52 protein-coding genes, 7 tRNA genes and 1 pseudogene (1 of these 60 cut by a window edge) are annotated in these 56872 nt (G+C 72.1%); 15 read left to right on the forward strand and 45 right to left on the reverse strand.

Translation table 11 applies throughout. From position 1 onward, the window contains the following. Positions 1-206: 206 nt before the first annotated feature. The 12 genes from Q5694_RS19415 to Q5694_RS19470 form a co-directional block, all read right to left on the reverse strand. The gene (locus tag Q5694_RS19415) at positions 207-608 is read right to left on the reverse strand and encodes a hypothetical protein (protein ID WP_333934434.1); all 402 of its coding nucleotides are present in this window, start codon (positions 606-608) and stop codon (positions 207-209) included. 51 nt (positions 609-659) lie between these two features. Beyond that, positions 660-1487 carry a shikimate dehydrogenase gene (locus Q5694_RS19420; RefSeq protein ID WP_333934435.1) on the reverse strand — a complete coding sequence of 276 codons (828 nt, stop codon included), beginning with the start codon at positions 1485-1487 and terminating at the stop codon, positions 660-662. Between the two features lie 10 nt (positions 1488-1497). Continuing rightward, the gene (gene mltG, locus Q5694_RS19425; RefSeq protein ID WP_333934436.1) at positions 1498-3210 is read right to left on the reverse strand and encodes an endolytic transglycosylase MltG; all 1713 of its coding nucleotides are present in this window, start codon (positions 3208-3210) and stop codon (positions 1498-1500) included. Between the two features lie 122 nt (positions 3211-3332). Beyond that, complete coding sequence (gene ruvX, locus Q5694_RS19430; protein WP_333934437.1) at positions 3333-3797, reverse strand: Holliday junction resolvase RuvX; 465 nt, start codon at positions 3795-3797, stop codon at positions 3333-3335. Between the two features lie 14 nt (positions 3798-3811). Next, positions 3812-6484, reverse strand: a complete 2673-nt coding sequence (gene alaS / locus Q5694_RS19435; protein WP_333934438.1) for an alanine--tRNA ligase — start codon at positions 6482-6484, stop codon at positions 3812-3814. Further along, on the reverse strand, positions 6484-6837 hold the full coding sequence (locus tag Q5694_RS19440) for a hypothetical protein (protein ID WP_333934439.1): 354 nt from the start codon (positions 6835-6837) through the stop codon (positions 6484-6486). The genes alaS and Q5694_RS19440 overlap by 1 nt, the downstream gene beginning before the upstream one ends. 9 nt (positions 6838-6846) lie before the next feature. Then, the gene (locus Q5694_RS19445; RefSeq protein WP_333934440.1) at positions 6847-7281 is read right to left on the reverse strand and encodes a DUF948 domain-containing protein; all 435 of its coding nucleotides are present in this window, start codon (positions 7279-7281) and stop codon (positions 6847-6849) included. Between the two features lie 185 nt (positions 7282-7466). Further along, complete coding sequence (gene rpsD, locus Q5694_RS19450) at positions 7467-8081, reverse strand: 30S ribosomal protein S4 (RefSeq protein ID WP_309096595.1); 615 nt, start codon at positions 8079-8081, stop codon at positions 7467-7469. A 311-nt stretch (positions 8082-8392) separates the two neighbouring features. Then, positions 8393-9745 (reverse strand): replication-associated recombination protein A, encoded by a 1353-nt coding sequence (locus tag Q5694_RS19455; protein ID WP_333934442.1) that lies wholly within the window; start codon positions 9743-9745, stop codon positions 8393-8395. Positions 9746-9804: 59 nt separating this feature from the next. After that, entirely contained in the window at positions 9805-10461 is a 657-nt protein-coding gene (locus Q5694_RS19460) for a vitamin K epoxide reductase family protein (RefSeq protein ID WP_333934443.1), read from the reverse strand. 243 nt (positions 10462-10704) lie between these two features. Beyond that, complete coding sequence (gene hisS, locus Q5694_RS19465) at positions 10705-11967, reverse strand: histidine--tRNA ligase (protein ID WP_333934444.1); 1263 nt, start codon at positions 11965-11967, stop codon at positions 10705-10707. 13 nt (positions 11968-11980) lie between these two features. Beyond that, entirely contained in the window at positions 11981-12688 is a 708-nt protein-coding gene (locus tag Q5694_RS19470; RefSeq protein ID WP_333934445.1) for an MBL fold metallo-hydrolase, read from the reverse strand. Positions 12689-12855: 167 nt separating this feature from the next. Here Q5694_RS19470 and Q5694_RS19475 point away from each other — a divergent pair, with 167 nt between their 5' ends. Continuing rightward, entirely contained in the window at positions 12856-13701 is an 846-nt protein-coding gene (locus Q5694_RS19475) for a peptidylprolyl isomerase (protein ID WP_333934446.1), read from the forward strand. Positions 13702-13837: 136 nt separating this feature from the next. Further along, positions 13838-15067, forward strand: coding sequence for a DUF349 domain-containing protein (locus tag Q5694_RS19480; protein ID WP_333934447.1), 1230 nt, complete (start codon positions 13838-13840; stop codon positions 15065-15067). Positions 15068-15157: 90 nt separating this feature from the next. Here the strand turns inward: Q5694_RS19480 and relA are convergent, their stop codons facing one another. The 15 genes from relA to pgsA all read right to left on the reverse strand — a co-directional run bounded on the left by relA (position 15158) and on the right by pgsA (position 30747). Next, complete coding sequence (gene relA, locus Q5694_RS19485) at positions 15158-17674, reverse strand: GTP pyrophosphokinase (RefSeq protein WP_333934448.1); 2517 nt, start codon at positions 17672-17674, stop codon at positions 15158-15160. A gap of 194 nt (positions 17675-17868) precedes the next feature. Next, complete coding sequence (locus Q5694_RS19490; RefSeq protein WP_333934449.1) at positions 17869-18408, reverse strand: adenine phosphoribosyltransferase; 540 nt, start codon at positions 18406-18408, stop codon at positions 17869-17871. Further along, a complete protein-coding gene (gene secF, locus Q5694_RS19495) occupies positions 18405-19514 on the reverse strand; it encodes a protein translocase subunit SecF (RefSeq protein WP_333934450.1) in 1110 nt (369 codons plus the stop codon). Before secF ends, Q5694_RS19490 begins: the two co-directional genes overlap by 4 nt. Position 19515: 1 nt before the next feature. Beyond that, the gene (secD, locus tag Q5694_RS19500) at positions 19516-21267 is read right to left on the reverse strand and encodes a protein translocase subunit SecD (RefSeq protein ID WP_333934451.1); all 1752 of its coding nucleotides are present in this window, start codon (positions 21265-21267) and stop codon (positions 19516-19518) included. 132 nt (positions 21268-21399) lie between these two features. Beyond that, a complete protein-coding gene (gene yajC / locus Q5694_RS19505; protein ID WP_333934452.1) occupies positions 21400-21897 on the reverse strand; it encodes a preprotein translocase subunit YajC in 498 nt (165 codons plus the stop codon). A 185-nt stretch (positions 21898-22082) separates the two neighbouring features. Beyond that, positions 22083-23153 carry a Holliday junction branch migration DNA helicase RuvB gene (gene ruvB, locus Q5694_RS19510; RefSeq protein ID WP_333934453.1) on the reverse strand — a complete coding sequence of 357 codons (1071 nt, stop codon included), beginning with the start codon at positions 23151-23153 and terminating at the stop codon, positions 22083-22085. Between the two features lie 115 nt (positions 23154-23268). Next, positions 23269-23874 (reverse strand): Holliday junction branch migration protein RuvA, encoded by a 606-nt coding sequence (gene ruvA, locus Q5694_RS19515; RefSeq protein WP_333934454.1) that lies wholly within the window; start codon positions 23872-23874, stop codon positions 23269-23271. After that, positions 23871-24410 carry a crossover junction endodeoxyribonuclease RuvC gene (gene ruvC / locus Q5694_RS19520; protein ID WP_333934455.1) on the reverse strand — a complete coding sequence of 180 codons (540 nt, stop codon included), beginning with the start codon at positions 24408-24410 and terminating at the stop codon, positions 23871-23873. Before ruvC ends, ruvA begins: the two co-directional genes overlap by 4 nt. 105 nt (positions 24411-24515) lie before the next feature. Beyond that, a complete protein-coding gene (locus Q5694_RS19525) occupies positions 24516-25268 on the reverse strand; it encodes a YebC/PmpR family DNA-binding transcriptional regulator (RefSeq protein ID WP_031116589.1) in 753 nt (250 codons plus the stop codon). A gap of 48 nt (positions 25269-25316) precedes the next feature. Beyond that, positions 25317-25922 (reverse strand): pyridoxal 5'-phosphate synthase glutaminase subunit PdxT, encoded by a 606-nt coding sequence (pdxT, locus tag Q5694_RS19530; protein ID WP_333934456.1) that lies wholly within the window; start codon positions 25920-25922, stop codon positions 25317-25319. Between the two features lie 4 nt (positions 25923-25926). Beyond that, positions 25927-26832 (reverse strand): pyridoxal 5'-phosphate synthase lyase subunit PdxS, encoded by a 906-nt coding sequence (gene pdxS, locus Q5694_RS19535; RefSeq protein ID WP_114250952.1) that lies wholly within the window; start codon positions 26830-26832, stop codon positions 25927-25929. A gap of 159 nt (positions 26833-26991) precedes the next feature. Continuing rightward, complete coding sequence (locus Q5694_RS19540; RefSeq protein WP_333934458.1) at positions 26992-27534, reverse strand: hypothetical protein; 543 nt, start codon at positions 27532-27534, stop codon at positions 26992-26994. Between the two features lie 359 nt (positions 27535-27893). Then, on the reverse strand, positions 27894-29057 hold the full coding sequence (locus tag Q5694_RS19545) for a glycosyltransferase family 4 protein (protein WP_333934460.1): 1164 nt from the start codon (positions 29055-29057) through the stop codon (positions 27894-27896). Further along, positions 29054-29962 carry a phosphatidylinositol mannoside acyltransferase gene (locus Q5694_RS19550; protein WP_333934461.1) on the reverse strand — a complete coding sequence of 303 codons (909 nt, stop codon included), beginning with the start codon at positions 29960-29962 and terminating at the stop codon, positions 29054-29056. The genes Q5694_RS19545 and Q5694_RS19550 overlap by 4 nt, the downstream gene beginning before the upstream one ends. Then, the gene (gene pgsA / locus Q5694_RS19555) at positions 29959-30747 is read right to left on the reverse strand and encodes a phosphatidylinositol phosphate synthase (protein ID WP_333934709.1); all 789 of its coding nucleotides are present in this window, start codon (positions 30745-30747) and stop codon (positions 29959-29961) included. Before pgsA ends, Q5694_RS19550 begins: the two co-directional genes overlap by 4 nt. A gap of 245 nt (positions 30748-30992) precedes the next feature. Here pgsA and Q5694_RS19560 point away from each other — a divergent pair, with 245 nt between their 5' ends. Both Q5694_RS19560 and Q5694_RS19565 read left to right on the forward strand, forming a co-directional pair. Further along, entirely contained in the window at positions 30993-33191 is a 2199-nt protein-coding gene (locus Q5694_RS19560) for an elongation factor G-like protein EF-G2 (RefSeq protein ID WP_333934463.1), read from the forward strand. A gap of 170 nt (positions 33192-33361) precedes the next feature. After that, positions 33362-35029: a hypothetical protein gene (locus tag Q5694_RS19565; RefSeq protein WP_333934464.1), complete on the forward strand. Its 1668-nt coding sequence runs from the start codon at positions 33362-33364 to the stop codon at positions 35027-35029. 122 nt (positions 35030-35151) lie between these two features. On the opposite strand, the gene Q5694_RS19570 is transcribed toward Q5694_RS19565, so the two are convergent. The 4 genes from Q5694_RS19570 to Q5694_RS19585 form a co-directional block, all read right to left on the reverse strand. After that, positions 35152-35712 (reverse strand): HIT family protein, encoded by a 561-nt coding sequence (locus Q5694_RS19570; protein WP_333934465.1) that lies wholly within the window; start codon positions 35710-35712, stop codon positions 35152-35154. 64 nt (positions 35713-35776) lie between these two features. Further along, complete coding sequence (thrS, locus tag Q5694_RS19575; RefSeq protein WP_333934466.1) at positions 35777-37753, reverse strand: threonine--tRNA ligase; 1977 nt, start codon at positions 37751-37753, stop codon at positions 35777-35779. A gap of 91 nt (positions 37754-37844) precedes the next feature. Then, the gene (locus Q5694_RS19580; RefSeq protein ID WP_333934467.1) at positions 37845-39056 is read right to left on the reverse strand and encodes a hypothetical protein; all 1212 of its coding nucleotides are present in this window, start codon (positions 39054-39056) and stop codon (positions 37845-37847) included. A 23-nt stretch (positions 39057-39079) separates the two neighbouring features. After that, positions 39080-39646 carry a DUF4365 domain-containing protein gene (locus Q5694_RS19585; protein ID WP_333934468.1) on the reverse strand — a complete coding sequence of 189 codons (567 nt, stop codon included), beginning with the start codon at positions 39644-39646 and terminating at the stop codon, positions 39080-39082. 169 nt (positions 39647-39815) lie between these two features. Between Q5694_RS19585 and Q5694_RS19590 the strand changes: the two genes are divergently transcribed. Beyond that, complete coding sequence (locus Q5694_RS19590) at positions 39816-40544, forward strand: 3'-5' exonuclease (protein WP_333934469.1); 729 nt, start codon at positions 39816-39818, stop codon at positions 40542-40544. Positions 40545-40633: 89 nt separating this feature from the next. On the opposite strand, the gene Q5694_RS19595 is transcribed toward Q5694_RS19590, so the two are convergent. Continuing rightward, positions 40634-40705, reverse strand: a tRNA-Val gene (locus Q5694_RS19595). A gap of 39 nt (positions 40706-40744) precedes the next feature. Then, complete coding sequence (locus Q5694_RS19600; protein ID WP_333934470.1) at positions 40745-41191, reverse strand: SRPBCC family protein; 447 nt, start codon at positions 41189-41191, stop codon at positions 40745-40747. A 98-nt stretch (positions 41192-41289) separates the two neighbouring features. On the opposite strand from Q5694_RS19600, the gene Q5694_RS19605 reads away from it, so the two are divergent. Next, positions 41290-43674: an SCO7613 C-terminal domain-containing membrane protein gene (locus Q5694_RS19605; protein ID WP_333934471.1), complete on the forward strand. Its 2385-nt coding sequence runs from the start codon at positions 41290-41292 to the stop codon at positions 43672-43674. An 848-nt stretch (positions 43675-44522) separates the two neighbouring features. Here the strand turns inward: Q5694_RS19605 and Q5694_RS19610 are convergent. Further along, a tRNA-Val gene (locus tag Q5694_RS19610) sits at positions 44523-44594 on the reverse strand. A 67-nt stretch (positions 44595-44661) separates the two neighbouring features. Next, a complete protein-coding gene (locus tag Q5694_RS19615; RefSeq protein ID WP_333934472.1) occupies positions 44662-45120 on the reverse strand; it encodes a TIGR02611 family protein in 459 nt (152 codons plus the stop codon). Between the two features lie 191 nt (positions 45121-45311). Here Q5694_RS19615 and Q5694_RS19620 point away from each other — a divergent pair, with 191 nt between their 5' ends. After that, entirely contained in the window at positions 45312-45725 is a 414-nt protein-coding gene (locus Q5694_RS19620) for an SsgA family sporulation/cell division regulator (protein ID WP_004002642.1), read from the forward strand. A 282-nt stretch (positions 45726-46007) separates the two neighbouring features. Continuing rightward, positions 46008-46565, forward strand: a complete 558-nt coding sequence (locus Q5694_RS19625; protein ID WP_333934475.1) for a CGNR zinc finger domain-containing protein — start codon at positions 46008-46010, stop codon at positions 46563-46565. 74 nt (positions 46566-46639) lie between these two features. Here the strand turns inward: Q5694_RS19625 and Q5694_RS19630 are convergent, their stop codons facing one another. Both Q5694_RS19630 and Q5694_RS19635 read right to left on the reverse strand, forming a co-directional pair. After that, positions 46640-47005: a hypothetical protein gene (locus tag Q5694_RS19630; RefSeq protein WP_333934723.1), complete on the reverse strand. Its 366-nt coding sequence runs from the start codon at positions 47003-47005 to the stop codon at positions 46640-46642. A gap of 149 nt (positions 47006-47154) precedes the next feature. Next, positions 47155-47595: a hypothetical protein gene (locus Q5694_RS19635; protein ID WP_333934476.1), complete on the reverse strand. Its 441-nt coding sequence runs from the start codon at positions 47593-47595 to the stop codon at positions 47155-47157. Between the two features lie 188 nt (positions 47596-47783). Between Q5694_RS19635 and Q5694_RS19640 the strand changes: the two genes are divergently transcribed. Next, on the forward strand, positions 47784-48293 hold the full coding sequence (locus Q5694_RS19640) for a DsbA family protein (protein WP_333934477.1): 510 nt from the start codon (positions 47784-47786) through the stop codon (positions 48291-48293). Positions 48294-48327: 34 nt separating this feature from the next. Here the strand turns inward: Q5694_RS19640 and Q5694_RS19645 are convergent, their stop codons facing one another. From Q5694_RS19645 to Q5694_RS19655, 3 genes are read right to left on the reverse strand one after another with little or no spacing between them, the layout of a single operon-like run. After that, on the reverse strand, positions 48328-49152 hold the full coding sequence (locus Q5694_RS19645) for a GNAT family N-acetyltransferase (protein ID WP_333934478.1): 825 nt from the start codon (positions 49150-49152) through the stop codon (positions 48328-48330). A gap of 53 nt (positions 49153-49205) precedes the next feature. Continuing rightward, on the reverse strand, positions 49206-50027 hold the full coding sequence (locus tag Q5694_RS19650; protein WP_333934479.1) for an aminotransferase class IV: 822 nt from the start codon (positions 50025-50027) through the stop codon (positions 49206-49208). Further along, a complete protein-coding gene (locus Q5694_RS19655; protein WP_333934480.1) occupies positions 50024-51067 on the reverse strand; it encodes a chorismate-binding protein in 1044 nt (347 codons plus the stop codon). Before Q5694_RS19655 ends, Q5694_RS19650 begins: the two co-directional genes overlap by 4 nt. 177 nt (positions 51068-51244) lie before the next feature. On the opposite strand from Q5694_RS19655, the gene Q5694_RS19660 reads away from it, so the two are divergent. From Q5694_RS19660 to Q5694_RS19680, 5 genes are all read left to right on the forward strand, one after another. Beyond that, positions 51245-51317 (forward strand) — tRNA-Gly (locus Q5694_RS19660). A gap of 37 nt (positions 51318-51354) precedes the next feature. Next, positions 51355-51428 (forward strand) — tRNA-Cys (locus Q5694_RS19665). Between the two features lies 1 nt (position 51429). Next, positions 51430-51501: transfer RNA gene (locus Q5694_RS19670), tRNA-Val, on the forward strand. A 22-nt stretch (positions 51502-51523) separates the two neighbouring features. After that, positions 51524-51595: transfer RNA gene (locus tag Q5694_RS19675), tRNA-Val, on the forward strand. A 43-nt stretch (positions 51596-51638) separates the two neighbouring features. Continuing rightward, a tRNA-Val gene (locus Q5694_RS19680) sits at positions 51639-51710 on the forward strand. 54 nt (positions 51711-51764) lie between these two features. Here the strand turns inward: Q5694_RS19680 and Q5694_RS19685 are convergent. The 4 genes and pseudogenes from Q5694_RS19685 to Q5694_RS19700 all read right to left on the reverse strand — a co-directional run. Further along, on the reverse strand, positions 51765-52046 hold the full coding sequence (locus Q5694_RS19685) for a TFIIB-type zinc ribbon-containing protein (protein ID WP_333934481.1): 282 nt from the start codon (positions 52044-52046) through the stop codon (positions 51765-51767). 79 nt (positions 52047-52125) lie between these two features. After that, on the reverse strand, positions 52126-53067 hold the full coding sequence (locus tag Q5694_RS19690) for a phosphotransferase family protein (RefSeq protein WP_333934482.1): 942 nt from the start codon (positions 53065-53067) through the stop codon (positions 52126-52128). Positions 53068-53514: 447 nt separating this feature from the next. Then, the gene (locus Q5694_RS19695) at positions 53515-53721 is read right to left on the reverse strand and encodes a hypothetical protein (RefSeq protein ID WP_333934483.1); all 207 of its coding nucleotides are present in this window, start codon (positions 53719-53721) and stop codon (positions 53515-53517) included. A gap of 204 nt (positions 53722-53925) precedes the next feature. Next, positions 53926-54269 (reverse strand): annotated as a pseudogene (locus tag Q5694_RS19700) (hypothetical protein); the annotation flags it as partial. A 156-nt stretch (positions 54270-54425) separates the two neighbouring features. Here Q5694_RS19700 and Q5694_RS19705 point away from each other — a divergent pair. Next, positions 54426-55877, forward strand: a complete 1452-nt coding sequence (locus tag Q5694_RS19705; protein ID WP_333934484.1) for a serine/threonine-protein kinase — start codon at positions 54426-54428, stop codon at positions 55875-55877. Positions 55878-56063: 186 nt separating this feature from the next. Here the strand turns inward: Q5694_RS19705 and Q5694_RS19710 are convergent, their stop codons facing one another. After that, positions 56064-56872, reverse strand: the 3' portion of a protein-coding gene (locus Q5694_RS19710; RefSeq protein WP_333934485.1) for a TrmH family RNA methyltransferase. The gene runs 10 nt beyond the window's last position; only the last 809 of its 819 coding nucleotides appear in the window; its start codon lies off the right edge, out of view — the gene reads right to left on this strand; its stop codon occupies positions 56064-56066.

Consider the following 56872-nt stretch of genomic DNA (forward strand, 5'->3'; position numbering starts at 1 on the left):
CCAGCGTCGCCACGAGTGCGGGACCGTGGGACTCCCCCGCGGTCAGCCAGCGCAACCTGCTCAACGGTGCTCCTCAGTGCTCGCGCCCTGGTACTGCCTTGCGTACGCACGTCCTCGCGTACGGCGACGGCCTGACCGGCTGCGCGGCTCCGGTCCGCCACCTCCGATCCTCCCACGACCGGGCCGGGTGTCCGGCCGCCGGTCCATCAGGCGGACGCGCCGTCGCCCCGGCCGCGCTGCGGGGCGCAGGCCCCCAGGAAGTCGGCGCCGCTCGGCTGCGGCGCGGACTGCGCCGGCTGCGGGGCCCAGGGCCCGAGGTGGTCGGCGCCGCCGCCCTGTCCGGACGCCACCTGTGCCTGCTGCGGCGCGTACTGTCCCAGGTAGTCGGCGCCGCGCCCCTGCCCGTACTGCGCGGCGGCGTGCACCGGCCGGCCGTTGCGGACGGCGCGACGGTGGACGATCTTGCGCTTGATCTTCACGACCCAGGACGCCACGAGGGCGAGCACGATCAGGGCGAGCACCGTGATCTGCACCCAGTCGGGCAGGAAGCGCAGCACGACCTCGAACATCTCGGACTTCGCGGACGCCTGCGGCAGGCTTGCGGACATGACGGACGTTCCCCTCCCCGTGTTCCGCCCCCTGCGGAACGAGAGCGGATCTTAGCGGGCCGCGAGAGCCCGCTCGCCCGCTTTTCGCATGGCGTCCAGGGGCGCCGGAGCGATTCCGGTCATCTGCTCCACCTGGAGCACCGCCTGGTGCACCAGCAGGTCGAGACCGCTGACGACGGCCCCGCCGTACGCCGACCAGCGGGCGGCGAGGTCGGTCGGCCAGGGGTCGTAGAGGACGTCGAAGAGGGCCGTCGGCCGCTCCGGCACGGACCGGGCGAGAGCGTCGGTGACACCGGCGGGCGTGGTGCTGATCACCAGCGGGGCGCGCAGGGCCTGCTCGGCGTCCGCCCAGTCGGCGATGCGCACCGTGACCTCCAGCCGCTCGGCCCACTGCCGCATCTCGGCGGCCCGGGCCTCGCTGCGCACGTAGACGGCGATCTCGCCCGGGCAGATCCGGGACAGTGCGGCCAGCGCGGACGAGGCGGTGGCGCCGGCGCCGAGGATCGCCGCGGAGTCGGCCTGTTCGATGCCGTGCTCGCGCAGGGCGGCGACCATGCCGGGGATGTCGGTGTTGTCGCCGGTCCGGCGGCCGTCCTCCGTGACGACGACGGTGTTGACGGCGTCGACCGAGGCCGCGGTGTCGCTGATCCGGTCGAGCAGCGGGATGACGGCCCGCTTGAGCGGCATCGTCAGCGACAGCCCGGCCCACTCGGGTCCCAGCATCTCGAAGAACGCGGGCAGCCCGGCCTCATCGACCTCGAACCGGTCGTACGTCCAGCCGTCCAGGCCCAGTTCCCGGTAGGCGGTGCGGTGCAGGACCGGGGAGAGCGAGTGGGCGATCGGGGAGCCGAGCACGGCGGCCCGGCGGGGTGCGGCCATGGTGGGTTCCTCAGTTGTTGCGCGAGGCGTTGAACTGGTCGACCAGCTTCTGGTGTTCGGCGTTCGTCTTCGTGAACTTGCTGGTCTTGCCGTCGAGCGAGATGAAGTAGTACCAGCCGTCGTCCGTCGGGTTGAGCGCGCCCTTGAGCGCGTCCTCGCCCGGGTTGTCGATCGGACCGGGCGGCAGGCCCTTGTGGAAGTACGTGTTGTAGGGGTTGTCGTAGTTGCGCAGTTCGCTCAGGCTGAGGTCGATCTTGCTCTGGTTCTTGATGTAGTTGTAGGTCGAGTCGAACTCCAGCATCCCGTTGGTCTGCGGGTTCCCCGGCTTCATGCGGTTGTAGACGACCTCGGCCATCTTGCGGAAGTCGTCGTGGCTGGTGCCCTCGGCCTGGACCAGGCTGGCGACGGTGATCAGCTGCCACGGGTCCTCGAGCCCGAGGCTCGCGGCCTTCTTCTCGACGCCGAGCTCGTCGTAGGTCTCGGTGGCCCGCGCGACCATCTGCCTCAGCACGTCCGCGGGCTTCTGCCCTTCGGTCACGCCGTAGCTGGAGGGGTAGAGGAACCCTTCCAGCGGGTCCTTGACCTGGGGGTGGTTCTGCGCCCAGGCGGGCAGGCCCAGCTTCCGGAAGTCCTTCTCGGCGACCGCGGCCGTGGTGCCCTCCTTGACCTCCAGCCGCTTGTCGATGAGGCGGTAGATGTCGGCGTTGCGCTTGCCCTCGGCGATGATCAGGTTGTCGCGGCTCTCGGGGCTCAGCATCAGCTCGACCGCGCTGGCGGCCGACATGTGCTTCCGCATCGTGTAGACGCCGGCCTGGATGGTACGACCGTCGGGGTCGGAGGCCTGGGCCGAGACGAAGGCGTCGACGCTCTTGACGACCCCGGCGGCCTTCAGTGCCCGTCCGATCGCGTAGCCGTCCGCGCCCTCGGGGATCTCGACGGACACTTCCTGGCCGGTGCCGTCGCCCGCGTAGTCCGGGGCGTCGCCGAAACGATCCTGGTAGAACTGGTAGCCGAAGTAGCCGGCACCGGCCACACCGCCGCCGAGGATCAGGACGACCAGCAGACAGGCCATGCCGTTGCGGCGCTTCCTGGGTTTGCCGCCGCGCCCGCGCTTGTCGTCTCCGCCGCGCCGGTCGCGCGGATCGTCGCCGTCGTCCCCGTCGTCCTCGCCCGCGAAGAACGCGTGCTCGCCCTGGTCGGGGCCGGGGTCCCAGTCCGTCTCCGCCTCGGGTTCCGGGGTGCGCCCGGTGGGGCGCCGGCCGGGCGGCTCGGGGGCCGGACCGGTGTCGGGCGTGCCGTAGGGGTCCTGCGGGCCCGCCGGCTCGTACGCGCCGGTCTGCTGCCCGTACGGATCGCCCGGGTGGCCGGGGTAGGAGACCTGCTGGTGGGCGCCGGTGTCCCAGCCGCCGTCGCCGTAGGGGTGCTGGTGGTACGGGTCGTGCGGCTGCCCCTGGCCGGGGTACTGCTGCTGTCCGTGGGCCTGTGCCGCGTACTGCTGCTGGTCGTACGGGTACTGCTGGTGCGTCTGGCCGTAGCCGGGGTACTCACCGCTGCCCCACTCGCCCTGCTGCGCGTGCTGCGGCTGCTGCGAGTGGTGCTGGGGCTGGCCGTAGGGGGACGGGTGACCCTGATGGGCCTGCGGGCCGCCCCATCCGCCGTCCCCGTACAACGGGTCCTCCGGATGCCACGGTTCGGAGCCTTGGCCCCGGCCATACTCAGTCATCGATCCCCTAGAGCCGCGAGGCGGCGGGTCGCGCGGCTTCCGGCCCGGCTCCCGTCCCGCCTCTTGCTGTGCGGCGGCTGTTCGAACGCCGCCGCATCGCGCGGAACGTTACCGTATCGCGATCAGATGACCACTTCGACGCCTTCGCCGGGTGCTTTGCCTGACACCCGTTCGGATTCGAGGGCCTGCTGGAGGATGATCACGGCTGCCGCCTGGTCGATGACGGACCGGCCCTTCTTGGACTTCACGCCGGAAGCGCGCAGCCCCTGACTGGCCGTCACCGTCGTCATGCGTTCGTCGACGAGCCTCACCGGAATCGGCGCGATCATGCGGGCCAGTTCCTGGGCGAAGCCCCGGACCTTCACCGCGGCCGGGCCCTCGCCGCCCTTGAGGGAGCGGGGCAGGCCGATCACCACCTCGATCGGCTCGTACTCCTCGACGAGCTGCCCCAGCCGTCGCCGGGCTGCGGGGATGTCGCGCCCGGGGACCGTCTCCACCGGGGTGGCGAGGATCCCGTCGGGGTCGCACGAGGCGACCCCGATGCGGGCGTCCCCGACGTCGATCGCGAGCCGACGTCCTCTGCGCATGGTCTCGGCCGTCTCTACTTGGCCGTCTCGGCGACGAGACGCTCCACGGCGTCCACGGCGTCACCGACGGCGGCCGGGTTCTGGCCGCCGCCCTGGGCGACGTCGGGCTTGCCGCCACCGCCGCCGCCGAGGGTCTTGGCGGCCGCGCGGACCAGGTCGCCGGCCTTCAGGCCGCGCTCGCGGGCGGCCTCGTTGGTGGCGATCACCGTGAGCGGCTTGCCGTTCGCCACCGTGAACAGGGCGACCACGGCGGCCCGGCCGCCCTGGATGCGCCCGCGCACGTCGAGGACCAGCTTGCGCAGGTCGTCGGCGGTCGTGCCGTCCGGGACCTGTCCGGTCACGACGGCGACGCCCCGCACGTCCTTGGCGGACTCGGCGAGACCGGCGGCGGCCTGGAGGACCTTCTCGGCGCGGAACTTCTCGATCTCCTTCTCGGCGTCCTTCAACTTGCCGAGCATGGCGGAGACCTTCTCCGGCAGCTCCTCCGGACGGCCCTTGATCAGCTCCTGGAGCTGGGCGACGACCGTGTGCTCCCGGGCGAGGAAGTTGTAGGCGTCCACCCCGACCAGGGCCTCGATGCGCCGGACGCCCGAGCCGATGGAGGACTCGCCGAGCAGCTTCACCAGGCCCAGCTGGGCGGTGTTGTGCACGTGCGTGCCACCGCACAGCTCCTTGGAGAAGTCGCCGATGGTCACCACGCGGACGCGCTCGCCGTACTTCTCGCCGAACTCGGCGATGGCGCCCTGCTTGCGGGCCTCGTCGATGCCCATGACCTCGGCCTGGACGTCCAGTTCGCGGGCGAGGACCTCGTTGATCTTCTGCTCGACGTCGGTCATCACGGCCGTCGGAACGGCCGAGGGCGAGCCGAAGTCGAAGCGGAAGCGGCCGGGCTGGTTCTCCGAACCGGCCTGGGCGGCCGTGGGGCCGAGGGCGTCGCGCAGGGCCTGGTGGGTGAGGTGCGTGGCCGAGTGGGCACGGGCGATGGCCGTGCGGCGGCGCGCGTCGATCGAGGCGTGGGCCGTGGCGCCGACGGTGACCTCGCCGACCTGGACGACGCCCTTGTGGACGTACACGCCCGGGACCGGCTTCTGGCAGTCGCGGATCTCGATGACGGCGCCGGAGTCGACCTTGATGCGGCCGGTGTCGCCGATCTGTCCGCCGCCCTCGGCGTAGAACGGGGTGCGGTCGAGGACGATCTCGACCTCGTCGCCCTCGGTGGCGGCCGGCGAGGAGACGCCGTCGACGAGGATGCCGACGATCGTGGACTCGCCCTCGGTGTCGGTGTAGCCGATGAAGTCGGTCTCGCCGGCCTTGTCGGCGATCTCGCGGTAGGCGCCCATGTCGGCGTGGCCGGTCTTCTTGGCCTGGGCGTCGGCCTTGGCGCGCTCCCGCTGCTCCTTCATCAGGCGCCGGAAGCCGTCCTCGTCCACGGACAGCCCCTGCTCGGCGGCCATCTCCAGGGTGAGGTCGATCGGGAAGCCCCAGGTGTCGTGGAGCAGGAAGGCCTTGTCGCCGGGCAGGACGGTGGAGCCGGACTGCTTGGTCTCGCTGACGGCGGTGTCGAGGATGTTCGTGCCGGCCTTCAGCGTCTTGAGGAAGGCGTTCTCCTCGGCGAGGGCGACCTTCTCGATGCGCTCGCGGTCGGTGATGAGCTCGGGGTACTGCCGGCCCATCATGCCGATGACGACGTCGATCAGGTCCTTGACGACCGGTCCGGTGGCGCCAAGCAGGCGCATGTTGCGGATGGCGCGGCGCATGATGCGGCGCAGCACGTAGCCGCGGCCCTCGTTGCCCGGGGTGACGCCGTCACCGATGAGCATGGTGGCGGTGCGCATGTGGTCCGTGACCACGCGCAGGGAGACGTCCGAGGTGTGGGCGTCGCCGTAGCGGACGCCGGTCAGCTCGGTGGCCTTGTCGATGACGGCCATCGAGGTGTCGATCTCGTACATGTTCTGCACGCCCTGCAGAATCATGGCGAGGCGTTCGAGGCCGAGGCCGGTGTCGATGTTCTTGCTGGGCAGTTCGCCGAGGATCTCGAAGTTGTCCTTGCCGGTGCCCTCGCCCCGCTCGTACTGCATGAAGACCAGGTTCCAGATCTCCACGTACCGCTCGTCGTTGACGGCGGGGCCGCCCTCGGCGCCGAACTCGGGGCCGCGGTCGTAGTTGATCTCGGAGCAGGGGCCGCACGGGCCGGGCACGCCCATGGACCAGTAGTTGTCCTTCATTCCCAGGCGCTGGATGCGCTCCTTGGGCACGCCGACGATCTCGTGCCAGATGCGCTCGGCCTCGTCGTCGTCCTTGTAGACGGTGATCCACAGGCGCTCGGGGTCGAGGCCGTAACCGCCCTCGTCCTGGGAGCTGGTGAGCAGCTCCCAGGCGAGCTTGATGGCGCCTTCCTTGAAGTAGTCGCCGAAGGAGAAGTTGCCGCACATCTGGAAGAACGTGCCGTGCCGCGTGGTCTTGCCGACCTCTTCGATGTCCGGCGTGCGCACGCACTTCTGCACGCTGGTGGCGCGGGCGAAGGGCGGCTTGACCTCACCGAGGAAGTAGGGCTTGAAGGGGACCATGCCGGCCGGGACGAGGAGCAGAGTCGGGTCGTCCGCGATGAGCGACGCCGAAGGGACGACGGTGTGACCGCGCTCCTCGAAGAAGCTCAACCAGCGGCGGCGAATCTCAGCCGACTCCATCAGTGGTCCTCATTCCGGTTGTACGGGTACGTCGGGTACGTCGAACCCTCGACGTACGGGGGGTTGTCGCGGTTCTCGATGGCGGGGTACCGCCGGGGCGCGGGCAGTTCGGGATTCTCGTTGATGCCGAGGGCCTCACCGAGCTCGGCCTCCCGCGCGGCCATGTTCTCCCGGACGTCGAGCGCGAAGCCGACCGCGCGGTCCTTGATGCGGTGGCCCGCCTCGATCGCCTTGTTCCCGGCGGTTCTCGCGAGGCTCTCGGGGGTCAGCTGCTTGAGCTTGCGGTTGACCTTGGTGGTGGCCCACACACCGGCGGCGACGCCCGTGCTGAACCAGAAGGTACGGCGGAACATCGCTGGCTCTCAGTCCCTCTTCCCTCGGGCGCTGCGCCGGGTGACCGTCCGGCCCACGATCACGGTGCGCCTCGGTGCCTTGGCGGACGGCGCGTCCTCCTTGCGGCCGCCCAGGGCCCGGCGCACGCCGTAGCCGAAGGCGGCGACCTTGACCAGGGGGCCGCCGAAGGTGGAGGCGACGGTGGTCGACAGCGCCGAGGCGTTCGACGTGACCTCCTGGACGTCCGAGGCGATCGCGTCGACCCGGTCGATCTGGGTCTGCGCGGAGCGCACCGCCGTCGAGGCGTCGGCCAGCAGCGGGACGGCCTGGTCGGTCACGTCCGCCACGAGCTTGGTGGTCGCCCTGAGCGTCTGGGCCAGCCTCGCCAGCGCGACGGCGAGGAAGGAGACCAGAATCGCCCAGAAGACGGCCACCAGGATCCCGGCAACCTCTCCACCGGACACTGTGCACCCGCTCCCTGAAACGCGCCTGAACTTCGAAAAAGTCGTACGCCGAGCCTATCGCGCCGGGGATGGGGCTCCGTACCGGATTACCGCCCGGGCGTAGGGGGATCGCGAAAGCCCGCCGCCCCGCCCGCCGGTGAGGGCGGGCGGGGCGGCGGGCTGACGTACCGCGTGCCTGCTGGAGATCAGCGGGCGTAGTACTCGACGACGAGCTGCTCGTCGCAGATCACCGGGATCTCCTTGCGGTTCGGCTCGCGGTCCAGGCGGAACGCCAGGGCCTTGAGGTTCACCTGGAGGTAGCGCGGGGTCTCGCCCTCGGGGGCGAAGCCACCCTCACGGGCGATCGTGAAGAGCGTCTTCTCCTTGGAGCGGTCGCGGACCTGCACGACGTCGTCCGGGCGGACACGGAAGGAGGGCTTGTCGACCTTCTTGCCGTTGACCTGGATGTGGCCGTGGACGACCATCTGACGGGCCTGGTAGATCGTGCGGGCGATGCCCGAACGCAGGACCAGGGCGTCGAGACGGCGCTCGAGCTCGATGATCAGGGCCTCACCGGTCTTGCCCTGGACCTTGGAGGCACGCTCGTAGGCGCGGACGAGCTGGCGCTCGGACACGTCGTACTGGGCGCGCAGGCGCTGCTTCTCGAGCAGACGGACCTTGTAGTCCGAGTTCTGCTTGCGGCCGCGGCCGTGCTCACCCGGCGGGTAGGGACGGGCCTCGAAGTACTTGACGGCCTTCGGGGTCAGCGCGATGCCGAGGGCACGCGACTTCTTGACCTTGGGGCGGGACTGGTTCGCCACTGTTTCTCATTTCCTTGATTCGGCTTGTCAGGGTTGTGGGAGGTCGCATCCGCAGCCGGGGAGACCCGCCTCGGTCCGGTGGGACCTCGGTGGGCAGCCGCTCCCCTGGTCTGGGCACATACGTGCAGCACGCGAGTGGCCCACCGACCGGTACCGTCCTCACGACGGGGGGTGGTGGGCTGCCCGCGACACCGTTCGACGGTGCGCGACGCTCCTGGAACCGGTCCGGGGACGCGCCCCTGGCCGACTCCGGCCGACTGTCCCGTTCTGACTGCACGGGACGCGGCACTCCGGACGAGTTTACAGGGTGCTCAGGACCGCTTACGACCGAGGTTCTTCCGGGTCCACTCGACCGCGTCCGCGTACCTGGCCTCCGCGCCGTGCCGGGTCGGCTCGTAGTACTCGCGGTCCTTGAGGGCGTCCGGGGCGTACTGCTGGGCGGCGATGCCCTCGGGCAGGTCGTGCGGGTACACGTACCCCTGACCGTGGCCGAGCTTGGTGGCGCCCTTGTAGTGGCTGTCGCGCAGGTGTGCCGGGACGGGTCCGGCCAGGCCCTTGCGCACGTCCTCCAGGGCGGCGCCGATCGCGGTGGTCGCGGCGTTGGACTTGGGCGCGAGGGCCAGGGCGATGGTGGCGTGGCTGAGGGTGAGGGCCGCCTCGGGGAAGCCGATCATCGCGACGGCCTGGGCGGCGGCGACCGCGATCTGCAGGGCGTTCGGATCGGCCAGGCCGATGTCCTCGCTGGCCGAGATCATCAAGCGGCGGGCGATGAAGCGGGGGTCCTCGCCGGCCTCGATCATCCGGGCCAGGTAGTGCAGGGCGGCGTCCACGTCGGAGCCGCGGATGGACTTGATCAGGGCGCTGGCCACGTCGTAGTGCTGGTCGCCGTCGCGGTCGTACTTCACGGCGGCCCGGTCGACCGTCTCCTCCAGCGTGGTCAGCGCGATCTCCGGCTCACCCTTGTCCAGGGCGGCTCCGGCGGCGGCCTCGAGGGCGGTCAGGGCGCGACGGGCGTCGCCGCCGGCGATGCGCAGGAGGTGGTCCTCGGTCTCCTCGGGGAGGGTGACGGCGCCCTTGAGGCCGCGGTCGTCGGTGAGGGCCCGGCGCAGCAGGCCACGGATGTCGTCGTCCGTGAGCGGTTCGAGGGTGAGCAGCAGGGAGCGGGACAGCAGCGGGGAGATGATCGAGAAGTACGGGTTCTCCGTGGTCGCCGCGATGAGCGTGACCCACCGGTTCTCCACGGCGGGCAGGAGGGAGTCCTGCTGGGCCTTGCTGAAGCGGTGGATCTCGTCGAGGAAGAGGACGGTCTCCTTGCCGTAGCCGCCGGAGGCGCGGCGGGCACCGTCGATGACCGCGCGGACCTCCTTGACGCCGGCGGTGATCGCCGACAGCTCGACGAAGCGGGCGTCGGTCGCCTTGGAGACGACGTAGGCGAGGGTGGTCTTGCCGGTGCCGGGCGGGCCCCACAGGAGCACCGAGGAGGGCCCGGCGGGTCCGGAGGCCTCCCCGACCAGTCTGCGCAGCGGCGAGCCCGGCTTCAGCAGATGCCGCTGGCCCACGACCTCGTCGAGGGTGCGCGGGCGCATCCGCACGGCCAGGGGGCTGCTGGACGGCTCCTTCTCCTGGCGTTCTTCTGCTGCGGCGGTGAACAGGTCGGGCTCCACGTCGCAAACCCTAAATCACGGCACCGACAGTCGGCCCCGGCCCGGCTCGGGGCCCGGGTTCAGCTGAGCCAGAAGTCCCACCAGCGAGTCAGGATCAGCATGCCGATGATGCCGATGTGCAGCACGGGCATGACCCAGGTGAACTCGCCGAAGAAGCTCTTGAGCCAGCCCGGGGCGGGCAGGAAACCCGTGCGGATGTTGAACGACGTCACGTACCAGAACATGACGATCGTGGCGACCCAGGCCAGGCAGCACCACAGGCACAGGGCGTTGATCCGGTACAGCGACTGGAACATCAGCCAGGCGCAGAAGCCCACGCCGAACAGGCAGCCGGCGTTGAAGGTGAGCCAGTACCAGCGCGGGAAGCGGGCACGCGCGAGCAGGCTGACGCCGACGAGGATGACGACGGCGTAGGCGGCGATGCCGAGCATCGGGTTGGGGAAGCCGAAGACGGCGGCCTGCTTGCTCTCCATGACGCTGCCGCAGGACACCACCGGATTGAAGCTGCAGCCGGGCGTGAACGTCTCGCCCTCGACCTTGGCTTCGAGGATCTTGAACTTGTCCAGGGTGATGACCCACGCGGCGAGCAGTCCGGCCGCACCGGTGATCACCAGCAACAGGGCGAGGGCCCGGCTGCCGCCCTCCGCGCGGGGCGCGGTCCCGGCGCGCTCCGGCTCGGGCTCCGCGGAGACGTCCTTCACTGTCGTCTTGCTCATCTCGCCGATTCCGTCACTCGAGACCTGAACCTCTTCGGGCAGGGCCATTGTGCCGCACCGACCTGTGTGCGCACCGTTCGCCGGGGACAAGGATGCCCGCACGGTCGTCCCTGAGGGTTGTGTTTCGGCCGACGTGCGTTCGCCCGGGGGCACAGGAGTGCGAGCCCGCGGGACGGCGAAGGCGCCGGGCACCCCGTCGGATGCCCGGCGCCTTCGCGGGTACGGCGGTCCGCGCGGGTGCCGTCAGCCGAGCCGTGCTTCCAGCTCCGCCACGATCTCGTTCACGCCGACGGCCGTCTGCTCTCCGGACTCCATGTCCTTGAGCTGGACGACGCCCTCGGCGAGGTCGCGCTCGCCGGCGACGATCGCGTAGCGGGCGCCGCTGCGGTTGGCGTTCTTCATGGCGCCCTTGAGGCCCTTGCCGCCGTAGGAGAAGTCGGCCGCGATGCCGTTCTTGCGCAGTTCGCCGACCTTGGCGAACAGGACCCGGCGGGCTTCCTCGCCGAGCGGGACGGCGAAGACGCTGGTGGCGGCGGGCAGTTCGAGCTCGACGCCCTCCGCCTGAAGCGCGAGGACCGTGCGGTCGACGCCGAGGGCCCAGCCGACGGACGGCAGCGCGGGGCCGCCGATCATCTCGGACAGGCCGTCGTAACGGCCGCCGCCGCCCACCGCGGACTGGGAGCCGAGGCCGTCGTGGACGAACTCGAAGGTCGTGCGGGTGTAGTAGTCCAGACCGCGCACCAGCCTGGGGTCGTCCTCGAAGGCGACGCCCGCCGCCGCGATCAGCTCGCGGACCTCCTCGTGGTACGCCTTGCACGCGTCGCACAGGTAGTCGCGCAGCAGCGGGGCGTCGGCCAGCTGCTTCTGGACCTCCGGGCGCTTGTCGTCCAGGACGCGCAGCGGGTTGATGTCCGCACGGCGCAGGGTGTCCTCGTCCAGGTCGAGGCCGCGCAGGAAGTCCTGCAGTGCCGCCCGGTACACGGGGCGGCACTCCTTGTCCCCGAGGCTGTTGAGCAGGATCCGGAACTCGTTCAGGCCGAGCGAGCGGTACGCCTGGTCGGCCAGGATGATCAGCTCGGCGTCCAGCGCCGGGTCCTCCGCGCCGATCGCCTCCGCACCGACCTGGGAGAAGTGGCGGTAGCGGCCCTTCTGCGGACGCTCGTAGCGGTAATACGAACCGGAGTACCAGAGCTTGACCGGGAGGTTGCCGGCCTTGTGGAGGTTGGCCTCCAGCGCGGCCCGCAGCACCGAGGCCGTGCCCTCGGGGCGCAGGGCGAGCTGGTCGCCGCCCTTGGTCTCGAAGGCGTACATCTCCTTCGTGACGATGTCGGTCGACTCACCGACCCCGCGCGCGAAGAGTTCCACGCTCTCGAAGCCCGGCGTCTCGATGTAGCCGTAGCCGGAGTTGCGCAGCGGCGCGGCGATCGCCTCGCGCACCGCCAGGTACTTCGCGGAGTCCGGCGGGATCAGGTCGTACGTGCCCTTGGGGGCCTTGAAGGTGCTCACAGGACGTCTCTCGTCACATTCCTCGTCGGGGAGCGGGCTGGGCTCCCTGGCCGGCCGCCACCTGCCGCAGATACGGGTTGGTGGCGCGCTCCTGGCCGATGGTCGTCTGGGGGCCGTGGCCGGACAGCACCACGGTCGAGTCGTCGAGCGGCAGGCACACGCGGGCCAGCGAGTCGAGCATCTCGGCCATGTCGCCGCCGGGCAGGTCGGTGCGTCCGACGGAGCCGGCGAACAGCAGGTCGCCCGAGAACAGGATCGGCGGGATGTCCGCCGCCTCGGGCATGCCGAAGGTCACCGACCCCTTGGTATGGCCGGGCGCGTGCGCGACGGACAGTTCCAGGCCCGCCAGTTCCAGCTTGGAGCCGTCGGCCAGTTCCTTGACGTCGTCCGGCTCCCCCACGGTCAGCTCCCCCATCAACGGCATCCCGATGGAGCGGCCGAGCGCCTTCTCGGGGTCGCTCATCATGTACCGGTCGTCGGGGTGGATCCAGGCCGGCACGTCGTGCGCGCCGCAGACCGGGACGACCGAGGCCACATGGTCGATGTGGCCGTGGGTGAGGACGACGGCGACGGGCTTGAGCCGGTGCTTGGCGACCGCTTCGGCGACGCCGTCGGCGGCCTGGTGGCCGGGGTCGATGATCACGCACTCCTCACCGGCGGCGGGGGCGACGAGATAGCAGTTCGTCCCCCAGGCCCCGGCGGGGAACCCGGCAATGAGCACGATCGTCCTTCGTTGTGTCGATACGGGTGGCTACGGCTGCTCACAGAGCCTACCGGCGCTGCCGATTCCTCAGCGAACCCATATACGGTACGGGGCACACGCAGGCGGTCGGCACACAGGACGCACGCGTACGGTCGACGTTTTTGGACCCAGGAGGAGAGAACCCGGTGGTCAGCCAGGAACAGCGGCGGCGTCAGCTCGCCCGGGAGAAGTTCTTGCGGCAGCAGCAGCGACGCACGGACGCGCGACGCAAGACCCGTATCCGCAACTCCGTGATCGCCTCGGTGCTCGGCGTGGTCGTGGTGCTGTCCGTGACGGTCTTCCTGACGAAGCCGTTCGAGGACGACGGCAAGAAGGAGAACGCGGGCGCGGAGGTCACGCCGAGCGCCTCGCCCAGCAAGGCCCCGGACCCCTGCGAGAAGCCTGCCCCGGGCAAGGTCGAGTCGCAGACCTGGAAGAAGGAACCGTCGATGGCCATCGACGAGTCGGCGAAGTACACGATGAAGCTGGACACGACCTGCGGCGAGATCGGCATCGCGCTGAAGGCGTCGGCGGCCCCGCACACGGTCAACTCGTTCAAGTTCCTCGTCGACAAGGGCTACCTGGACCACACCAAGTGCCACCGCCTCACCGACCAGGGCATCTACGTCCTGCAGTGCGGCGACCCGCAGGGCACCGGCATGGGCGGTCCCGGCTACACGATCCCGGACGAGAACCTGAAGGACAAGAGCCTCAAGGGCGGGGTGTACCCGGCGGGCACGGTCGCGATGGCGAACCAGTACAACGCCCAGACCAAGCAGGGCCGCGACAGCGGCGGCAGCCAATTCTTCCTCGTGTACCGGGACAGCCAGCTGCCGCCCGACTACACACCGTTCGGTACGGTGTCCGAAGCCGGCATGAAGGTCCTGCAGAAGATCGCCAAGGCCGGGGCGCAGGCTCCCGACCCCCAGACGGGCAACACCGCGCCCAACGCGACGGTCGTGATCAACAAGGCCACGATCAGCGAGTCTTGACCCTCAACTGCGAAATTTCGGTCGCGCGGGATGCGGACAGGCCCCCCGCCGGTCGCCTATGTTGGCCGTGACGAAACTGTGGACGATGCCCGGGGGTGCCGCAGGCCCCCCGCAGGCATCATGTGGAGGAGGCGCTGTGAGCAGCGACCCGTGGGGCCGCGTCGACGAGACGGGGACCGTGTACGTGCGTACGGCCGACGGCGAGCAGGTGGTCGGTTCCTGGCAGGCAGGCTCCCCCGATGAGGCGCTGGCCTACTTCGAGCGCAAGTACGAGGGCCTGGTTGTCGAGATCGGCCTCCTCGAGAAGCGAGTGAAGACCACCGACCTGTCGGCCAAGGACGCCCAGGCGGCCATCGACCACATCAGGGAGCAGGTCGACGCCCACCACGCGGTGGGTGACCTGGACGCCCTGCGGGTCCGGCTGGACAAGCTCGTGGAGCTGGTGGAGGCGCGTCGCGAGGAGCGCAAGGCGCAGCGGGCCAAACAGTCCGACGAGGCGCGCCACGCCAAGGAGGCGCTGGTCGCCGAGGCGGAGGAGCTGTCGCAGTCGGACCAGTGGCGGGCGGCCGGTGAGCGGCTGCGGGCCCTGGTGGACACCTGGAAGGGCCTGCCGCGGCTGGACCGCAAGTCCGACGACGAGCTGTGGCACCGCTTCTCGCACGCCCGGTCGGCGTTCTCCAAGCGGCGCAAGCAGCACTTCGCGCAACTGGACGCCCAGCGTGAGGAGGCCCGCCGCACCAAGGAGCGGCTGGTCGCCGAGGCCGAGGCGCTGTCGAACTCGACGGACTGGGGCGTCACGGCCGCGCGCTACCGCGAGCTGATGTCCGAGTGGAAGGCGGCGGGCCGAGCGCAGCGGGAGCACGAGGACGACCTGTGGAACCGCTTCCGCGGCGCCCAGGACGTCTTCTTCGCGGCCCGCAGCTCGGTCTTCGCCGAGCGGGACGCCGAGCAGGCGGAGAACCTCAAGCTGAAGGAGGAGCTGGCCGAGGAGGCCGAGAAGCTCCTGCCGATCACCGACCTGAAGGCGGCCCGGGCCGCGTTCCGCAATGTGAACGAGCGCTGGGAGGCCATCGGCCACGTGCCGCGCGACGCCCGGCCCAAGGTGGAGGGCCGCATGCACGCCGTGGAGCGGGCCATCCAGGAGGCCGAGGAGGCCGAGTGGCGCCGGACGAACCCGGAGGCACGCGCACGCGCCGAGGGTCTGACCGGTCAGCTGCAGGCCGCGGTGGACAAGCTGCGGGGCCAGATCGAGCAGGCACGCGCGCAGGGCAACAACGCCAAGGCGGACAAGCTGCAGCGTGAGCTGGACGGCCGCCAGGCGCTGCTGGAGCAGGCCCTGAAGGGCCTGCAGGAGTTCGGGGGCTGATCCCGGGGCTCCCGAGGACGACACGGCGAAGGGGCTCCCCGTACACCGCGTACGGGGAGCCCCTCCGCCGTTCGTCCGGCTACCGGCGGCTCACGTCCTGCTGCGGGCCGACGTCACCCGGTACACGTCGTAGACGCCCTCCACGCCGCGGACCGCCTTCAGCACGTGGCCGAGGTGCTTCGGATCGCCCATCTCGAAGGTGAAGCGGGACGTGGCGACCCGGTCACGGGAGGTCTGGACGGCCGCGGAGAGGATGTTGACGTGCTGGTCGGACAGCACGCGCGTGACGTCCGACAGGAGCCGGGAGCGGTCCAGTGCCTCGACCTGGATGGCGACCAGGAAGACCGAGGACTGCGTGGGCGCCCACTCCACGTCGAGGATGCGCTCGGGCTCGCGGGACAGCGAGTCCACGTTCACGCAGTCGCTGCGGTGCACCGATACGCCGCTGCCGCGCGTGACGAACCCGATGATCGGGTCGCCGGGTACGGGCGTGCAGCAGCGGGCCAGCTTGACCCACACGTCCTGGACGCCCTTGACGACGACGCCGGGGTCGGCGCTGGAGCGGCGCTTGCGGCTGCGTCCGCGGGCCGGCGGGACCGACTCGTCGATCTCCTCGGTGGCCGCCTCCTCGCCGCCGAGGGCCTGCACCAGCTTCTGCACGATGTTCTGCGCGGAGACGTGCCCCTCGCCGATCGCCGCGTACAGCGCGGAGATGTCGGCGTAGCGCATCTCGTGCGCCAGCGTCACCAGGGAGTCGCCGGTCAGGATGCGCTGGATCGGCAGGTTCTGCTTGCGCATGGCGCGGACGATGGCGTCCTTGCCCTGCTCGATCGCCTCGTCGCGGCGCTCCTTGGAGAACCAGGCGCGGATCTTGTTGCGGGCGCGGGGTGACTTGACGAAGCCCAGCCAGTCGCGGGACGGCCCGGCGCCGGGTGCCTTGGAGGTGAAGACCTCCACCAGGTCGCCGTTGTCGAGGGTGGACTCCAGCGGGACCAGGCGGCCGTTGACGCGGGCGCCTATGGTGCGGTGGCCGACCTCGGTGTGCACGGCGTACGCGAAGTCGACGGGGGTGGCGCCGGCGGGGAGCGCGATGACGTCGCCCTTGGGGGTGAAGACGAAGACCTCGTTGCGCGAGAGGTCGAAGCGGAGCGACTCCAGGAACTCGCCGGGGTCCTCGGTCTCCTTCTGCCAGTCCAGCAGCTGCCGCAGCCAGGCCATGTCGTTGAGGTGGTCGTCCTTGCTCTTGCCGGACGACTTGGGCGCGTCGGTGCGCACCTTGGAGGCGCCGGCGACGGCCTCCTGCTTGTACTTCCAGTGCGCGGCGATGCCGTACTCGGCGCGGCGGTGCATGTCGAAGGTGCGGATCTGCAGCTCGACGGGCTTGCCGCCGGGGCCGATGACCGTCGTGTGCAGCGACTGGTACATGTTGAACTTGGGCATCGCGATGTAGTCCTTGAACCGGCCGGGGACCGGGTTCCATCGCGCGTGTACCGTGCCCAGGGCCGCGTAGCAGTCGCGGACGGTGTCCACGAGGACGCGGATGCCCACCAGGTCGTAGATCTCCGCGAAGTCCCGGCCGCGGACGATCATCTTCTGGTAGACGCTGTAGTAGTGCTTGGGGCGGCCGGTGACGGTCGCCTTGATGCGGGCCGCACGCAGGTCCTGCTGGACCTCGTCGGTGACGATGGCCAGGTACTCGTCGCGCTTGGGCGCGCGCTCGGCCACCAGCCGGACGATCTCGTCGTACATCTTGGGGTAGAGGATCGCGAAGGCGAGGTCCTCCAGCTCCCACTTGATGGTGTTCATGCCCAGGCGGTGGGCGAGCGGCGCGTAGATCTCCAGGGTCTCGCGCGCCTTCTTCTCCTGCTTCTCGCGCTTGAGGTAGCGCATGGTGCGCATGTTGTGCAGGCGGTCGGCGAGCTTGATGACCAGGACGCGGGGGTCCTTGGCCATGGCGACGACCATCTTGCGCACGGTCTCGGCCTGGGCGGCCTCGCCGAACTTGACCTTGTCCAGCTTCGTGACGCCGTCGACGAGCAGGGTGACGACGTCGCCGAAGTCGCGGCGCAGGTCCTCCAGGCCGTACTCGGTGTCCTCGACGGTGTCGTGCAGGAGGCCCGCCATCAGCGTGGCCGGATCCATGCCCAGCTCGGCGAGGATGGTGGTGACGGCGAGGGGGTGCGTGATGTAGGGGTCGCCGCTCTTGCGCTTCTGGCCGCGGTGCCAGCGCTCGGCGACCTGGTAGGCGCGCTCGATCTGGCGCAGCGTGGCGGTCTCGATCTTGGGGTCGTTGCTGCGCACTATCCGCAGCAGCGGCTCCAGCACCGGGTTGTACGGGTTCGCGCGCTGCACGCCGAGCCTGGCCAGGCGGGCGCGGACGCGGTTGGAGGAGCCGCTGCGGGCCGACTGGCCCGAGGCCTGCCGCACCGGCGGGGCGGGCTTGGGGCGGGCCTGCTCGGCGGGCTTGTCGACCGGTGCCGACTGGGCGTGCTCGACCGGCCCGCGGGTGTCGTTCTTCGCGTGGGGCGTGGTCGGCGCGGGCTTCGCCGCGGCCGCCGAGGCGGACTCGGGCTTGGCGGCGGTCAGGTGCTGGGCCTCGTCTGGCAAGAGGACTCCTCGTGCGCGATCCGGGTCCCCCGGTCAGGCTCCGGAGACCCCATGGTAGCGATCCTGGGCTTCTGGATCGCCTTCAGGCCGATGTGAGAGCCGTCTACCCCCAAACACCGAAGGCGGACCACGGATTCCTCCGGGGTCCGCCTTCGCGGTGCGGTGTCTGTGCGCGCCGGGGCGTCCGGCGGCCGTCAGACCGTGAGCAGTGCCTCCAGCGGGGCGCCCTCCAGCGCGGGCTCCAGGCGGGCGCGGCCGCTGAGGAAACCGAGCTCCATCAGGACGGCGAGGCCCGCCACCTCGGCGCCGGCCCTGCGGATGAGCTGGATCGAGGCCTCGGCGGTGCCGCCGGTGGCGAGGACGTCGTCGACGATCAGGACACGGTCGCCGGCGGCCAGGTCCTCGGCGTGGACCTCGATCTGCGCCGAGCCGTACTCCAGGTCGTAGGCCTGGGAGAGGGTGGCTCCGGGGAGCTTGCCCGCCTTGCGCACCGGGATGAAGCCGAGGCCGGCGCGGACGGCGACCGGGGCGCCCAGGATGAACCCGCGGGCCTCCAGGCCGACGACCTTGGTGGCGCCGGTGCGCTCGGCGATCTCCGACAGGGCGTCGGTGAGCGCGGTGAACGCCGCCGGGTCCGCCAGCAGCGGGGTGATGTCCTTGAACATCACGCCCGGCTCCGGGTAGTCGGCCACGTCCCGGATGCGGCTGAGCAGCAGCTCCTGGATGTCGGTCACCGGCGCTTCCCCGAGGGGCGGCCACGTCCGCGGGTGCGGGACGCGGGCTGGTTGCGGGGGCCGACGACGGCGGGCGCGGCGTCCTCCGGCTCATCCGCGTACGCCTCGTCGTGGACCTCGCCCTCGCCCTTGGCGGCGGACTGGGCCCGCTTGGCCAGGACGCGCTTCCTCAGGGCCTTCATCGCCGGCTCGCGCTCCTTGAGGTCGGCGACGAGCGGCGTGGCGATGAAGATCGAGGAGTACGCACCGGCCGCGAGACCGACGAAGAGCGACAGGGAGATGTCGTTCAGCATGCCGGCGCCGAGGACACCGCCGCCGATGAACAGCAGGCCCGCCACCGGCAGCAGCGCGACCACCGTGGTGTTGACGGAGCGGACCAGGGTGCTGTTGATCGACCGGTTGGCGATGTCGCTGTAGGTCCAGCGGGTCTGTTTGGTGATGTCCTTGGTCTGTTCCTTCAGGCTGTCGAACACCACGACCGTGTCGTAGAGCGAGTAGCCGAGGATGGTCAGCAGACCGATCACCGTGCCCGGTGTGACCTCGAAGCCGACGAGGGCGTAGATGCCGACCGTGATGGTGATGTCGTGGATCAGTGCGACGAACGCGGCGACGGCCATGCGCCACTCGAAGGCGATCGCGAGGTAGATCACCACGAGCACCATGAAGATGCCGAGGCCCTGCCAGGCCTTGTTGGCGATCTGGTCACCCCAGCTTGGCCCGACCAGTTCGGCGTTGATCTGCTCCGCGTCGACCTTCAGGTCGTCGGACAGCTGCTCCTTGATCTTGTCGGCGGCGCCGGTGTCGATGCCGGCGACCTGGATGCGCAGGCTGCCGTCGCCCAGCTTCTGGACGATCGCGTCGTGACCGGAGGCCTCTTCGGCGTAGCCCTCCGCCTGGGACACCGAGACGCTGGTGTTCTTCGGGGTGGTGAAGACGGCGCCGCCCTGGAACTCGATGCCCATGTGCAGGCCGCGGACCGCCAGGCCGACGATGGCCGTGATGGTGATCAGGATCGACAGGCCGTACCAGATCTTGCGGTTCTTGACGAAGTCGTAGCCGATCTCGCCACGGTGCAGTCGAGCGCCGAGGTTGCCGAGTTTCGACATCTCAGGCCTCCTTGGTGTCGACGGGGACGGCGGGGCGGCGGGTGCGGCGCAGCGGCGGTTGCGCACCCAGGCTCTTCGGGTCGAGGCCGGACCACTTGTGGCCGTTCGCGAAGAACGGGCGGCGGGCCATGAGGGTCAGCAGTGGCTTGGTGAAGAGGAACACCACGACCACGTCGAGCAGGGTGGTCAGACCGAGCGTGAACGCGAAGCCCTGGACCTTTCCGACGGTGACGATGAACAGCACCGCGGCGGCCAGGAACGACACGAAGTCGGAGACCAGGATGGTGCGCCGGGCGCGCGGCCAGGCCCGCTCGACGGCGGGGCGCAGCGAGCGGCCCTCACGGATCTCGTCGCGGACGCGTTCGAAGTAGACGATGAACGAGTCCGCCGTGATGCCGATGGCGACGATGGCACCGCAGACGGCCGGCAGGTTCAGCGCGAAGCCGATGGTCGGGCCGAGCAGCGACATGATCGTGTAGGTCAGCGCGGCGGAGACCAGCAGCGACAGGATCGCGATGAACGACAGGCCGCGGTAGTAGACCAGCAGGTAGACCACGACCAGCGCGAGGCCGATCGCGCCGGCGATGAGACCGGCCTCCAGCTGCTCGCCGCCGAGCGCCGCGGTCACGGTGGTGACGCTGTCCTCCTCGAAGGACAGCGGCAGGGCGCCGTACGACAGCATGTTGGCGAGGCTCTTGGCCTCCTCCTGGGTGAAGCTGCCGGAGATCTGCGCGTTGCCGCCGCTGATGGCGGTCTGGACGAACGGGTGGGAGACGACCTCGTCGTCCAGGACGATCGCGAACTCGTTCTGCGGAGTGGTCTGCTGGGCCAGCTTGGCGGTGGTCTCGGCGAACTTCTTGGTGCCCGCGGAGTTGAAGGTCATGTCGACCTGCCAGCCGCCGGCGCCCTGGGTGTTGAGGCTCGCCTGGGCCTTCTTGATCTCGGTGCCGTCGACGTCGACCGGGCCCAGCAGGAACTTGCTCCAGACGGTGCCGTCCTGCCCGCAGGCGACGGTGGGCTGGTCGTTCTTGGCGGCCTTGCCCGCGGTCGCGCGCTGCTTCGGGTCGGAGCAGTCGAGGGCGGCGTACTGCTTCTCCAGCTCGCCGGACGCGGCGCCGGCGGTGCCGGACGGCGACGGACTGCCGGAGGCCTTGGGGCTGCCGCTCGCGGACGGTGTGGCGTCGGCCTTCAGCGCGTCGGTGACGGCACGGCCCTGGGAGGTGGCGGAGGCCGACGGGCTCGGGGAGCCGGAGGTCGCGGACTCCTTGGGCTTGCCGGACCCGGACGGGCTCGGGGAGGCGCTGCCGCCGGAGGTCGCGCTCGGGGTGGGCTCGGCCTCACCGGGGGCGGCCTCGCGCTGCAGGACCGGGCGGAAGTAGAGCTTTGCGGTGGTGCCGACCTGATCCCGGGCTTCCTTGGAGTTGGTGCCCTTGGGGATGTTGACGATGATGTTCCTGTTGCCCTGGGTCTGCACCTCGGACTCCGAGACGCCCAGACCATTGACACGGCGCTCCATGATCTCGACCGCGGTGTCCATGTTGGTCTTGTTGATGGCGTTTTCCTGGCCGGGCTCGGCGACGGCGCGGAGCGTGATGCTCGTGCCGCCGGCCAGGTCGATGCCGAGACGCGGTTTCGTGTGTCCCGAGGCGAACATTCCACCGGTGAGCGCCGCGATGGCGATCAGGATCAGGGCCAGCGAGCGCCCCGGCTTGCTCTGGGCGCTCGCGCTCCGGCCCTTTTTAGGTGTGGCCACCTTCTCGTACTCCCTCTCGGGCCGCCCCGGTCCACATCGGCGGGCGGGCGGCCATGACAATGTGTCGGGATTCCGTGCGAGCCGGTCGTGTGCCGGGGTGCGCGGGCCGGGCCCGCGCACCCCGGGACACGACTACTTCGCGTCGGAGTCGCCGTCGGTCTTCTTCGGCTCTGCGTCCGCCTTCGCCTCGCCGGCCGGGGTCTCGCCGGCCGTGTCGTCGGCCGCGTCCTTCTTGCCGAGGTCGACGGCCTTGTCGTCAGCGGGGGCGTCGGCGGCGGAGTCGTCGGTACCGGTGAGGGAGGAGGCGTCGTCCGGCACGATGTCGGTGTCGGACTTCAGGTCGTGCTCGATGCCGTGGACGATGCGGTTGTACTCGTCGTCGGTCAGGACGGCACCGATGGCGTTCTTGGCGAAGAGGAGCTCGACGCCGGGACCGGCGTCGACGAGGACGGTGTCCTCGTTGACCTCCTTGACCGTGGCGTACATGCCCCCGATGGTGCGGACGCCGCTGCCGGGCTGCATTTGGTTCCGCATCTCCACGGCCTGCTGCTGCTTCTTCTTGGCCGATCGGGTCATCAGGAACATGGCCCCGATGAGCACGATGAACGGGAGGAGGGTCAGGAGACTCACGGGTCGGTACTTCCTTCACACGACCGCGCTGTGAGCGGCCAGATGGTTGGGGGTGTGTACGCCGCCGACAAAGGCGGCATCGGCGGAGTCTAAGCGAGTCCGCGCGCATGGAACAACGCTCAGCATGGCACCGGGGTTCCTGCTCCGGCCACTGTCCCGGCCGTGCCGCCGCGGCGGCGGCGCCGTCACGCCCCGAACAGGTCCTGTTGTCCGTTTCCGGCGGTCTGGGAGCGCGGCGGGGTGAGGCCGAGGTGCGCCCATGCGGCAGGGGTGGCGACCCGGCCGCGGGGGGTGCGGGCCAGCAGTCCCTCCCGCACGAGGAAGGGTTCGGCGACCTCTTCCACGGTCTCACGTTCCTCCCCCACCGCGACAGCGAGCGTGGACAGGCCGACGGGGCCGCCGCCGAACAGCTTGAGCAGGGCCTCCAGCACGGCCCGGTCCAGCCGGTCCAGGCCGCGCGCGTCCACCTCGTAGACCGCGAGCGCGGCGGCCGCGATGTCGCGGGTGATCAGGCCGTCGGCCTTGACCTGCGCGTAGTCCCGGACGCGGCGCAGCAGGCGGTTGGCGATGCGGGGCGTGCCGCGGGAGCGGCCGGCGATCTCGGCGGCGCCGTCCGGCTCGATCTCGACCTCCAGGAGGTCGGCCGAGCGGTGGACGACCCGCTCCAGTTCGGCCGGTTCGTAGAACTCCATGTGCGCGGTGAAGCCGAAGCGGTCGCGCAGCGGGGGCGGCAGCAGACCGGCGCGGGTGGTGGCGCCGACCAGGGTGAAGGGGGGCAGTTCGAGGGGGATGGCCGTGGCACCGGGGCCCTTGCCGACGATGACGTCGACGCGGAAGTCCTCCATGGCCATGTACAGCATCTCCTCGGCGGGCCGCGACATGCGGTGGATCTCGTCGAGGAAGAGGACCTCGCCCTCCTGCAGGGAGGACAGGATCGCGGCGAGGTCGCCGGCGTGCTGGATGGCGGGGCCGGAGGTGATGCGGATGGGGGCGCCCATCTCCGCCGCGATGATCATGGACAGGGTGGTCTTGCCGAGGCCGGGGGCGCCGGAGAGCAGGACGTGGTCGGCGGTGGCGCCGCGGGCACGGGCCGCGCGCAGGACGAGGTCGAGCTGCTCGCGGACCCTCTCCTGGCCGATGAACTCGTCCAGGTCCTTGGGGCGCAGGGCGGCCTCGACGGCCTGGTCCTCACGGTCGGCGGACGCACCCACGAGCCGCTCGGCGGCGTCGGCGTCGGTCGTGTCGTCCCAGTTCATGGAGTGTGCCTCGGAATCTCGGTACGGAGGTTGCGGCGGTGCGGAGCGACGCAGGTGCGGCGGTGCGGAGCGGCACGGGTCCAGCGCTGCGCGGCGGCGGCCGTGCGGGCCGAGGTCACCGGGCGCGGTTCAGCGTCTGCAGGGCGGCCTTGAGCAGCTGGCCCACCTGGGGAGTGCGTTCGGCGGCCTCGGCCTGCGGGGCCACGGCGGACACGGCCTCGTCGGCCTCCCGGGTCGCGTACCCGAGCCCGATCAGGGCGGCGTGCAGCTGGTCGCGCCAGCCGGAGGTGACCGGTGCGCCGACCGCGGGGGCGCCGACGGGCGCGCCGAGCCGGTCCTTCAGTTCCAGCAGCAGCTTCTGAGCACCCTTCTTGCCGATGCCCGGGACGGCAGTGAGGGCCTTCTCGTCGGCGGTGGACACGGCCCGGCGCAGGGCGTCGGGGGTGTGCACGGCGAGCATGGCCTGGGCGAGCCGCGGCCCGACGCCGCTCGCGGTCTGGAGCAGCTCGAAGACCTGCCGCTCGTCGTCGTCCGCGAAGCCGTACAGGGTGAGGGAGTCCTCGCGCACGACCAGGGAGGTGTGGAGCTTGGCGGGCTGGCCCAGGCGCAGCGTGGACAGGGTGTTCGGCGTGCACTGCACGGCCATGCCGACGCCGCCGACCTCGACGACCGCGGCGTCCGGGGCGAGTGCGGCCACTGTGCCGCTGACGAAGGCGATCATGCCGTACGGCCTTTCGGTGCTCGGGCGGAGTGCAGGGCGACGGCCTGCTGGAGTCGGTTCTGCGCGGGGGCGCGCCAGATGTGGCAGATGGCCAGCGCGAGGGCGTCGGCCGCGTCGGCGGGCCTGGGAGGTGCGTCGAGTCTCAGCAGGCGGGTGACCATGGCGCCCACCTGGGCCTTGTCGGCGCGGCCGCTGCCGGTGACGGCGGCCTTGACCTCGCTGGGGGTGTGCAGTGCGACGGGGATGCCGCGGCGGGCGGCGCACAGCATGGCGACGGCGCTGGCCTGGGCGGTGCCCATCACCGTGCGTACGTTGTGCTGGCTGAAGACGCGCTCCACGGCGACGAACTCGGGCCGGTGCTCGTCCAGCCACCGCTCGATGCCCTGCTCGACGGCGACCAGGCGGTGACCGAGCTCGGCATCGGCGGGCGTGCGCACGACCCCGACGCCGACCATGGTGAGCGGCCGTCCGGCCACGCCCTCGACCACGCCGACCCCGCACCGGGTCAGTCCCGGGTCCACCCCCAGTACGCGCACGCGCCCTCCCTTTCGCTCACCAGTTTGTGCAGGCTATCGGGTGCCACCGACAACGCGACGGGCCGACGGGGTGTGTCCCGTCGGCCCGTCGCTCTCGTGCGCGTGTCAGGCGTCGACCTTCTCCATGACCTCGTCGCTGACGTCGAAGTTGGCGAAGACGTTCTGCACGTCGTCGCTGTCCTCCAGCGCGTCGATCAGCTTGAAGATCTTCTTGGCGCCCTCCTCGTCCAGCTCGACCTGCATGGTCGGGACGAAGTTGGCGTCGGCGGAGTCGTAGTCGATGCCCGCGTCCTGGAGGGCGGTGCGGACCGCGACCAGGTCGGTGGCCTCGCTGATGACCTCGAAGGTCTCGCCGAGGTCGTTGACCTCCTCGGCGCCGGCGTCCAGGACGGCGCCGAGGACGTCGTCCTCGGTCAGCTCGCCCTTGGGGACGATCACGACGCCCTTGCGGTTGAACAGGTAGGACACCGAGCCCGGGTCGGCCATGGAGCCGCCGTTGCGGGTCATGGCGACGCGGACCTCGGAGGCGGCGCGGTTGCGGTTGTCGGTCAGGCACTCGATGAGCACCGCGACGCCGTTCGGGCCGTAGCCCTCGTACATGATCGTCTCGTAGTCGGCGCCGCCGGCCTCCAGGCCCGCGCCGCGCTTGACCGCGGAGTCGATGTTCTTGTTGGGGACCGACGACTTCTTGGCCTTCTGGATGGCGTCGTAGAGCGTCGGGTTGCCCTCGGGGTCGGCGCCGCCCATACGAGCCGCGACCTCGATGTTCTTGATCAGCTTCGCGAAGAGCTTGCCGCGCTTGGCATCGATGACGGCCTTCTTGTGCTTCGTCGTGGCCCATTTAGAGTGGCCGGACATCTGCCTGTCTCCTTCGCGTAACCCATCTCAGCAACGAACGCAGGAATCCTACAAGGACTCGGCTGTCCGGTTCGCGCGCACCATGTCGACGAACAGGGCGTGCACCCGGTGGTCGCCGGTCAGTTCCGGGTGGAACGAGGTGGCCAGCGCGTTGCCCTGGCGCACGGCGACGATGTGGCCGTCGTGCTCGGCGAGCACCTCGGCCCGGGCGCCGACGGACTCGACCCAGGGGGCGCGGATGAAGACGCCCTCCACCGGCTCCCCCTCGACACCGGCGATGTCGACGGCCGCCTCGAAGGACTCGTTCTGCCGGCCGAAGGCGTTGCGGCGCACGATCATGTCGATGCCGCCGACGGTCTCCTGGCCGGAGCGCGGGTCGAGGATCTTGTCCGCGAGCATGATCATGCCGGCGCAGGTGCCGTACACGGGCATGCCGGCGCGCACGCGCGCGCGGAGGGGCTCCATCACGCCGAACAGCCCCGCGAGCTTCGAGATGGTCGTGGACTCACCGCCGGGGATGACCAGGCCGTCCACCTCGGCGAGTTCCTCGGAGCGCCGCACCGGCCTGGCCACGGCGTCGGCCGCGGCCAGGGCGACGAGGTGCTCCCGTACGTCGCCCTGGAGGGCCAGGACGCCTATGACAGGAGTGCTCATGGGACTACCAGCCGCGGTTGGCGTAGCGCTCGGTCTCGGGGAGGGTGTCGCAGTTGATGCCGACCATGGCCTCGCCGAGGTTGCGGGACGCGTCCGCGATGATCTTCGGGTCGTCGTAGAAGGTGGTCGCCTTGACGATGGCGGCGGCGCGCTTGGCCGGGTCGCCGGACTTGAAGATGCCCGAGCCGACGAAGACGCCCTCGGCGCCGAGCTGGCGCATCAGGGCCGCGTCGGCCGGGGTGGCGACGCCGCCGGCCGAGAAGAGGACCACGGGGAGCTTGCCCAGCTCGGCGACCTCCTTGACCAGCTCGTACGGGGCGCGCAGCTCCTTGGCCGCGGCGTACAGCTCGTGGTTGTCGAAGCCGCGCAGCTTGGCGATCTCGTTCTTGATCTGGCGCAGGTGGCGTACGGCCTCGACGACGTTGCCGGTGCCGGCCTCGCCCTTGGAGCGGATCATCGCGGCGCCCTCCGCGATGCGGCGCAGGGCCTCGCCCAGGTTGGTGGCACCGCAGACGAACGGGGTGGTGAAGGCCCACTTGTCGGAGTGGTTGACCTCGTCGGCCGGGGTGAGGACCTCGGACTCGTCGATGTAGTCGACGCCGAGGGACTGCAGCACCTGGGCCTCGACGAAGTGGCCGATGCGGGACTTGGCCATGACCGGGATGGAGACGGCCTCGATGATGCCCTCGATCATGTCCGGGTCGGACATGCGGGCCACGCCGCCGTCCTTGCGGATGTCGGCCGGGACCCGCTCCAGGGCCATGACGGCGACCGCGCCCGCGTCCTCGGCGATCTTCGCCTGCTCCGGGGTGACGACGTCCATGATGACGCCGCCCTTGAGCTGCTCGGCCATGCCGCGCTTCACACGGGCGGTGCCGGTCTCGGGAGCCTGGTTTTCGGAGATGGACACGGGTGACCTCGCTGAGGGGAAAGGGGGTTTCTGCAGCACCGAGGAAACGTGAGGGAAGCAGGCCACAGCAAGGGCCAATGGGAACGCCGTGGATCCTTTTCGGCGGAGCGGCGGGGAACGGGCGGTGAACGAGGCGGGCGGCGCCTTCCGGGGCCGGGACTAGGCGGCCCGGCCGACCAGGGCCGCCGGGGGCTCGTCGTCCATCTCGAAGGCCATGGGGAACGGGGCGTGTCCGGCCAGCCGGAACCAGCGCACCTTGCGGTGCCGGCGCAGGGCCCGGGCGGCGCGTACGGCGTCGTTGTGGAAGCGGCGGGCCATCGGCACCCTGCGCACCGCCTCGGTGAGCTCGCGGGCCGCCTCCTCTCCCCCGGGTGCCTCGCGGACGGCCTCCACCTGTGCGGGCTCCTCGAACACGGCGCGCAGTGCCTGGGTCAGCTCGCTCTCGGCGACCTCCCGCTGGTCCTCCTCGGCCTGCCGGGCGGCGTGCGCGGCCTCGTACAGGACGATCGAGGCGGCCGGGTCGAGCACCCCGGAGGTGGCCAGTTCCTGGGCGACGGAGGCGCGGCGCAGCAGCTGTGCGTCGAGTGCGGCGCGGGCGGCGTCGATCCGCGCGTGCAGCCGGTCCAGCCGCCCGGCCGTCCAGCTGAGGTAGAGGCCGATCACCACGAGGGCGACGAGGGTCCAGATGAGGGTTGCGGTCACGGGCCAAGAGGCTACCGGGGCGCTCCGCTCGGCCGGCCGGGTGTCTTGCCGGGGGGGCGATCCGGCCCGGCCCTCCTGCGAGAGGCCGCCCCGGACCCCCGCTGCGGGCCTGAACGGCCTCGTCCTCGAACGCCGGACGGGCTGGGGTGCGCGCCGCGCGGTCGCGCGCCCGGCCGGCGGCCGGGCCGGGTGGGCGGGGGACCGCGCCCACCGCCGCCCCGTCCGCGACCGCCCGCAGGGGCCGCGTGCCGCGTGCCCTGAACCCGCTTCCAGGGCTGCACGGGCTCGGTATGTCCCGGGGGCGGCGCCCCGCGCCGCCGCGTCCGGGCTCGCGCACGGGTCGGCGCAGGCGGGGGGCGTCAGTCCCGGGCCAGGCCCAGCCGCCCCCACAGCCCGGTCGTCCGTTCGTCCTCGGCCACCGCCGCCGCGCCCGCCGTGACCGTCTCGTAGACCGACATGATGTCCGCGCCCACCGTCGACCAGTCGAAGCGCCGTACGTGGGCGCTGCCCCGCTCGCGGAGTTCCGCGCGCCGCCTGGGGTCGTCCAGGAGCCGGACGGCCGCGTCGGCCAGGGCGTCGGCGTCCTCGTTGGGGAACAGCTCGCCCGCCGCTCCCCGGTCGAGGACCTGCGCGAAGGCGTCCAGGTCCGAGGCGAGGACGGGAGCACCGGCCGACATGGCCTCGACCAGGATGATGCCGAAGCTCTCGCCGCCCGTGTTGGGCGCGACGTACAGGTCGACGCTGCGCAGGAAGCGGGCCTTGTCCTCGTCGCTGACCATGCCGAGGAACTCCACGCGGGAACGCAGTTCGACGGGCAGGGACTCCACGGCCTCCTTCTCGTCGCCGCGGCCGGCCACCAGCAGGCGGGTCCGCGGACGCGCGGCGAGGATCTTCGGCAGGGCCTTCATGAGCACCGGCAGGCCCTTGCGGGGCTCGTCGATGCGCCCTATGAAGCCGATCGTGCCGTCCTGCCACTCGGCCTTGGGCTCGGCCTGTGCGAAGAAGTCGACGTCGACGCCGTTGGGGATGACCACCGCGTCCCCGCCGAGGTGCTCCACCAGCGTGCGGCGGGCGTACTCGCTGACCGCGATCCGCGCGCTGATCTTCTCCAGCGCGGCCTGGAGGATCGAGTACGCGGCGATCATGGCGCGGGAGCGCGGGTTCGACGTGTGGAAGGTCGCGACGATCGGGCCCTGGGCGGCCCAGCAGGCCAGCAGGCCCAGGGACGGCGAGGTCGGCTCGTGGATGTGGATGACGTCGAACGAACCGTCGTGCAGCCACCGGCGCACCCGGGCTGCACTGAGGAACCCGAAGTTCAGCCGGGCCACCGAGCCGTTGTACGGCACGGGCACCGCGCGTCCGGCCGAGACGACGTAGGGCGGCAGCGGGGTGTCGTCGTCGGCGGGGGCCAGGACGGACACCTGGTGGCCGAGGCGGATGAAGTACTCGGCGAGGTCGCGGATGTGGAACTGGACGCCGCCCGGCACGTCCCAGGAGTAGGGGCAGACGATGCCGATCCTCACGGGCGCCCCTTGGCGGGGTCGAGATCCGCGAGCCACAACCGCTGCAGCATGTGCCAGTCCTCCGGGTGATCGGCGATGCCGGTGGCGAAGGCGTCGGCCAGCGCCTGTGTCATGACAGACGTCTTCTCGGCGCGCGTGCCTGACTCGGGCACCTCGACGGGCGGGTGGACCCGGCCGCGCATCACGGGCGAGTCCTCGTACCAGAGGGTGACGGGCAGCAGCAGGGCGCCCGTCTGCTGGGCGAGCAGGGCCGGTCCGGCCGGCATCCGGGCGGTGTCGCCGAAGAAGTCCACCTCCACACCGGAGGCGGACAGGTCCCGGTCGGCGACCAGGCAGACCAGGCCGCCGTCGCGCAGCCGCCGGGCCAGGGTGCCGAAGGCGCTGCCGCCGCTGTGCGGCAGGACTTCCATGCCGAGGCCCTCGCGGTAGGCGACGAACCGGTCGTAGAGCGTCTCGGGCTTCAGGCGCTCGGCGACCGTGGTGAAGGGGATGCCGAGCCGCGTGGTGACCCAGGCGCCGGCGAGGTCCCAGTTGGCCAGGTGCGGCAGGGCGAGGATCACGCCCCTGCCCGCGTCCATGCCCTCGGTCAGGTAGTGCAGGTCCTTGACGTCGACGCCTGCCCTGATGCGCTGCTCGCTCCAGGCGGGGAGGCGGAAGGACTCCATCCAGTAGCGCAGGTAGGAGCGCATGCCGGCGCGCGAGAGTTCGGCCAGGCGCTCGGGACCCGCCCCGGGGACCACGCGCGCGTAGTTGCTCTCCAGGCGCTGCACGCCCTTGCCGCGCTGCTTCCAGGCGGCGTCGGCGATGGTGCGCCCGAGCCGTACGGCGGCCGGTTCGGGGAGCTTCTTGACCGTGCTCCAGCCCAGCCCGTACAGCGCGTCCGTCAGCCGGTCCTGTGCGCTCACGTGGCCGCCTCGCTCCCGTGGGAGGCGTTGTGCTGCCCGCTCTCATTGTCCTGCGCGGCACTGTCCTGCGCGGCACCGCCCTGGGCGGCGGCCGACGCCTGCTCGGCCTCGGCGGACTCGCGGCGGACGGTGACGACCCGCTGGATCAGCGTGACGAGGCTGCCCACGGCGACGATCCACAGGGCGATCGGCAGCAGGTACTGGATGCCGGGGACACCGAAGGCGTGCAGGCCCGCCAATCCGGCCGCGACCAGCGAGATCACCAGCCGCTCGGCACGCTCCACCAGCCCGTTGACGGCCACCGGCAGCCCGATCGACTCGCCCCGGGCCTTGGTGTACGACACCACCTGGCCGCTGGCCAGGCAGAAGATCGACACCGCACAGAGCACGAGGTCGTCGCCGCCGCCCGCGTACCAGAGGATGAAACCGCCGAAGATCGCGCCGTCGGCGACCCGGTCGAGCGTGGAGTCGAGGAAGGCGCCCCAGCGGCTGGAGCGGCCCAGCTGGCGGGCCATGTTCCCGTCGACGAGGTCGGAGAACACGAACAGCGTGATCACGACCGTGCCCCAGAAGAACTCGCCCATGGGGTAGAAGACCAGCGCGCCCGCGACCACACCGGCGGTGCCGATGAGCGTGACGGTGTCGGGGCTGACGCCCCGACGGATCAGAAACGCGGCGAACGGTGTGAGGACACGCGTGAAGAATGCACGCGCGTACTTGTTCAGCATGGCCTTCCCGAGGGTCGGTGTCGCCGTCTGGCCCCTGCTGGCCACCGGCTGGCCCATCGTAGCCACGCGCGCGTGCGGGTGAGGTGGGGGCACCCGGACCCCTTTCGGAGGAACCCGGGGGGCACCGCCGGGCGGCGCGGTGACGTCGTTCGTATGGACGCGCCGTGACGACGGTGGGAAGGTCGAATGACCGCGGGCGTCGCCGGAGCCGCACCGCTGGGGGTACCCCCGGACGGAGTGTGGGGGGAGGATTCCGCGTGTCCGCGCCCACAGGGACCTCACCGTGTACGGGAGGCAGGATCATGGGCGACAAGGCACAGACACACCCTGGGGCCGCCGGCAGGGCACAGGCGGCCGACCACCCCAAGTCCGTACGGAACGTGGTGCTGGTCGGCCACTCCGGATCGGGCAAGACCACCTTGGTGGAGGCCCTCGCCCTCACGGCGGGGGCGGTGAACCGGGCGGGCCGTGTGGAGGACGGCGGCACCGTCTCCGACTACGACGAGATCGAGCACCGGCAGCAGCGTTCGGTGCAGCTCTCCCTGGTGCCCGTCGCGTGGGACGGCATCAAGGTCAATCTCCTCGACACTCCCGGATACGCCGACTTCGTCGGTGAGCTCAGGGCCGGTCTGCGCGCGGCGGACGCGGCCCTCTTCGTCGTGTCGGCCTCGGACGGCGTGGACGGGGCGACACGCATGGTGTGGGAGGAGTGCGCGGCGGTGGGCATGCCCCGGGCCATCGTCGTCACGCACCTGGAGGCGGCGCGGGCCGACTTCGAGGAGATGACGCGCATCTGCGCGGAGGCCTTCGGCGCGGACGACCCGGACGCGGTCCTGCCGCTGTACCTGCCGCTGCACGGCCCGCAGGCCCCCGACGGGCACGCCCCCGTGACGGGGCTGATCGGGCTGCTGTCGCAGAAGCTGTTCGACTACTCCACCGGCGAGCGCAAGGAGTCCGAGCCGGGCCCCGAGCAGCTGCCGCTGATCGAGGAGGCCCGCAACCGGCTCATCGAGGGGATCATCTCCGAGAGCGAGGACGAGACCCTGATGGACCGCTACCTCGGCGGCGAACCCGTCGGGGTCGAGACGCTGATCGACGACCTGGAGCGGGCCGTGGCGCGCGGGTCGTTCTTCCCCGTCCTGGCCGCCGCCCCCGCGGCCGAGGGCGCCCGGCAGGGGCTCGGCACGGTGGAACTGCTGGAGCTGATCACCGGCGGTTTCCCGACCCCGCTGGAGCACGAGACGGTGCGGGTGACGACCGTCGACGGCGAGCCGCGCGAACTCAAGCCGTGCGACCCGGACGCCCCGCTGGTCGCGGAGGTCGTCAAGACGTCCTCCGACCCGTACGTGGGCCGGTTGTCGCTGATCCGCGTGTTCTCCGGCACCCTGCGCGCCGACCAGACGGTCCACGTCTCCGGGCACGGCCTGGCCGACCGGGGGCACGAGGACCACGACGTCGACGAGCGGATCGGCGCCCTGTCCACGCCGTTCGGCAAGCAGCAGCGCCCGGTCTCCCACGTGATCGCCGGCGATCTGGCGTGCGTGGCCAAGCTGAGCCGCGCCGAGACCGGCGACACCCTGTCCGGCAAGGACGACCCGCTGCTGATGGAGCCGTGGCAGATGCCCGACCCGCTGCTGCCGCTGGCCATCCGGGCGCACAGCAAACCGGACGAGGACAAGCTGTCGCAGGGCCTGGCCCGGCTCGTCGCCGAGGACCCGACGATGCGGCTGGAGCAGAACCAGGACACCCACCAGGTGGTCCTGTGGTGCCTGGGCGAGGCGCACGCGGACGTCGCCCTGGAGCGGCTGCGCAGCCGCTACGGCGTCCAGGTCGACGTCGTGCCGCACCGGGTGTCCCTGCGCGAGACCTTCGCGCACAAGTCGGCCGGGCGCGGGCGGCACGTCAAACAGTCCGGCGGGCACGGGCAGTTCGCGATCTGCGAGATCGAGGTCGAGCCGCTGCCGGGCGGTTCCGGGATCGAGTTCGTGGACAAGGTCGTCGGCGGCGCGGTGCCGCGGCAGTTCATCCCGTCGGTGGAGAAGGGCGTGCGCGCCCAGGCCGCCAGGGGGGTCGCCGCCGGTCATCCGCTCATCGACGTGCGCGTGACGCTGCTGGACGGCAAGGCGCACTCGGTGGACTCCTCCGACGCCGCGTTCCAGACGGCCGGGGCGCTGGCGCTGCGGGAGGCGGCCGCCGCCGCGAGGATCCATCTGCTGGAGCCGCTGGCCGAGGTGTCGGTGCTGATCGGCGACGACTTCGTGGGCGCCGTGATGAGCGACCTGTCGGGGCGGCGCGGCCGGGTGCTCGGCACCGAGCAGACACCCGGTGGGCGCACCCTGATCCGGGCCGAGGTGCCCGAGATCGAGATCGGCCGGTACGCGATCGACCTCCGGTCGATGACGCACGGCACGGCCCGCTTCAGCCGCCGCTACGTGCGGCACGAACCGATGCCGGCCCAGGTGGCGGAACGGGTGCGCGAAGAGGCGCGCGCGGCATCCTAGTCGGCGCCGGGCGCCTCCGACTGGCCCGGTGAGGGCTCCACTCCGCTTCGGCGGGCGGCTTGACGGCCGTCCGCCGACGCGCGCCGGTCCGGACGGATACGCTGATGACCTGATCAACAGGTGTGCGCAGAGCGGAAGTCGGGAAGGCCGCAGATGCGGATGCGGCGGCGATGGGGGCGGCAGTGACGGACGGATTCGACTTCGGTCCCGGGGCCCAGGTGCCCCTGGCGGGTGCGAGCGGCCAGACGGCGGCGACGTACGCGCTGGCCGCGGCGGCCTACCGGGACGACGAGGTCACCAAGATCCTGGCCGCCGACAACGAGTGGCACCAGTCGAAGGTGACGCCACCGCGGTCGTGGGCGAAGATCTTCCGGCCCCGGCTCGGTGAGGCCTTCTCCCGTGCGGTGATCGACCGGATGCTGGGCGCCGGGCGCAAGCCGGTCATCCAGTCCTTCGGCATCGAGCCGCAGGTCGTCGTCGAGCACTGCCTGGCGGCGCACCGCATCCGCCGCGACCGGGACAACATGCTCTCGGTGATCACGGTGCTGTGCGGGTTGCTCTTCCTGCCCGGCTTCCTCGTGTGGCTGCTGGTCTTCACGCTGCGCACCACCATGGCCAAGCGTGAGGACAAGCGTGCGGGCGCCCTCGCCACGACCATGCTGGTCGGCATCGGCGCGCTGGCCGTGCTGTTCCTGCTGAAGATGCCCTTCAGCGGGTTCTGGGGCTGGTACGCGCGCGCCTGCGTCCTGATGCCCGTGGTCGGCTGGTTCTGGGCCAAGCACGTCTGCGAGCGCACGGCACGGGACCTGCGGGACCGCTGGTCCAGCCTGCTCTCGGGCGGCGGGGTCGGCGCCAAGATCCCCGAGGCGGTCCCCGGCAACCCGGGCGACGCGGCCGAGCAGGTCCGCAAGGAGCTGGCCCGCCTGGCCGCCGAGCAGCGCTCGAACTCGGTCTTCTACGCGGGCCCCAAGGGCATACTCGGCATGGGCACGCGCTGGGGCAGCTGGCAGCTGGCCGAGGAGCTGGTGTCGGCCGAGCCGGGCAAGGAGTTCCACCCCTTCCGCAGCTGGGACGTGATCGTGGCGATCCAGGGCGGTCTGGCCATGCTGGAGCGCACGTCGATCAACACCGGCGGCTTCCCCAAGCCGTCCATCACGCACTGGATCGTCACGCCGATCGGCGAGAAGGCCACGGAGGTGTCCCGGCCGAGCGGGACGGACGTCGACGCCTACACGGTCCGCACGCACGCCGTGCAGGACATCTGCAACAAGCAGCAGTTCGGCAGCGGCGACCGGCACTACCTGGGCGTGCAGTGGACGCTGTGGGACGGCCACCTGGTGATCACGATGCTGATCACGGTGACGGTGCTGCACGACACCCTGCGCATCGAGGTCACCGGGCATGCGCTGGGGCCGGTCAACCCGCTGTTCAACGAGAAGCCCGCGGCCAGGGAGAAGACGGTCCAGAAGTCCTTCCGTTTCTGGGAGACCCGCACGGTCAAACTCCCCCTGGTCGACGCCGACGAGGTGGTACGGCTGGCCGCACGCGCCCCGCTGACCTGGTACCCGCCGCTGCTGAACTGGCTGGGCGGCAGCCTCACCCTGCCGGAGCCGTTCGGCCTGCGGCACGCCTGGGCCGACCAGCCCTGGCGGCACCGGTTCATGGCGGACGACGCGTTGCGGGCGGCCACGCCGGTGCTGCGGGTGGTGCACGCCGCGGCGCTGAAGGTGCTGCGCGAGAACGGGGTGAACGTGGAGAAGTTCGGTGCGCGGTCGGCGGCGCTCAGCGGGGCCGTGCAGGAGGCTTCGCCGAAGAAGGCGGACGTGTACGACGCGTAGGCGATCGTCGCCCGGGCGGGTGGGGGCCGGTGTTCCCGGGGGCTGCGCCCGCGGCCCCCGTCGGCCTGGGCGGTCTCGTCCTCACGCGCCGGACGGGCCGGCCTCGACCGGCCGCGCGGGCATCAGCTCGCCGGCCACGCCTCGGCCAGCATCTTCCTCGTGTCGGCCAGGAGCTGCGGCAGGACCCGCGTGTGGCCCACCACCGGCATGAAGTTCGTGTCCCCGCCCCACCGCGGCACGATGTGCTGGTGCAGGTGCGCCGCGATGCCCGCGCCGGCGACCGAGCCCTGGTTCATGCCGATGTTGAAGCCGTGCGCGCCGGAGGCGGTGCGCAGGGCCGTCATCGCCTGCTTGGTGAGTTCGCCCAGCTCGGCGGTCTCCGCGGCGGTGAGGTCGGTGTAGTCGGCGACGTGCCGGTAGGGCACGGTCATCAGGTGCCCTCCGTTGTACGGGTACAGGTTGAGCACCGCGTAGACCTGCCGGCCGCGGCGGACCACGAGCCCGTCCTCGTCGGACTTGGCCGGGATCGAGCAGAAGGGGCAGCCGTCGCCGGCGCCCGGGCCGGTCGGCTTGTTCTCCCCCTGGATGTAGGCCATCCGGTGGGGGGTCCACAAACGCTGGAACGCGTCCTGCGTCCCGACTCCCAGCTGCTGCTCCGGCTCACTCGTCATGCAGTGCAGCATATGGCGTCGAGCTGGGGGGACGGCAAAGGCCCCCGGGAGATCCCGGGGGCCTCGCGCCGTGCGATCAGACCTGCGTCCGGTCCTCGACGATCTTCGCGATCTTCGCGATGGCCTCGTCGAAGGGGATGCCGTTCTCCTGCGAGCCGTCGCGGTAGCGGAAGGAGACCGAGCCGTTCGACATGTCCTCGTCGCCCGCGATGACCATGAAGGGCACCTTCTGCTTCTGGGCGTTGCGGATCTTCTTCTGCATGCGGTCGGAGGAGGAGTCGACCTCGACGCGCAGGCCCTTGCGGCGGGCCGCGGCGGCGAACTTCTCCAGGTACTCCACGTGCGCGTCGCCGATCGGGATGCCGACCGCCTGGACGGGGGCGAGCCACGCCGGGAAGGCGCCCGCGTAGTGCTCCAGCAGGACCGCGAAGAAGCGCTCGATGGAGCCGAACAGCGCGCGGTGGATCATGACCGGGCGGGTCTTGGTGCCGTCCGCGGCGGTGTACTCCAGGTCGAAGCGCTCGGGCAGGTTGAAGTCGAGCTGGATGGTCGACATCTGCCAGGTCCGGCCGATGGCGTCCTTGGCCTGGACGGAGATCTTCGGGCCGTAGAAGGCGGCGCCGCCCGGGTCGGGGACGAGCGGGAGGCCTTGCTTCTCGGCGACCTGGCGCAGCGTCTCGGTCGCCTCCTCCCAGGCCTCGTCGGAGCCCACGAACTTCTCCGGGTCCTTGGTGGACAGCTCCAGGTAGAAGTCGGTCAGCCCGTAGTCGCGCAGCAGGTTCAGCACGAAGGTGAGCGTCTTGTCCAGCTCCTCGGACATCTGCTCACGGGTGCAGTAGATGTGGGCGTCGTCCTGGGTGAAGCCGCGGGCCCGGGTCAGGCCGTGCACGACGCCCGACTTCTCGTACCGGTACACGGTCCCGAACTCGAAGAGGCGCAGCGGCAGTTCGCGGTAGGAGCGGCCGCGCGCGTCGAAGATCAGGTTGTGCATCGGGCAGTTCATGGGCTTGAGGTAGTAGTCCACGCCCTCGTCGAGCTGCATGGGCGGGTACATGCCGTCGGCGTACCAGTCCAGGTGGCCCGAGGTCTCGAAGAGCTTCCCCTTCGTCGCGTGCGGGGTGTAGACGAACTCGTAGCCCTCCTCCTCGTGGCGGCGGCGCGAGTAGTCCTCCATGACCCGGCGGATGATGCCGCCCTTGGGGTGGAAGACGGCGAGGCCGGAGCCGATCTGCTCGGGGATGGAGAACAGGTCCAGCTCGTTGCCCAGCTTGCGGTGGTCGCGCTTCTCGGCCTCGGCGAGGAACTCCAGGTGTGCCTTCAGCTCGTCCTTGGTCGGCCAGGCGGTGCCGTAGATGCGCTGCAGCATCGGGTTCTTCTCGCTGCCGCGCCAGTAGGCGGCCGCGTTGCGCATCAGCTTGAACGCCGGGATGTTGCGGGTGGTGGGCAGGTGGGGACCGCGGCACAGGTCCTTCCAGCACAGCTCGCCGGTCTTGGCGTCCAGGTTGTCGTAGATCGTCAGCTCACCGGCGCCGACCTCGACGTCCGCGCCGTCGTCGGACGAGGCGGAGCCCTTGAGGCCGATCAGCTCCAGCTTGTACGGCTCGCCGGCCAGTTCCTCACGGGCGGCCTCGTCGGTGACCACGCGGCGCGAGAAGCGCTGGCCACGCTTCTGGATCTCCTGCATCTTCTTCTCGATGGCCTTGAGATCCTCGGGCGTGAACGGCTTGTCGACGTCGAAGTCGTAGTAGAAGCCGTCCTTGACGGGCGGGCCGATGCCCAGCTTGGCCTCGGGGAACAGCTCCTGCACGGCCTGCGCCATCACGTGCGCGGTCGAGTGGCGCAGGATGTTCAGGCCGTCCTCGGAGGAGATCTCGACGCCCTCGACCTCGTCACCGTCGGACAGGGCGTACGACAGGTCCTTGAGCTCGCCGGCGACGCGCGCGGCGATGATCGAACGCTCGCCGGCGAAGAGCTCGGCGGCCGTAGTGCCCGTCGTCACCACGCGTTCTTCCCGCTCGGAATCGCGCTGGATGATCACACGGACGTCTGACACCGGTCTCTCCTGACTGAAGGGGGCTGCGGCGCCATACCGGAGCGCGCGCACGAGTAAGGATCGTACCGACCCGGGGCCGTCCCCCGCGAAATCAGTTTCCGCGGTCCCCTCCCCCGGCCTCCTCGAAACAGCAGGCCGTGACCCCGCCGTCCTCGCTGAGCGACTTCATCAGCCGGTCCTGCTCGGCCTCGTCGAGCGGCACCGGGACGACCCCGTGGGCACCGGTGAGGCGGCGGAACCCGCCCCGGCTCTCCAGCCGCCCCTGCACCCGCACGGGCAGTCCGGCGAGGTGCGCGTGCCCGGCGGTGCGGTACTCCTCCTCCTCCAGCGCGACCCGGACGTGCGGCACGTCGGCCCCGGCCAGCACGCGCAGCCGTACGGTGCCCGCACCCCGCGGCCCCGTCCTGCGCATGCGTGTGACCATCCCGGTGATCCGCACGGGCGGGGACGGTTCCTCGCGCCGATAGCGGGCGCTCGCCTCGCGCAGGACGGGGAGGTCGCCGGGCGAGAACTCGACCGGTTCGGCCCGGGGCGCGCAGCCCTCGGGGACCCCGGCCGCGGGCGCCCAGGCGACGGCGATGCGGGCGCCCTCGGTGCCGTGGACCAGGGCGACCAGGGCCTCGGTCAGCTCGTGGCACACGCCCGCCTCGACGGCGCCGTCGAAGGCGTCCGTGCCGCCGGTGGCCCGCTGGTAGTCGACGGCCTCACGGGCGGCGTGCAGGGCCTGGTGGAGGCGTACGGCCAAGGGGCGGCCGCCGTCGACGGGGACGAAGGCGGTGAGCCGGCCGCCGTTCGCCGAGCCCACGAGGACGTGGCTCAGGGAGGCGACGGCGGGGCGCCGGTGACGGGCCCCGTGGTAGCCGGCCCGGGCGCGGTCGGCGAGGGCGGCCGCGAGCAGGGTCCGGCGCGCGGCGGCGCGCAGCCGCTCCTCGACGCTCCAGGACGCGGCCCCGGCGGGCCCGGCGGGGACGTCCTGCCACCAGCGGACCTCGTCGCTGGGCACGGCGAGGGAGACGAGGACCTCGCGCGCGGAGGGCGAATCGCTGCGGGCCAGGGCGAGCAGGGCCTCGCCGAGCAGGTCGTCGCTGTCGGGGAAGGCGCGGCTCTCGGGCACGAGCAGGCTGGTGCCCCGGGCGCCGGGGCCGGGCGGGGTCCAGCGGCCGTAGCGGCCGGGGGCGCCGCCGCGGCGCTGCCAGCCGTGCCGGCGCAATAGGGCGGCGAACACGGCCGGGTCGACGTCACCGGGCTCGGGGGCGGGGCGGCCGGGGGCGTTGACGTGGGGGTGGGGGCGCACGGGCCTCATGGGCTCATCGGCCGGACGGTGCGTCACGGTCTTCCTCCCGTCCCGACCCGCGTCATGATCTCGCACAGGGCCCGGTCGTCGAAGATGCGCGCGGTCGGTATGCGCACGGTGGTGCGGCGGCGGCCGGTGACCGGGTGGCCCGCGAGGTTGGTCCAGTAGCAGCAGTGCCGCAGGTCGAGCCGGTCGTGCCCGGCGCGCAGCCAGTCCTCGCGCGAGCGCGGCACCAGCATCACGACGAGGATCTTGTGCACGGACACGGGTGTGCGGGCGAGCTTGACCAGGTGGTCGTTGTCGAGCGTGAAGGAGAAGCTGCGGCCCGGCGGGTGGGGCGGCACCTGGTAGGTGGCCTTCAGCTGCACCTTGATCGTGACCTCGTCGTCGACGGTGTGCCCGGGGGCGCTGTGGCTGACGTGCCAGTCGATGCCGTTGTCGGGGAAGGGCTGGGACAGCGAGCAGCCGGCGGCCGCCGCGACGGCGTGCAGATAGCCGACCTGCAGGGTCTCCATGCAGGCGGTGGTGGCGAGAGAGCCGCGGGAGGGAGCCGTGCGCTCGGGCAGCAGCCCGCCCCGTTCGGGCTGCGCTATGGCCATGGCCGAACAGCCTTCCAGAACAGTGGAATCCCCGTCCGGGCCGCTGAACTGCAAGGACCCGTATTCCTGTTGTCTCCTTCCGGCGTACGACGCAAACAGCCCGGGTATCACCGGATCGGGCAGCGGACGGTGCGTCAACTGCCGAGAGGTGACGAGGGGTTGCGGGCGTATGACGACGTGCTGGTACGAGGGGCCGCTGGCCGCCTTCGACACGGAGACGACAGGCGTCGACGTCGAGACCGACCGGATCGTGTCGGCCGCCGTCGTCGTCCAGGACGCGCCGGGCGTCCGGCCGCGGATCAGCCGCTGGCTGGTCAACCCGGGCGTGCCGGTGCCCGCGCAGGCGACGGAGGTGCACGGGCTGACCGAGGAGCACCTGCAGCACAACGGCCGGTGGCCGGCGCCGGTGATGTTCGAGATAGCGGAGGCGCTGGCCGAGCAGGCGCACGTGGGCCGCCCGGTGGTGGTGATGAACGCGCCGTTCGATCTGACCGTGCTGGACCGGGAGTTGCGCCGCCACCGGGCCTCGGCGCTCGGCCGCTGGTTCGAGTCGGCGCCGCTGCTGGTGCTCGACCCGAGGGTGCTCGACAAGCACCTGGACCGCTATCGCAAGGGCCGCCGGACCCTGACCGACCTGTGCGCGCACTACGGCGTGTCCCTGGAGGGCGCGCACGACGCGGCGGCCGACGCCGTGGCGGCGCTGGAGGTCACCCGGGCGGTGGGCCGGCGGTTCGCGTCGCGGCTGGAGCGGCTCGCGCCGGGCGAGCTGCACACGCTGCAGGCGGTGTGGCACGCGGCGCAGGCCCGGGGGCTGCAGGCGTGGTTCGCGCGCAGCGGCGTGGACGAGGCGGTGGACCCGGCGTGGCCGCTGCGTCCGGAGCTGCCGGCGGCGGCCTGAGCATCGCCTCGACGCGCGCGGGACGGGCGAGCGGGACGGGGCGGGGCATGAGAAAGCCGGTCCGTCGGTGACGGACCGGCTGTTTCCGGTGGGCGATACTGGGTTCGAACCAGTGACCTCTTCGGTGTGAACGAAGCGCTCTCCCACTGAGCTAATCGCCCGGGAACGCACTGAACAATACAGGTCCCGGCACGCTTCCTTCAAACCGCTCGCAGGTGCCTGAGCAGTCCGCGCCGCCCGGATCGCATCATCAGCGCGTGATTGGCGCGGAACAGCGGCCGTCCCGGCACGGCGAGCCGCCGCAGCAGCGGCTTGCCGACGCTCACGACCTGGTCGTACCGCGCGAGCGTGCCGTCCCCGTGCGGCCCGACGGTCCAGCGCACCCAGCCCTCGATGTCGCCGGACACCGCGATCTCCAGCACCCCGGCCGACGGTTCGCGCCGCGTCTGCCGCGCCGTGAAGGTCATGTCGTACGGCAGGACGGAGCGGATGCGGAGGACGCCGGTGGTGTCGTCGAGCCGTTCGACCTCCCGGACCTGGCGCCACCAGCGCGGGTAGTCCTCCGGGCGCTGCAGCACCTCGTACACGGCGGCCGGCGGGGCGGGCAGGGGCCACAGGCTGCGGAAGCGGTGATGGTTCCAGTCCATGTCCGCAGTCTGCCCGGGGTGCGCCGGTCCGTGTCTGAGTACGCCCCTGAGTACCGGCACTCATGGCGCGCCGGGTGACCCGGACCACACTGCGAGGCATGACGCACCAACCGCCCCCGGCCGAGGAACTGCGGCTCCTCGACGACGAACTGCGCCGACTGGACGCCCGGCGCGTCCAGTTGCTGACCCGTCGTGCCTGGCTGGTCGCCGCTCTGCAGCAGATGCAGGCGCCCGCCCCGCCGGCGACGCACCCGTCGGCCACCCCACCCCGCCCCGAGACCGCCGCGCCCAGCGTGCAGAACGTGCTCCTGGTGCTCGGCGGGATCCTGCTCACCCTCGCGGCCGCGGTGTTCACCCTGGTCAGCTGGGGCCACATGGGGATCACCGGGCGGGCGACGGTGCTCGGCGCGGTCACGCTCGCCACGCTCTGTGCACCCGTGCCGCTGCTGAAGCGGGGCCTGCGCTCGACGGCGGAGTCGGTGGCGGGCCTCGGCCTCGCCCTGACGGTCCTCGACGCCTACGCGCTGCGCGAGGCGGCGCTCGGCGGCACGGACGGCCCGCTGTACGCGGCGGCCGCCTCGGCGGTGCTCGCGGTGATCTGGGCGGCGTACGGCCTGCTCCCGTCGGTCAACGCCCTGCGCCTGCCCCTCCCCTGCGCCGTGGCGGCGGCCCAGTCGCCGCTGACGCTGTGGGCCCTGGCCGCGGACGCCGGCCCGTACACCGTCACGGCCGCGCTGCTGGTGACGGCCGGGCTGGACGCGGTGGTGGCCCTGCGGGTGGCGGCCGCCGCGGTGCGGATCTGCGCCCTCGTCGGTGCGTACGGCACGGGTGGCTGCGGGACGCTGGCCGCGGGGTGGCTGTCCCTGACCGCGGACGGCCCGGTGACGGCCGTCCGGGCCGGTGTGCTGCTGGTGCTGGCGGCGGCGATCGCGCTGGGCGCGGCCTGGCGGCTCACCGGTCCGGCCGGGTGGCACGCCCTCGGCCTCGCGGCACTGTCCGGGCTGCTCACGGTCGGCGCGCTCGGGGCAGTGGCCCGCACCGGGGTTCCGGCCGCATGGACGGTCCCTGTTCATCTGGCACCGGGCATCGCCCTGTCGGCGGCTTCGCGCGCCGGGGGGTTGCTGCCGCAGACGATCCGGCACGGCCTGGTCTGGGCCTCGGCCGCGGTGCAGGGGCTGGCACTGCTGTGGGTGCTGCCCGTGTCCGCCCTGGTGGTGCTCGGCCCGGCCGGGTGGCTGGGGCGGATCTGGGGCGGTGCGCCCTCGGACGCGCGGGCCGCGGTCGCCGTCGAGGCGCCCTGGCCGTCCGGCGCGGTGACGGCTCCCCTGGTGCTGCTCGCGGTCGCGGCGGTGCTCGCGTGGGCGGTCCGTGCCGAGCAGTGGCATCCGCGCGCCCGGACCGGTGCGCTGGGCCTGCTGTGGGCGGCGGCACTGCTGCTGCCGGCGATCCTCGCGATCCCGTACCTCGCCGGCCTGGCGGTCCTGGCCGTCGTGGCGGCGGCCGCGCTGTGCCTGGCCCGCACCGCGCGCCGCGAAGCGCGGACCACCGCCCTGATCCTCGCGCTGATCACGACCGTCGACCTCACGCTGGCCTCCCTGGCCTCGAGGAACGTGACACTGGTCGTGCTCTCGCTGCTGACCGCGCTGCTCGCGGCCGCCTCGGGGCACGCCCGGCTCACCCCGTTCACGGCCCCGGCCGCCCTGGTGTACGGCACCGCTCTGGCGTCCGCGGCGGGCGCCGCGGCGGACTGGCCGCCGGCCCGCACCGCCCTGCTGGTCCTGCTCGTCCCCGCGGTGGCCGCCGTGCTCGCGCCGCGTCTCGGCGGGTCCCGCGCGACGGTGCCGGTCGAGGCCGCGGGGGCCGCCGCCGCGCTGCTCGCCGCGGGCCTCGCCGTCACCGACCCGCCCCTGCTCGCCCTCGTGCTGGCCCTGTGCGCGGTGATCGCCGCGGGCACCGCGCTGCGCCCGGACCGCCGTCCCGTGGGCTACGCGGCCACGGCCCTGTTCGTGCTCGCCGCCTGGGTGCGCCTGGCCGCCTGGCAGGTCGACACGCCCGAGGCGTACACGCTCCCGGTGACGGTCCCCGCCCTGCTGATCGGGGCGCTGCACCGGCGCCGCGACCCGCTCGCCTCGTCCTGGACCGCGTACGGCCCCGGGCTGGCCGCGACCCTGCTGCCCAGCCTGGCCGCGGCCTGGACCGACCCCCACTGGACGCGCCCGCTGCTGCTCGGGGCGGCGGCCCTGCTCGTCACCCTCCTGGGCGCGCGCCACCACCTCCAGGCACCGCTGGTGCTCGGCGGCGCGGTGCTGGCCCTGGTCACCCTGCACGAACTCGCCCCGTACGTCGTGCAGGTGACCGGCGCCCTGCCCCGCTGGGCACCCCCCGCCCTGGCCGGGCTCCTGCTGCTCGCACTCGGAGCGACGTACGAGCAGCGGCTCCGGGACGTCCGGCGGGTCCGGGACGTGCTGGGGAGGATGAACTAGGGCGCGCACGGGGCACTCGCGGGATCGACCGGACGCCGGACGGCCGCGTCCGGCCTCGCGGGTCGGGGTGGGCGTCATGAAGTGCGCTGTCCCCTTGAGGGATCGGTGCAGCCGGAAGCGGTCGCCGTACACGCCCCGGAAGGGCCGGTTGCCGCCTGTCCCGACGGTGACCGCTTCCCCCGATACGTTCTCCGCGCTTATTCGCGCGGGAAGCCGATCGCATTCCGGACGCCGTCCGGGGGATTTCCGCTGCGCTCCTGCGTGTTGCCCTTTCTCCAGAAGTCGAGACAAGGCCCGGCGTCCGTTTCCGCCTCGATCTCCGGATGCTTCTCAGCGAGGAGCGTGATGGTCTTGTCGATTCTCCGGGCCGTTCCTCCGCATCCCACCGCGGGTAACGGACCGTCACCGTCCAGTCGTGGACGGTGTCTTCACCGCACGGTGACCGGAAGAGGACGGCGAGGCGGGTGCTGCGGACCGGCCGGTCGGAGTCGGCTTTCGGCCGGCGTGCGCCCGGTGCGGGGCGGTGGCGAAAGCACCGGGAACGGGGAGGGGCCCGGGCGAGGGAGAGGGGTGGGGCGACGCGGCGTGATCCGCGGGGGGGCCGGGTGCGGTATCCCGCGGCTCGGCGGCACGAGCGGACCGGCACCTCGTACGGCCTTCGGACGCGTCATTCACTGCCCGGCCCGGGCGGCACTCCCGGCCGGCGGACGTGGCACCCGGTGCCCGGCCGGGGAGTGACCGTGCGGTCGGCTGCCCGGCACCCCGCCCCGAGCAGCCCGGCCGCGCGGATCGGGCCCGTACACGACACCGGCCCACCTGCGCGTTCGCAGGTGGGCCGGTGATCCGGGTGGGCGATACTGGGTTCGAACCAGTGACCTCTTCGGTGTGAACGAAGCGCTCTCCCACTGAGCTAATCGCCCGGACGCAGGAAGAACATTACCCCATGTCAGGGGGTGCCTGTGACCGGCACCGGCACCCCGGCGCGACTCACTGGTCCTTGATCTTCCACGGCATGACGAGACCGAACTTCCACAGGTAGACACCGGCCAGCACGGCCACGATCACCAGCCCGATGCTCGTCAGGATGATGTTCCGGCGGCGCACCTTGGGATCGAGGGCCCGCTGCGCCGCTTCGGTGACCTTCCGCTTGGTCCAGCGGAGCACCAGCTGCGCCCAGACGAACTCCGTCGCCCAGATCGCCATGCCGCCGAAGATCACCACCCAGCCCGGCCCGGGCAGGGGCAGCATGATGATCCCGGCCACGACGACGGCCAGGCCGATGATGAAGACGCCGACCTGCCAGCTCATGTGCAGCACGCGGCGCGCCTTGATGAATTCCGGCGCCCGCGAACCGAGTCCCCGCTCCGGTTCGCTCTCCACCTCGCCGGTCCCCGTCCCGTCCGGTGCCACGGCCACCTCGCCCGGCTCGTCACTCCCCGTATTCATACGGACGAACACTACCCGAGCGAATCCGGTCACCGGAATGGACGCACGACGCGAACGATCTCTCGGCCGGAAGAGTTACGTAAAGGCACGCAAAACACTCAGAGGGGTTTACAACGGCACCGTAGGTGGCATGTCGATTTCGCCGACGTGCGAATCCCCGAGCGCACACTGAGCGAAAGGCCCTGGCGCTTATGAACACCACGGTCAGCTGCGAGCTGCACCTGCGCCTCGTTGTGTCGAGCGAGTCCTCCCTGCCTGTCCCCGCAGGCCTGCGGTACGACACGGCCGACCCCTACGCCGTGCACGCCACCTTCCACACCGGAGCCGAGGAGACCGTCGAGTGGGTGTTCGCCCGCGACCTCCTCGCCGAGGGACTTCACCGCCCCACCGGCACCGGCGACGTCCGCGTCTGGCCGTCGCGCAGTCACGGTCAGGGCGTCGTGTGCATCGCCCTGAGCTCACCGGAGGGCGAAGCCCTGCTCGAGGCCCCGGCGCGGGCCCTGGAGTCCTTCCTGAAGCGCACAGACGCCGCCGTGCCGCCCGGCACGGAGCACCGGCACTTCGATCTCGATCAGGAGCTCTCGCACATCCTGGCGGAGAGCTAGGCCGAGGCCCCACAAGCCGCCCGGCGCCGTCGACTCGGGGAGACGGCTCGGGCCCGGACAACCGCATACAGGTCACACCGGCGCCGGCTCCGCGGCTCACGCGGGGCGGCGCCGGTGTGCGTGTGGGCGGGGCCCCGGCGGGTGGTCGGGAACCAGGGCGGGCCCGGCGGCGTTGTAATCGAAGCCATGTGCGGGCAGGAGAGCGGACCGGCCGCGGTCGAGCCGTTACCATCGGCCAGCATCGGCGGGCGCCCGCCCGACCCTCAGGCCAGGGAGCGAATCGTGCTGATCACCCACGACACCCGGTGCGCCCTCGACACCGTGGTCGATCTGGTGAACACCGCACCGGACGAGGACACGGCGGAAGGACTGCCGGACGTGGCGGCCCTCGCGGACTTCGTACGGAACCACGAGATCAGCGACGTCGGGGTGCTCTCGGAGTTCGACCTCTCCGCGGTGCGCAAGATCCGCGGGCGGTTCGCCGCGGTCTTCGCCGCACCGGACGCCCGGGCCGCCGTCGTGCTGATCAACGAACTGGTCGCGGCCGCAGGCACCACGCCACGTCTCACCGACCACGACGGCTACGACTGGCACGTCCACTACTTCGCCCCCGGCGCCTCCGTGGCCGACCACCTGGCCGCGGACTGCGGGATGGCTCTGGCGTTCTTCGTGGTCGCCGGGGAGCAGGAGCGGCTGCGGCGCTGCGAGGCGCCGGACTGCCGGCGCGCCTTCGTCGACCTGTCCCGCAACCGCTCCCGGCGCTACTGCGACAGCCGGACCTGCGGCAACCGGCTGCACGTGGCCGCGTACCGGGCGCGCCGCAAGGAGGCGGCGGGCTGAGGGGTGGGTGCCGGGACCGGGACCGGCGTGGTGTCGCGGCCCCGGCGGGTGACGCCGGGTACCGCGGACGAGGCTCACAGCAGCAGCAGATCGTGCAGCGAGGCCATGAGCAGCAGCGTCCCGATCACCGCGAGGAAGATCATCAGCGGTGGCTGGGACAGGGCGAAGAGGCAGCCGCGCGGCTCGTCCCGCGGGGGACGCCGCTCCTCCGGCGAGGCGGGTGCCCCGTCCCGTGAGGGAAGCCGCTCGTCGAGGAAGGCGGGAGCCTCGCTCCCTGGGGAGAACCGCTCGTCGAGGAAGGCGGGAGCCTCGCTCCCTGGGGAGAACCGCTCGTCGAGGAAAGCGGGAGCCTCGCCCCCTGGGGAGAACCGCTCGTCGAGGAAGGCGGGAGCCGCGTCCTGCGGCGGCGCGGGGTCGCTCTGTTGCGTCGTGTCCAGCATCTCGCGGCGATGATGACGCAGTCACCCGGCCGGACGCGATCGACGGCCTGCTTGCGTGCGGGGATGCGCCGAAACCGCGAGGTCCGGGTCGCCTTGTGATCACTTCCGCGCACCCGGGGACGAACTGTGACGCATCGACCCGGCCCGCGTCAGATGCCGTGCTTCTTGAGGATCGCCTCGATGTCGCTGAAGTCGTCGTCGCCCCGGGGTGCGGCGGCGGGCCGGGAGGCCGGGCGCGAGCCCTGGCCCAGGGAGGGCGCGGAGGCCGCCGGGGCCACCGCACCGGGCTGCTCCGCCGCGCGGGCCGCGGCCCTGCGCTCCTTGCGCGTACCGCCCCGGCGGCGCTCGACGAACCGGGTCGTCACCAACAGCACCCATGCCAGGCCCAGCAGCCCGAAGCCGGCCCAGGCGGCCGGACTGAACGCCGTGTCCGCCAGCCATTCGACGATCCCGGTCATGACCAGGCCGATCGGCACCAGCGAGTAGGCGGCGATGCGGGCCGCAGCGAGGAAACGCTTGCGGTACGCCGTCACCGCGGCGATGCCCAGGCCGGCCGCGGACACGGCGGAGCAGACGGTCTCGGCAATCATCCGGGGGCCTCCAGGCGTGCGCGGTCCGGCGGGCGGTTCGTCCCTTCCATCCTGCACCCGGCGCACCCCGCGGGGCCATGCCCCCGGCCCACATCAGGGACTTCTCCGGGTCGCCTCCTCCGCAGGTGCCGGTGCCCCGCCGCCTGCCCCGCACCACCGCAGGACGCGGCGGCTGGGAGACTGTCCGTATGAGTGACTCCCCCGCCCCCGTTCTCGAGGTCTGGTGCGACCTGCAGTGCTCCGACTGCCGCACGGCGCTGGACGACCTGCGTGCCCTGCGCGCCCGCTACGGCGACCGGCTGGAGCTGCGGCTGCGGCACTTCCCGCTGGAGAAGCACAAGCACGCCTTCGCCGCCGCCCAGGCCGCCGAGGAGGCGTGGGAGCAGGGCCAGGGCTGGCCCTACGCCGAAGCCCTGCTGAGCCGCGTCGAGGAGCTGGGGCGGGCGGGCGAGCCGTTCCTGGTCGAACTGGCCCGCGAACTGGGCCTGGACGCCGAGGAGTTCGACACCGCGCTGATCGACGGCCGGCACATCCTGGCCGTGGACGCCGACCAGGCCGAGGGCAAGGCGATCGGTGTGACCGGCACGCCGACCTACGTCATCGGCGGCGAGCGGCTCGACGGCGGCAAGAGCCAGGAGGGGCTGCGCGAGCGGATCGAGGGGATCGCCGACCGGCTGCTGGCCGGCGGGCAGGGCTGAGCCCCGTACCGCTCCGCACGCCGGCCCCGGGCGGTCAGAGCAGCGGCTTGTACATGGCGTACAGCGTCGTCCCGTAGCCGAGGGAGTCGTAGAGGCGTTCGGCCGGGGTGTTGCCCGCGAAGACGTTGAGGCCGAGGGTGCGTCTGCCCTCGGCGATCGTCTGGGCCTCGGCGAGCAGCAGCAGGGTGCGGCCGTGTCCCCGGCCCCGGTGGGCGGGGTCCGTCTCGACGTCGAAGACGAAGGCGCTGTCCTCGCGCACCGCCAGCCACAGCGTGCCCACCGGTGTGCCCAGGTGCTCGACGACGCTGATCAGCATGCCGGGCGTGGCGAGCCCCCGGGGCAGGAGGTCGGCGTGGTCGCGTTCCGACTTGGCCCGGGCCTCGGCCTCCGGGACGCCCCGCTCGGCCCAGCTGCGGGCGTAGTCCACCTTGCCCTTCTCCAGCCAGGGCCCGAACTCCGCCTCCGTCATGGGCCGGGCTCGGCTGCCCTCGGGCAGCGCGGGCGGGGTGTCGCCGAGCCGCTTCTCCATGCCGCGGTTGCGCACCACGTAGCCGAGCGCGGTCGCGAGCCGGAACCCGGCCTCGGAGTCGGCCGGCACCGAGACCTCGATGCGCCGGCACCCCCAGCCGCGCGCCACCTCCTCGGCGGCGAGGGCGGCCACCGTGCCCCGGCCCCGGCCCCGGTCCGGCTCGTCGATCTGCAGGCGCGTGATCCGGGCCACCGCGTCGCCGAACACGGGATGCGTGCCGAGGTCCATCGCGCCCACGGGACGACTGTTGACGCACACCTGGTAACGGCGTGAGCGCGTCCCGTCGTCGTTTCGCTGAAGCGGCTCGGTCGGCCGCAGGGTCGTGGTCATCACCGGTGTTCTACCCGCAACCGCGGCCCTGGTCAGCCGAATATCGCGGGCCGTCAGGGGTCGAGGTCGTCCCCGGAGCGCTCCTCGAAGACCCGCATGGCCTTGGCGGTCACCGGGCCCGGGGCGCCGGGCAGCTCCCGGCCGTCGACCCGGTGCACGGCCTGCACGTCGCGCAGGGTGGAGGTCAGGAAGATCTCGTCGGCCCGCTCCAGGACGTCCAGCGGCAGGTCGGTCTCCCGTGCGCCGGTCCACTCGATCGCCAGGGCGCGTGTGATGCCCGCGAGGCACCCGGAGGCGAGCGGCGGCGTGTGGATCTCGCCGTCCAGGACGACGAAGACGTTCGAGCCGGTGCCCTCGCACAGCTGCCCCACGGTGTTGCCGAACAGCGCCTCGGAGGCGCCCTGTTCGCGGGCGCGGGCGAGAGCGACGACGTTCTCGGCGTACGAGGTGGTCTTCAGGCCGGTCAGCGCGCCGCGTTCGTTGCGGGTCCAGGGGACGGTGATCACGGCGGTGGAGTCGGGCCGGCGGGTGGTCTCGCCGAGGGCGACGACGAGGGTGGGACCGTGGTCGCCGCGGTCGGAGCCGAGCGGTCCGTGACCGCCGGTGTAGGTGATGCGCAGGCGGCCGAGCGGGACCGGGACGGCCTCCAGGACGGCGGCGCAGGCGCGGCGGACCTCGTCCAGGTCCGGGTCGGGCAGGCCGAGGCCGCGGGCGGAGCGGGTGAGCCGGTCCAGGTGCCGGGTGAGGGCGAACGCCCGGCCGTCCACGGCCTTCACCGTCTCGAAGATGCCGTCGCCCACGGTCAGCCCGTGGTCGAAGACGGACACGCGGGCGGACTCGATGTCCTGCAGCCCGCCGTCGAGCCAGATCTTCACGTCAGGTCCTCTCCACTCACCTCGTACGTTCCCGACGCTATCGCGAGCAGCCGGGAGGCCTTCAGCTCGGTCTCGCGCCACTCACCCTCGGGATCGGAGCCCCAGGTGATCCCCGCGCCGGTGCCGAAGCGCAGCATGCCCCCGGCCCGGTCGATCCAGAAGGTGCGGATGCCGACGGCCAGCTCACCGGTGCCCCGGTCGGCGTCGACCCAGCCGATGCCCCCGCAGTACGGCCCCCGGGGCGCCGTCTCCAGGGCGTCGATGATCCGCAGCGCGCTGGACTTGGGCGCGCCGGTGACCGAGCCGGGCGGGAAGGCGGCACCGAGCAGTTCGGCCCAGCCGGCCCCCTCGCGCAGTTCCCCCCGGACCGTGGACACGAGGTGGACCAGTCCGGGGTGCTTCTCCACGGCGCACAGGTCGGGCACGGTCACCGTGCCCGTGGCGCACACCCGCCCGATGTCGTTGCGGACGAGGTCCACGATCATCACGTTCTCGGCGTAGTCCTTCTCCAGGAGGTCCGCCTCGGTGCGGCCGGTGCCCTTGATCGGCCCGGACTCGACGGTCCGCCCGTCGCGCCGCAGGAAGAGCTCGGGGGACGCGGTGGCGATCTCCACCCCGTGCCCGGGCAGGCGGATCGTTCCTGCGTAGGGGGCCGGGTTGCCTCGCGCCAGCAGGGCCGCGAGGGCGTCGACGTCGGCACCGGGCGGGACGGGCGCGGACAGCACCCGGCACAGGTTCGCCTGGTAGACCTCGCCGGCCGCGATGTGCTCCCGGATGCGCCGCACCGCCGCGGTGTACGCGGCGCGGTCGAGCGAGGACACCCAGTCACCGGCCGCCGGGCCCCGCCACGCGCCGGGCGCGGGCGGCGGCACCTCCGCCGTCCGTACGTCGCGGAAGCGGGCGCAGGTCAGACGGCCCTCGAAGTCGGCGCAGACCGCCCAGAAGCCGCTGGATTCCAGCGCTTCGGGGTCGTCGGTGACGTCGAGGAGCCCGGTGGCGACGCGGTCGCCGAAGCGGGCGAGGGGAGCGAGGTCGAGCACGCGTCGAGTCTATGGCGGGTGTCCCGCGGGTGACCGGGGGACGTCCCCTGTGGGGTCCTCGCGACGTCCCTGAGCAGGGCAGGTGCAGCACGCTGCGCAAACGCGTTTTTGTCCTGGCACCGGAATCCGCTAGAGTTCAACACGTCGCCGGGCCGCGAGAGCGGACCGAAACGACAGGCGGACGTAGCTCAGTTGGTAGAGCGCAACCTTGCCAAGGTTGAGGTCGCGAGTTCGAACCTCGTCGTCCGCTCGAAGGAAGAGGGGGCTTACCGGCCCCCTGCACTCCTGGTGGAGTGGCCGAGAGGCGAGGCAACGGCCTGCAAAGCCGTCTACACGGGTTCAAATCCCGTCTCCACCTCCAAGGACGATTAGCTCAGCGGGAGAGCGCTTCCCTGACACGGAAGAGGTCACTGGTTCAATCCCAGTATCGTCCACTGGATCTTCCAGATCCGTCCCGCGCGATTAGCTCAGCGGGAGAGCGCTTCCCTGACACGGAAGAGGTCACTGGTTCAATCCCAGTATCGCGCACGCAGTGCCCATGGTCCGCTGCGCACAGTGGCCATGGTCCCGAGGACGATTAGCTCAGCGGGAGAGCGCTTCCCTGACACGGAAGAGGTCACTGGTTCAATCCCAGTATCGTCCACACCACCCGGGAGCCCCCGGCCGTTCGCGGCCGGGGGCTCCCGTCGTTCACGGCTCAGGACGAGAACAGCATGTGCCCGAAGCTCTTGTGGCGGTGGTGACCGTGGTGGCCGTGGCCGCCGTGCGGGGCGCCCCAGGCGGGGGCCGGAGCGGCCGGGTAGGCCTGCGGGGCGGGCGGGGGCGGCGGGCCCGGCTGGGACCACTGGGCCTCCAGACGCGTCAGCGACTCCAGCTCGCCGTAGTCGAGGAAGATCCCGCGGCAGCCGCTGCACTGCTCGATCTGGACACCGTTGCGGTTGTACGTGTGCATCGGTGCGTGGCACTTCGGACACTGCATGGTCGTTCAACTCCTCGCCGGTCGGTCCTGCTTCACATCTCGCCAGGACAGACTCCGTCCCGCGGTGGTCGGTTGCACCCTACGCCCGGTTCACCTGCGTCAACTGCGGCGGGACGGTCGCCATTCGGTCACAGGCGTCCACGACGGACCGTTCCACCTCGTCCAGGTCGCGGCCCGCGGCGGCCGACTTCACCACGGCCCGGGCCGCGGTCTGCACGGTCAGGGCCCGGGCGCAGACGTCCAGTGCGGGCCAGGGGTCGCCCTCGGCGGGCACGGCCGGGCCGCCGGAGCGCCGGTAGGCGTCGAGGAACCGGGTCCACTCGCCGGCCGGGAGCAGACCGCAGGCGTACCAGGCGGCCGGGCGGGCCAGGTCCCAGGCCGGGACGCCCACACCGACGTCGTCCACGTCGATCAGCAGCCAGGGGCCGCCGGGGCCGGGGTGGCGGACGAGCTGGCCGAGGTGGAGGTCGCCGTGGCACAGGGTGCCGGGGCCGGGCATCGGCGCCTCGGCCCGGACCCAGGGCGGCAGGGTGTCCCAGGCCCGCAGGACGGCGTCGGCCGCGGGGCCGGGTCCCGTCCGACGGAGCCGGGCCACGGCCGCAGCGGCCTTGGCGGGGCCGCGCATCGGCGGCAGCCCGTCGGGGACCGGGGCGCGGTGGAGGCGGGCCAGCAGCACGGCGGCGTCTTCCCAGGGCGCGGCGTCGGGATCGGCCGGATCCACCGGCGCTCCGTACGGCCAGAACGTCACGAGGCGGTCGTGCAGGCCGAGGGGGGCCGGGATGAGCGGGGGCAGGAAGATTTCGGGGTGGCTCAGGGCCACGGCGAGGCGGCCGGCCAGCCCGGCCGGGTGGGCGTCCGGGGCGTGGGCCTTGGCGACGGTGTCCGCGTGCCGTACGACGAGACCGTCGGGCCGGTCGGCCAGCGTGGCCGCGCCGCAGGGACACACCGCGGAGCGGGCGTGCGCGGCGGCCCGGACCTCGGCACGGAGCGCCGCCGCGAGCGAGCCGGGGTCGGGCGTCACGATGCTCCCTGCTGCCTGGGTGGTGGTGATCCGAAGTGAGGTTACGCGGGGATCGGGGGCGGGGGGCAGGCAGCGACGCTCACGTGCCTCACGGCATCGGAGGGGGTGGGTTCGCGGCGCGTGTGGGGGTGGGACCGGCCGTGATGGGCTGGGCTGGTGGTCTGCCGGTTCTCGCGTCTCGGCCGGGGCCGCGGTTCACAGGACTGGTGGAGCGGCGGGGCCAGACCGTGGGGGCCCGGCGTGCAGGCGGCTCCGTCTCGGCGTGCGGACGGGCTCGCCGGGCGGTGCGCAGGGAATCGGCCGGTCCTCCGGTGGTTGGGCAGAGCAATGCCGGCGCAGCTCCCCAGCTGCGCCGGCATCTGTGCCGTCCGCCGCACCCCCGTCCCCACGGGGTTTCATGGGTGGATGTCCCCGCCCGGACCGCTCTTCCGGGCCTGGGGTCGCCGCTCAGCGCCCCAGCATCTCACCCACGGACGACGCCTGTGTGGCCACTGTCTCCCACCCGTCGAAGACGAGGAGGAGCAGGACCGCCAGGGGAAGGGCCATCAGCGTCGCCACCACGGGGTGGCGACGGCCCTGGCGTGGACGGAACGCGGCGGCGTACGCCTTGCGTCCCTCCTCGCGGATCAGCGTCCGCGCTGCCGTGTGGGCCATGGTCCTCTCCTGACCGTGTTCCGTTGTCGTCGGCAGCGGCGGGCGTCTGACCTCGGGGGACGAGTGCTGCCACCCGCCGCTTGACCTCAAATCTAGGTTCTGCGCGACGCGCGGGCGTCATGCCCTCGTACCGATTGCCGGGCCTCCCGGAGGATGAGCCGTCACCTGCGACGTACTCCCCTGGGTGGAGACGCGGCCCCGGCTCTCAGGGTCTTCCCCGACGGGACGCCGGAGTCATCCCCCTTTGTCGGCGCTCCCGTCCCCACGGAGCCGGCTGTTCCGCCAGGGTCGGCACCCGGTTGCGTCAACCGCGCGAGACGTACGACGGTGTCCCCCCCCCCCACCGCCCGCACGGCACGCAGGGACCTCCACCGGGTGACTTCGCTCACTTTCCTGCCGCTCCGGCGCACCGCCGCCTCCACCCGGCGGCCCGCCCTACCGGTCACCACCTGGTAGGTGCGGGTCGTGTCCCCGGCGTCCACGACCGCCTCCACCCGGTCACCCTTCGCAGGATCAATCCCCCTCCCGCGACGGGCGGTTGGGATCACTGCGGATTCGAAGTCCGCCTCCTCGCGCCCTCCCTGACCACCTTTCAAGTCTCCCGCCCACCACTGACAATCCATCACCCTGAGAGGGCGCGGCCTCTGCGCGCGGGCGGCCGTGGAAACGTAAGCTGTGGCTCGTCACAGGACCGGGCAGCGGGGATGAACATGGCGATGATGCGCCTGAGGCGCGAGGACCCGCGCGTCGTCGGCTCGTTCAGGCTTCACAGACGGCTCGGCGCGGGTGGGATGGGCGTGGTCTACCTGGGCTCCGACAAGAAGGGGCAACGGGTCGCGCTGAAGGTCATCCGGCCGGATCTGGCGGAGGACCAGGAGTTCCGGTCGCGGTTCGCCCGCGAGGTCTCCGCCGCCCGCCGGATCCGCGGCGGCTGCACGGCCCGGCTCGTGGCGGCCGACCTCGACGCGGACCGCCCCTGGTTCGCCACCCAGTACGTGCCCGGTCCCTCCCTGCACGACAAGGTCGCCGCGGAGGGGCCGCTCGGTGCCGCCGACGTCGCCGCCGTGGGAGCCGCCCTGTCGGAGGGCCTGGTCGCGGTGCACGAGGCCGGCGTGGTGCACCGGGACCTCAAGCCCTCCAACATCCTGCTGTCCCCGAAGGGGCCGCGGATCATCGACTTCGGCATCGCCTGGGCGACCGGCGCCTCGACGCTGACCCACGTCGGCACGGCCGTCGGCTCGCCGGGGTTCCTGGCACCGGAGCAGGTGCGCGGTGCGGCCGTCACCCCGGCCACGGACGTGTTCTCGCTCGGCGCCACGCTCGCCTACGCCTCGATGGGCGACTCGCCCTTCGGGCACGGCAGTTCCGAGGTGATGCTGTACCGCGTCGTGCACGAGGAGCCGCAGCTGCACGGCGTGCCCGACGCCCTGGCCCCGCTGGTCCGGGCCTGCCTGGCGAAGGACCCCGAGGAGCGGCCCAGCACCCTCCAACTGTCGTTGCGGCTCAAGGAGATCGCGGCCCGCGAGTCCCAGGATCCGGCCGGTGTGCGGCCGCCCGCGCCGCGCGGTGCGGACGGTGAGCGGCCCGTGGACACCTACCCGGACCGCGGCCGGGGCAGGCCGGGCCAGCAGGCACCGTCCGGGCCCCAGCGGGGCCGGGGCACTCCCCCGCCGCGCCGCGCGCCCGGGCCGGGCGAGGGTCTGCCGCCGGACGGCCCGGCCTCCCAGGGCGGATCCGGTGTGCGGGGCGGCGCCCGGGGCCAGGGCGGGACGCGCCCGGCGGGCTCGGGTACCCGCGGCAGGACCGCGGGGCGCGGCACGGGCGCCTCGCGCGGTGGCGCCCCGTCGCGGTCCGGGGCGCGGCCGACGCCGACCGGGCGCAACGGCACCCGCTCGGGCACCGGCAGCCGTCCCGGCCCGCACAGCGGCACGGGGCGTCCGGCGCCGAGGAGCACCGGGACCGGTCTGCGCCCGGCCAATCCACGTCTGCTGCGTCAGCGGTTGTTCGTGTTCGTGGTGGTGACCCTGCTGGTCGCGGTCGGCATCGCCCTGGTCCAGGGCTGCCAGGGCCCGGCACGCGGACTCGGCGGGGACGGACCCGGCGTACGGCAGGAGCGGGTGCAGCAGGATCCGGCAGCCCGCGACTTCCGGCCGTAGGGCGGAGCTGCCCTGGGGCCTGTCCGACGATTCCCGCCGTCGCCCGGAGGGCGGCCTCGCGGCGTCAGGTGCGTGCTGTCGGCGTGCCGGGCGTAGAGCGTCGTACGGGATGTACTCGGCTCTGCGCCCGGTGCGGCGAGAGTGCGTGCATGGCGCGCGAGACGGGAGGGAATGGTCAGACAGGCCCTAGGCCGGGGGCCGGCCGGTGGTCACGGCGTAGAAGGCCACGGCCGCGGCCGCCCCGACGTTGAGGGAGTCGACGCCGTGGGACATGGGGATGCGGACCCACTCGTCGGCGGCCGCCAGGGCTCGGGCGGACAGGCCGTCGCCCTCGGCGCCGAGCATGAGCGCCACGCGGTCCAGGGTGTGCGGGGCGGCCTCGTCCAGGGACCGGGCCTTCTCGTCGGGCGTGAGGGCGAGCAGGGTGAAGCCCGCCTCGCGGACCGACTGCAGGTCGCTGGGCCAGGCGTCCAGGCGGGCGTACGGGACGGAGAAGACCGCGCCCATGGACACCTTCACGCTGCGGCGGTAGAGGGGGTCCGCGCAGTCCGGGGAGAGCAGGACCGCGTCCATGCCGAGGGCGGCGGCCGAGCGGAAGATCGCGCCGATGTTGGTGTGGTCGTTGACCGACTCCATGACCACCACGCGGCGGGCGGTGCTCAGCAGGCCGGCCGCCGTGGGCAGCGGCTTGCGCTGCATGGAGGCGAGGGCACCGCGGTGCACGTGGTAGCCGGTGACCTGCTCGGCCAGCGCGGGACTGACGACGTAGACGGGGGCGGGGAGGTCGCCGATCACGTCCCGCATGGCGTCGACCCACTTGGCCGACAGCAGCATCGAGCGCATCGCGTAGCCGGCGTCCCCGGCCCGCCGGATGACCTTCTCGCCCTCGGCGATGAACAGGCCTTCTGCGGGTTCGCGCTTGCGGCGCAGTTCCACGTCGGTCAGGCCGGTGTAGTCGCGCAGGCGCGGGTCGTCCGGGTCCTCGACGGTGATGA

The organism is Streptomyces sp. AHA2, assembly GCF_036857595.1.
GTDB lineage: Bacteria > Actinomycetota > Actinomycetes > Streptomycetales > Streptomycetaceae > Streptomyces.

Bases quoted from the DNA above. Each gene is read 5' to 3' on its own strand.
- Q5694_RS19705 (WP_333934484.1), top strand. From the start codon at position 54,426: ATGAACATGGCGATGATGCGCCTGAGGCGCGAGGACCCGCGCGTCGTC.
- Q5694_RS19560 (WP_333934463.1), top strand. From the start codon at position 30,993: ATGGGCGACAAGGCACAGACACACCCTGGGGCCGCCGGCAGGGCACAG.
- ruvA (WP_333934454.1), bottom strand. From the start codon at position 23,874: ATGATCGCCTTCGTCAGCGGCACAGTGGCCGCACTCGCCCCGGACGCC.
- Q5694_RS19635 (WP_333934476.1), bottom strand. From the start codon at position 47,595: ATGATTGCCGAGACCGTCTGCTCCGCCGTGTCCGCGGCCGGCCTGGGC.
- Q5694_RS19605 (WP_333934471.1), top strand. From the start codon at position 41,290: ATGACGCACCAACCGCCCCCGGCCGAGGAACTGCGGCTCCTCGACGAC.
- Q5694_RS19570 (WP_333934465.1), bottom strand. From the start codon at position 35,712: ATGCTGCACTGCATGACGAGTGAGCCGGAGCAGCAGCTGGGAGTCGGG.
- Q5694_RS19420 (WP_333934435.1), bottom strand. From the start codon at position 1,487: ATGGCCGCACCCCGCCGGGCCGCCGTGCTCGGCTCCCCGATCGCCCAC.
- secF (WP_333934450.1), bottom strand. From the start codon at position 19,514: ATGTCGAAACTCGGCAACCTCGGCGCTCGACTGCACCGTGGCGAGATC.
- ruvB (WP_333934453.1), bottom strand. From the start codon at position 23,153: ATGAACTGGGACGACACGACCGACGCCGACGCCGCCGAGCGGCTCGTG.
- Q5694_RS19615 (WP_333934472.1), bottom strand. From the start codon at position 45,120: ATGAATACGGGGAGTGACGAGCCGGGCGAGGTGGCCGTGGCACCGGAC.
- Q5694_RS19440 (WP_333934439.1), bottom strand. From the start codon at position 6,837: ATGTTCCGCCGTACCTTCTGGTTCAGCACGGGCGTCGCCGCCGGTGTG.
- Q5694_RS19415 (WP_333934434.1), bottom strand. From the start codon at position 608: ATGTCCGCAAGCCTGCCGCAGGCGTCCGCGAAGTCCGAGATGTTCGAG.
- Q5694_RS19685 (WP_333934481.1), bottom strand. From the start codon at position 52,046: ATGCAGTGTCCGAAGTGCCACGCACCGATGCACACGTACAACCGCAAC.
- alaS (WP_333934438.1), bottom strand. From the start codon at position 6,484: ATGGAGTCGGCTGAGATTCGCCGCCGCTGGTTGAGCTTCTTCGAGGAG.
- Q5694_RS19600 (WP_333934470.1), bottom strand. From the start codon at position 41,191: ATGGACTGGAACCATCACCGCTTCCGCAGCCTGTGGCCCCTGCCCGCC.
- Q5694_RS19585 (WP_333934468.1), bottom strand. From the start codon at position 39,646: ATGGCCATAGCGCAGCCCGAACGGGGCGGGCTGCTGCCCGAGCGCACG.
- Q5694_RS19640 (WP_333934477.1), top strand. From the start codon at position 47,784: ATGAGTGACTCCCCCGCCCCCGTTCTCGAGGTCTGGTGCGACCTGCAG.
- pgsA (WP_333934709.1), bottom strand. From the start codon at position 30,747: ATGGGCCAGCCGGTGGCCAGCAGGGGCCAGACGGCGACACCGACCCTC.
- Q5694_RS19590 (WP_333934469.1), top strand. From the start codon at position 39,816: ATGACGACGTGCTGGTACGAGGGGCCGCTGGCCGCCTTCGACACGGAG.
- Q5694_RS19645 (WP_333934478.1), bottom strand. From the start codon at position 49,152: ATGACCACGACCCTGCGGCCGACCGAGCCGCTTCAGCGAAACGACGAC.
- Q5694_RS19620 (WP_004002642.1), top strand. From the start codon at position 45,312: ATGAACACCACGGTCAGCTGCGAGCTGCACCTGCGCCTCGTTGTGTCG.
- pdxT (WP_333934456.1), bottom strand. From the start codon at position 25,922: ATGAGCACTCCTGTCATAGGCGTCCTGGCCCTCCAGGGCGACGTACGG.
- ruvX (WP_333934437.1), bottom strand. From the start codon at position 3,797: ATGCGCAGAGGACGTCGGCTCGCGATCGACGTCGGGGACGCCCGCATC.
- Q5694_RS19580 (WP_333934467.1), bottom strand. From the start codon at position 39,056: ATGAGGCCCGTGCGCCCCCACCCCCACGTCAACGCCCCCGGCCGCCCC.
- Q5694_RS19460 (WP_333934443.1), bottom strand. From the start codon at position 10,461: ATGAGCAAGACGACAGTGAAGGACGTCTCCGCGGAGCCCGAGCCGGAG.
- Q5694_RS19565 (WP_333934464.1), top strand. From the start codon at position 33,362: ATGGGGGCGGCAGTGACGGACGGATTCGACTTCGGTCCCGGGGCCCAG.
- mltG (WP_333934436.1), bottom strand. From the start codon at position 3,210: ATGACTGAGTATGGCCGGGGCCAAGGCTCCGAACCGTGGCATCCGGAG.
- Q5694_RS19630 (WP_333934723.1), bottom strand. From the start codon at position 47,005: ATGCTGGACACGACGCAACAGAGCGACCCCGCGCCGCCGCAGGACGCG.
- Q5694_RS19525 (WP_031116589.1), bottom strand. From the start codon at position 25,268: ATGTCCGGCCACTCTAAATGGGCCACGACGAAGCACAAGAAGGCCGTC.
- Q5694_RS19695 (WP_333934483.1), bottom strand. From the start codon at position 53,721: ATGGCCCACACGGCAGCGCGGACGCTGATCCGCGAGGAGGGACGCAAG.